Annotated in this window: 59 protein-coding genes (1 of these 59 cut by a window edge); 26 read left to right on the top strand and 33 right to left on the bottom strand. The window is 70.8% G+C overall.

Annotation, left to right across the window (positions count from 1 at the left end; all coding sequences use genetic code 11):
- The 3 genes in view from Afe05nite_RS26380 to Afe05nite_RS26370 are tightly spaced (at most 30 nt apart) and all read right to left on the bottom strand, a layout consistent with a single transcriptional unit that may run on beyond the window.
- Window positions 1-284: the 5' portion of a phosphatase PAP2 family protein gene (locus Afe05nite_RS26380; protein WP_203819901.1), read on the bottom strand. Its footprint begins 1,174 nt before the window's first position; the window shows 284 of its 1,458 coding nt (coding positions 1-284); its start codon is at window positions 282-284; its stop codon lies beyond the left edge, outside the window.
- A 30-nt stretch (window positions 285-314) separates the two neighbouring features.
- Window positions 315-1,325 (bottom strand): YihY/virulence factor BrkB family protein, encoded by a 1,011-nt coding sequence (locus Afe05nite_RS26375; protein ID WP_203819900.1) that lies wholly within the window; start codon window positions 1,323-1,325, stop codon window positions 315-317.
- Window positions 1,322-2,275: a diacylglycerol/lipid kinase family protein gene (locus tag Afe05nite_RS26370; protein WP_275407512.1), complete on the bottom strand. Its 954-nt coding sequence runs from the start codon at window positions 2,273-2,275 to the stop codon at window positions 1,322-1,324. The genes Afe05nite_RS26375 and Afe05nite_RS26370 overlap by 4 nt, the downstream gene beginning before the upstream one ends.
- A 53-nt stretch (window positions 2,276-2,328) precedes the next feature.
- On the opposite strand from Afe05nite_RS26370, the gene Afe05nite_RS26365 reads away from it, so the two are divergent.
- The 3 genes from Afe05nite_RS26365 to Afe05nite_RS26355 are packed head-to-tail and all read left to right on the top strand — an operon-like array spanning window position 2,329 to window position 4,186.
- Entirely contained in the window at window positions 2,329-2,829 is a 501-nt protein-coding gene (locus tag Afe05nite_RS26365; RefSeq protein WP_239118204.1) for a DUF1990 domain-containing protein, read from the top strand.
- Complete coding sequence (locus tag Afe05nite_RS26360) at window positions 2,826-3,593, top strand: MBL fold metallo-hydrolase (protein ID WP_203819898.1); 768 nt, start codon at window positions 2,826-2,828, stop codon at window positions 3,591-3,593. Before Afe05nite_RS26365 ends, Afe05nite_RS26360 begins: the two co-directional genes overlap by 4 nt.
- Window positions 3,590-4,186 (top strand): DedA family protein, encoded by a 597-nt coding sequence (locus tag Afe05nite_RS26355; protein WP_239118203.1) that lies wholly within the window; start codon window positions 3,590-3,592, stop codon window positions 4,184-4,186. Before Afe05nite_RS26360 ends, Afe05nite_RS26355 begins: the two co-directional genes overlap by 4 nt.
- On the opposite strand, the gene Afe05nite_RS26350 is transcribed toward Afe05nite_RS26355, so the two are convergent.
- Window positions 4,183-5,109 (bottom strand): serine hydrolase, encoded by a 927-nt coding sequence (locus Afe05nite_RS26350; RefSeq protein ID WP_239118202.1) that lies wholly within the window; start codon window positions 5,107-5,109, stop codon window positions 4,183-4,185. The two genes, Afe05nite_RS26355 and Afe05nite_RS26350, sit on opposite strands and share 4 nt — an antisense overlap.
- A 147-nt stretch (window positions 5,110-5,256) precedes the next feature.
- Between Afe05nite_RS26350 and Afe05nite_RS26345 the strand changes: the two genes are divergently transcribed.
- The gene (locus Afe05nite_RS26345) at window positions 5,257-5,964 is read left to right on the top strand and encodes a hypothetical protein (RefSeq protein ID WP_203819897.1); all 708 of its coding nucleotides are present in this window, start codon (window positions 5,257-5,259) and stop codon (window positions 5,962-5,964) included.
- A 19-nt stretch (window positions 5,965-5,983) separates the two neighbouring features.
- On the opposite strand, the gene Afe05nite_RS26340 is transcribed toward Afe05nite_RS26345, so the two are convergent.
- From Afe05nite_RS26340 to Afe05nite_RS26300, 9 genes are all read right to left on the bottom strand, one after another.
- Entirely contained in the window at window positions 5,984-6,160 is a 177-nt protein-coding gene (locus tag Afe05nite_RS26340) for a hypothetical protein (RefSeq protein WP_203819896.1), read from the bottom strand.
- A gap of 81 nt (window positions 6,161-6,241) precedes the next feature.
- The gene (locus Afe05nite_RS26335; RefSeq protein WP_203819895.1) at window positions 6,242-7,282 is read right to left on the bottom strand and encodes a S1 family peptidase; all 1,041 of its coding nucleotides are present in this window, start codon (window positions 7,280-7,282) and stop codon (window positions 6,242-6,244) included.
- Between the two features lie 177 nt (window positions 7,283-7,459).
- Window positions 7,460-8,716, bottom strand: coding sequence for an FAD/NAD(P)-binding protein (locus Afe05nite_RS26330; protein WP_203819894.1), 1,257 nt, complete (start codon window positions 8,714-8,716; stop codon window positions 7,460-7,462).
- A gap of 8 nt (window positions 8,717-8,724) precedes the next feature.
- Window positions 8,725-9,228, bottom strand: coding sequence for a winged helix-turn-helix domain-containing protein (locus Afe05nite_RS26325; RefSeq protein WP_203819893.1), 504 nt, complete (start codon window positions 9,226-9,228; stop codon window positions 8,725-8,727).
- 101 nt (window positions 9,229-9,329) lie between these two features.
- Window positions 9,330-10,232 (bottom strand): LLM class flavin-dependent oxidoreductase, encoded by a 903-nt coding sequence (locus Afe05nite_RS26320; RefSeq protein ID WP_203819892.1) that lies wholly within the window; start codon window positions 10,230-10,232, stop codon window positions 9,330-9,332.
- 1 nt (window position 10,233) lies between these two features.
- Entirely contained in the window at window positions 10,234-10,662 is a 429-nt protein-coding gene (locus Afe05nite_RS26315) for a cupin domain-containing protein (protein ID WP_203819891.1), read from the bottom strand.
- Window positions 10,662-11,351, bottom strand: a complete 690-nt coding sequence (locus Afe05nite_RS26310) for an ABC transporter ATP-binding protein (RefSeq protein WP_203819890.1) — start codon at window positions 11,349-11,351, stop codon at window positions 10,662-10,664. Before Afe05nite_RS26310 ends, Afe05nite_RS26315 begins: the two co-directional genes overlap by 1 nt.
- Window positions 11,348-12,310 carry an ABC transporter substrate-binding protein gene (locus tag Afe05nite_RS26305; RefSeq protein WP_203819889.1) on the bottom strand — a complete coding sequence of 321 codons (963 nt, stop codon included), beginning with the start codon at window positions 12,308-12,310 and terminating at the stop codon, window positions 11,348-11,350. The genes Afe05nite_RS26310 and Afe05nite_RS26305 overlap by 4 nt, the downstream gene beginning before the upstream one ends.
- Window positions 12,307-13,149, bottom strand: coding sequence for an ABC transporter permease subunit (locus tag Afe05nite_RS26300; protein WP_203819888.1), 843 nt, complete (start codon window positions 13,147-13,149; stop codon window positions 12,307-12,309). The genes Afe05nite_RS26305 and Afe05nite_RS26300 overlap by 4 nt, the downstream gene beginning before the upstream one ends.
- A gap of 143 nt (window positions 13,150-13,292) precedes the next feature.
- Between Afe05nite_RS26300 and Afe05nite_RS26295 the strand changes: the two genes are divergently transcribed.
- From Afe05nite_RS26295 to Afe05nite_RS26280, 4 genes are read left to right on the top strand one after another with little or no spacing between them, the layout of a single operon-like run.
- On the top strand, window positions 13,293-14,384 hold the full coding sequence (locus tag Afe05nite_RS26295) for an LLM class flavin-dependent oxidoreductase (RefSeq protein WP_203819887.1): 1,092 nt from the start codon (window positions 13,293-13,295) through the stop codon (window positions 14,382-14,384).
- Window positions 14,381-14,881: a flavin reductase family protein gene (locus tag Afe05nite_RS26290; protein WP_203819886.1), complete on the top strand. Its 501-nt coding sequence runs from the start codon at window positions 14,381-14,383 to the stop codon at window positions 14,879-14,881. The genes Afe05nite_RS26295 and Afe05nite_RS26290 overlap by 4 nt, the downstream gene beginning before the upstream one ends.
- Window positions 14,882-15,952 carry an LLM class flavin-dependent oxidoreductase gene (locus Afe05nite_RS26285; RefSeq protein WP_203819885.1) on the top strand — a complete coding sequence of 357 codons (1,071 nt, stop codon included), beginning with the start codon at window positions 14,882-14,884 and terminating at the stop codon, window positions 15,950-15,952. It begins immediately after the preceding gene.
- Complete coding sequence (locus Afe05nite_RS26280; RefSeq protein WP_203819884.1) at window positions 15,949-16,428, top strand: NADPH-dependent FMN reductase; 480 nt, start codon at window positions 15,949-15,951, stop codon at window positions 16,426-16,428. The genes Afe05nite_RS26285 and Afe05nite_RS26280 overlap by 4 nt, the downstream gene beginning before the upstream one ends.
- A gap of 129 nt (window positions 16,429-16,557) precedes the next feature.
- On the opposite strand, the gene Afe05nite_RS26275 is transcribed toward Afe05nite_RS26280, so the two are convergent.
- Window positions 16,558-18,198 carry a S8 family peptidase gene (locus tag Afe05nite_RS26275; protein ID WP_203819883.1) on the bottom strand — a complete coding sequence of 547 codons (1,641 nt, stop codon included), beginning with the start codon at window positions 18,196-18,198 and terminating at the stop codon, window positions 16,558-16,560.
- Window positions 18,199-18,319: 121 nt separating this feature from the next.
- Here Afe05nite_RS26275 and Afe05nite_RS26270 point away from each other — a divergent pair, with 121 nt between their 5' ends.
- The 3 genes from Afe05nite_RS26270 (at window position 18,320) to Afe05nite_RS26260 (ending at window position 19,763) form a co-directional block, all read left to right on the top strand.
- A complete protein-coding gene (locus Afe05nite_RS26270; protein WP_203798415.1) occupies window positions 18,320-18,442 on the top strand; it encodes a ribosomal protein bL36 in 123 nt (40 codons plus the stop codon).
- Between the two features lie 157 nt (window positions 18,443-18,599).
- Window positions 18,600-19,154: a nucleotidyltransferase family protein gene (locus tag Afe05nite_RS26265; protein ID WP_203819882.1), complete on the top strand. Its 555-nt coding sequence runs from the start codon at window positions 18,600-18,602 to the stop codon at window positions 19,152-19,154.
- 18 nt (window positions 19,155-19,172) lie between these two features.
- Window positions 19,173-19,763: an HAD family hydrolase gene (locus tag Afe05nite_RS26260; RefSeq protein WP_203819881.1), complete on the top strand. Its 591-nt coding sequence runs from the start codon at window positions 19,173-19,175 to the stop codon at window positions 19,761-19,763.
- An 18-nt stretch (window positions 19,764-19,781) separates the two neighbouring features.
- On the opposite strand, the gene Afe05nite_RS26255 is transcribed toward Afe05nite_RS26260, so the two are convergent.
- On the bottom strand, window positions 19,782-20,627 hold the full coding sequence (locus tag Afe05nite_RS26255) for an NmrA family NAD(P)-binding protein (protein ID WP_203819880.1): 846 nt from the start codon (window positions 20,625-20,627) through the stop codon (window positions 19,782-19,784).
- 79 nt (window positions 20,628-20,706) lie between these two features.
- Between Afe05nite_RS26255 and Afe05nite_RS26250 the strand changes: the two genes are divergently transcribed.
- Window positions 20,707-21,366: a TetR/AcrR family transcriptional regulator gene (locus Afe05nite_RS26250; protein WP_203819879.1), complete on the top strand. Its 660-nt coding sequence runs from the start codon at window positions 20,707-20,709 to the stop codon at window positions 21,364-21,366.
- Window positions 21,367-21,428: 62 nt separating this feature from the next.
- On the opposite strand, the gene Afe05nite_RS26245 is transcribed toward Afe05nite_RS26250, so the two are convergent.
- From Afe05nite_RS26245 to Afe05nite_RS26235, 3 genes are read right to left on the bottom strand one after another with little or no spacing between them, the layout of a single operon-like run.
- Window positions 21,429-22,106, bottom strand: a complete 678-nt coding sequence (locus Afe05nite_RS26245) for an HAD family hydrolase (protein ID WP_203819878.1) — start codon at window positions 22,104-22,106, stop codon at window positions 21,429-21,431.
- Between the two features lie 9 nt (window positions 22,107-22,115).
- Entirely contained in the window at window positions 22,116-22,997 is an 882-nt protein-coding gene (locus Afe05nite_RS26240) for a GlxA family transcriptional regulator (RefSeq protein WP_203819877.1), read from the bottom strand.
- Window positions 22,994-23,578, bottom strand: coding sequence for a cysteine hydrolase family protein (locus Afe05nite_RS26235; protein WP_203819876.1), 585 nt, complete (start codon window positions 23,576-23,578; stop codon window positions 22,994-22,996). The genes Afe05nite_RS26240 and Afe05nite_RS26235 overlap by 4 nt, the downstream gene beginning before the upstream one ends.
- Before the next feature lie 139 nt (window positions 23,579-23,717).
- Between Afe05nite_RS26235 and Afe05nite_RS26230 the strand changes: the two genes are divergently transcribed.
- Window positions 23,718-25,079 carry an alpha/beta hydrolase gene (locus Afe05nite_RS26230; RefSeq protein ID WP_203819875.1) on the top strand — a complete coding sequence of 454 codons (1,362 nt, stop codon included), beginning with the start codon at window positions 23,718-23,720 and terminating at the stop codon, window positions 25,077-25,079.
- Here the strand turns inward: Afe05nite_RS26230 and Afe05nite_RS26225 are convergent.
- The 8 genes from Afe05nite_RS26225 to Afe05nite_RS26190 form a co-directional block, all read right to left on the bottom strand.
- A complete protein-coding gene (locus tag Afe05nite_RS26225) occupies window positions 25,066-26,244 on the bottom strand; it encodes an OmpA family protein (RefSeq protein WP_203819874.1) in 1,179 nt (392 codons plus the stop codon). The genes Afe05nite_RS26230 and Afe05nite_RS26225 overlap by 14 nt on opposite strands.
- Window positions 26,237-27,040, bottom strand: coding sequence for a hypothetical protein (locus tag Afe05nite_RS26220; protein ID WP_203819873.1), 804 nt, complete (start codon window positions 27,038-27,040; stop codon window positions 26,237-26,239). Before Afe05nite_RS26220 ends, Afe05nite_RS26225 begins: the two co-directional genes overlap by 8 nt.
- Window positions 27,037-27,510, bottom strand: coding sequence for a hypothetical protein (locus Afe05nite_RS26215; RefSeq protein ID WP_203819872.1), 474 nt, complete (start codon window positions 27,508-27,510; stop codon window positions 27,037-27,039). The genes Afe05nite_RS26220 and Afe05nite_RS26215 overlap by 4 nt, the downstream gene beginning before the upstream one ends.
- A gap of 85 nt (window positions 27,511-27,595) precedes the next feature.
- Entirely contained in the window at window positions 27,596-27,976 is a 381-nt protein-coding gene (locus Afe05nite_RS26210) for a hypothetical protein (protein WP_203819871.1), read from the bottom strand.
- A 106-nt stretch (window positions 27,977-28,082) separates the two neighbouring features.
- Complete coding sequence (locus Afe05nite_RS26205; protein WP_203819870.1) at window positions 28,083-29,012, bottom strand: sugar kinase; 930 nt, start codon at window positions 29,010-29,012, stop codon at window positions 28,083-28,085.
- Entirely contained in the window at window positions 29,009-29,650 is a 642-nt protein-coding gene (locus Afe05nite_RS26200; RefSeq protein ID WP_203819869.1) for a bifunctional 4-hydroxy-2-oxoglutarate aldolase/2-dehydro-3-deoxy-phosphogluconate aldolase, read from the bottom strand. Before Afe05nite_RS26200 ends, Afe05nite_RS26205 begins: the two co-directional genes overlap by 4 nt.
- Entirely contained in the window at window positions 29,628-30,242 is a 615-nt protein-coding gene (locus Afe05nite_RS26195; RefSeq protein WP_203819868.1) for a hypothetical protein, read from the bottom strand. Before Afe05nite_RS26195 ends, Afe05nite_RS26200 begins: the two co-directional genes overlap by 23 nt.
- Window positions 30,243-30,286: 44 nt before the next feature.
- Window positions 30,287-30,685 carry a hypothetical protein gene (locus Afe05nite_RS26190; RefSeq protein ID WP_203819867.1) on the bottom strand — a complete coding sequence of 133 codons (399 nt, stop codon included), beginning with the start codon at window positions 30,683-30,685 and terminating at the stop codon, window positions 30,287-30,289.
- 155 nt (window positions 30,686-30,840) lie between these two features.
- Here Afe05nite_RS26190 and Afe05nite_RS26185 point away from each other — a divergent pair, with 155 nt between their 5' ends.
- Entirely contained in the window at window positions 30,841-31,764 is a 924-nt protein-coding gene (locus Afe05nite_RS26185; protein WP_203819866.1) for an NADP-dependent oxidoreductase, read from the top strand.
- On the opposite strand, the gene Afe05nite_RS26180 is transcribed toward Afe05nite_RS26185, so the two are convergent.
- Window positions 31,754-32,116 (bottom strand): hypothetical protein, encoded by a 363-nt coding sequence (locus Afe05nite_RS26180; protein WP_203820071.1) that lies wholly within the window; start codon window positions 32,114-32,116, stop codon window positions 31,754-31,756. The two genes, Afe05nite_RS26185 and Afe05nite_RS26180, sit on opposite strands and share 11 nt — an antisense overlap.
- Window positions 32,117-32,283: 167 nt before the next feature.
- Here Afe05nite_RS26180 and Afe05nite_RS26175 point away from each other — a divergent pair, with 167 nt between their 5' ends.
- Window positions 32,284-32,964 carry a TetR/AcrR family transcriptional regulator gene (locus Afe05nite_RS26175; RefSeq protein WP_203819865.1) on the top strand — a complete coding sequence of 227 codons (681 nt, stop codon included), beginning with the start codon at window positions 32,284-32,286 and terminating at the stop codon, window positions 32,962-32,964.
- On the opposite strand, the gene Afe05nite_RS26170 is transcribed toward Afe05nite_RS26175, so the two are convergent.
- Window positions 32,930-35,221, bottom strand: a complete 2,292-nt coding sequence (locus Afe05nite_RS26170) for a putative bifunctional diguanylate cyclase/phosphodiesterase (protein ID WP_239118201.1) — start codon at window positions 35,219-35,221, stop codon at window positions 32,930-32,932. The genes Afe05nite_RS26175 and Afe05nite_RS26170 overlap by 35 nt on opposite strands.
- A 191-nt stretch (window positions 35,222-35,412) precedes the next feature.
- Between Afe05nite_RS26170 and Afe05nite_RS26165 the strand changes: the two genes are divergently transcribed.
- Together Afe05nite_RS26165 and Afe05nite_RS26160 are read left to right on the top strand one after the other, a co-directional pair.
- Entirely contained in the window at window positions 35,413-37,431 is a 2,019-nt protein-coding gene (locus Afe05nite_RS26165) for an N-acetylmuramoyl-L-alanine amidase (protein ID WP_203819864.1), read from the top strand.
- A gap of 42 nt (window positions 37,432-37,473) precedes the next feature.
- Window positions 37,474-37,839, top strand: a complete 366-nt coding sequence (locus Afe05nite_RS26160) for a VOC family protein (RefSeq protein ID WP_203819863.1) — start codon at window positions 37,474-37,476, stop codon at window positions 37,837-37,839.
- Here Afe05nite_RS26160 and Afe05nite_RS26155 read toward each other — a convergent pair.
- Window positions 37,836-39,014, bottom strand: coding sequence for an FAD-dependent monooxygenase (locus tag Afe05nite_RS26155; protein WP_203819862.1), 1,179 nt, complete (start codon window positions 39,012-39,014; stop codon window positions 37,836-37,838). The two genes, Afe05nite_RS26160 and Afe05nite_RS26155, sit on opposite strands and share 4 nt — an antisense overlap.
- An 85-nt stretch (window positions 39,015-39,099) precedes the next feature.
- Between Afe05nite_RS26155 and Afe05nite_RS26150 the strand changes: the two genes are divergently transcribed.
- The gene (locus Afe05nite_RS26150) at window positions 39,100-40,014 is read left to right on the top strand and encodes a TetR/AcrR family transcriptional regulator C-terminal domain-containing protein (protein ID WP_275407511.1); all 915 of its coding nucleotides are present in this window, start codon (window positions 39,100-39,102) and stop codon (window positions 40,012-40,014) included.
- Here the strand turns inward: Afe05nite_RS26150 and Afe05nite_RS26145 are convergent.
- A complete protein-coding gene (locus Afe05nite_RS26145; protein ID WP_203819860.1) occupies window positions 39,993-41,678 on the bottom strand; it encodes a glycoside hydrolase family 13 protein in 1,686 nt (561 codons plus the stop codon). The genes Afe05nite_RS26150 and Afe05nite_RS26145 overlap by 22 nt on opposite strands.
- Before the next feature lie 73 nt (window positions 41,679-41,751).
- On the opposite strand from Afe05nite_RS26145, the gene Afe05nite_RS26140 reads away from it, so the two are divergent.
- The 4 genes from Afe05nite_RS26140 (at window position 41,752) to Afe05nite_RS26125 (ending at window position 46,625) form a co-directional block, all read left to right on the top strand.
- Window positions 41,752-42,753 (top strand): glycosyltransferase family 4 protein, encoded by a 1,002-nt coding sequence (locus Afe05nite_RS26140; protein ID WP_203819859.1) that lies wholly within the window; start codon window positions 41,752-41,754, stop codon window positions 42,751-42,753.
- A 154-nt stretch (window positions 42,754-42,907) separates the two neighbouring features.
- Window positions 42,908-44,059, top strand: coding sequence for a glycosyltransferase (locus Afe05nite_RS26135; RefSeq protein ID WP_203819858.1), 1,152 nt, complete (start codon window positions 42,908-42,910; stop codon window positions 44,057-44,059).
- Entirely contained in the window at window positions 44,056-45,138 is a 1,083-nt protein-coding gene (locus tag Afe05nite_RS26130; protein WP_203819857.1) for a glycosyltransferase, read from the top strand. The genes Afe05nite_RS26135 and Afe05nite_RS26130 overlap by 4 nt, the downstream gene beginning before the upstream one ends.
- Before the next feature lie 8 nt (window positions 45,139-45,146).
- Entirely contained in the window at window positions 45,147-46,625 is a 1,479-nt protein-coding gene (locus tag Afe05nite_RS26125; RefSeq protein WP_203819856.1) for a glycoside hydrolase family 130 protein, read from the top strand.
- 144 nt (window positions 46,626-46,769) lie between these two features.
- On the opposite strand, the gene Afe05nite_RS26120 is transcribed toward Afe05nite_RS26125, so the two are convergent.
- Window positions 46,770-47,420: a response regulator transcription factor gene (locus tag Afe05nite_RS26120; protein WP_203819855.1), complete on the bottom strand. Its 651-nt coding sequence runs from the start codon at window positions 47,418-47,420 to the stop codon at window positions 46,770-46,772.
- Between the two features lie 76 nt (window positions 47,421-47,496).
- Window positions 47,497-48,696 (bottom strand): sensor histidine kinase, encoded by a 1,200-nt coding sequence (locus Afe05nite_RS26115; protein ID WP_203819854.1) that lies wholly within the window; start codon window positions 48,694-48,696, stop codon window positions 47,497-47,499.
- 108 nt (window positions 48,697-48,804) lie between these two features.
- Between Afe05nite_RS26115 and Afe05nite_RS26110 the strand changes: the two genes are divergently transcribed.
- Window positions 48,805-49,467 carry a YqeB family protein gene (locus Afe05nite_RS26110; RefSeq protein WP_203819853.1) on the top strand — a complete coding sequence of 221 codons (663 nt, stop codon included), beginning with the start codon at window positions 48,805-48,807 and terminating at the stop codon, window positions 49,465-49,467.
- Between the two features lie 6 nt (window positions 49,468-49,473).
- Here Afe05nite_RS26110 and Afe05nite_RS26105 read toward each other — a convergent pair whose 3' ends face one another.
- Window positions 49,474-50,283 carry a methyltransferase domain-containing protein gene (locus tag Afe05nite_RS26105; RefSeq protein WP_239118199.1) on the bottom strand — a complete coding sequence of 270 codons (810 nt, stop codon included), beginning with the start codon at window positions 50,281-50,283 and terminating at the stop codon, window positions 49,474-49,476.
- Between the two features lie 769 nt (window positions 50,284-51,052).
- Here Afe05nite_RS26105 and Afe05nite_RS26100 point away from each other — a divergent pair.
- The 3 genes from Afe05nite_RS26100 to Afe05nite_RS26090 form a co-directional block, all read left to right on the top strand.
- Window positions 51,053-52,303 (top strand): polyamine ABC transporter substrate-binding protein, encoded by a 1,251-nt coding sequence (locus tag Afe05nite_RS26100; protein WP_203819851.1) that lies wholly within the window; start codon window positions 51,053-51,055, stop codon window positions 52,301-52,303.
- Window positions 52,304-52,335: 32 nt separating this feature from the next.
- On the top strand, window positions 52,336-53,442 hold the full coding sequence (locus Afe05nite_RS26095) for a sugar ABC transporter substrate-binding protein (protein WP_203819850.1): 1,107 nt from the start codon (window positions 52,336-52,338) through the stop codon (window positions 53,440-53,442).
- Window positions 53,443-53,477: 35 nt separating this feature from the next.
- The coding region (locus tag Afe05nite_RS26090; protein WP_203819849.1) for a hypothetical protein at window positions 53,478-54,559 on the top strand (1,082 nt) is incomplete at its 3' end.

Below are 54,559 nucleotides of genomic sequence, written 5' to 3'. Positions count from 1 at the left end.
ACGACGACCAGCGGGATCAGCCAGCCCGGCCCGCCCGCCGTGGAAACGCCCTTGAGCGCCGCGACCGCCCACGAATGCGGGGCGACCAGGCCGTTCAGCCCGTCCGCGATGGACTGGTCGAGGCGTTGCAGCGGGGTCCACCGGTAACGCACCAGCAGAAGCAGGGTGCCGAAGCCGAGGCCGGCCGCCACCACGGCGAGCAGGCCGAGGACGCTGCGTTCGGCGAAGTGCCGGAGCGGCGCCCAGCCGGTCCGTTCCGCCATCTGGTTGTCGTCGACGGTCATGGGCGAGCAGGTACCCGAAGCGCTCGATCGCTACACCGACTTGAACCGCTTCCTGGGCCCCCGGGCGCGGGGGATCTCGCCGGTCTGGCCCGGCTTCCAGCTGTCCTGTTTGGCCGGCCGTTTCACGCCCACCCGCTGGGCCTCGAGCTGAGCGGCGAAGGCCAGGCCGAGGAACAGCGCGATGCCGGTCAGGTTGGCCCACAGCAGCAGGGCGATGATGCCGGTCAGCGGACCGTAGGTGCCGCCGAAGCCGCCGCTGATCCGCACGTAACCGGCCAGGCCGAGGCTGACCAGCCACCACAGGATCGTCGACACCACGGCCCCGAACAGCAGCCAGGACAGGGCGGGCTGGTGGCGGCGGGGGGCGTACCGGAAGATCAGGCCGACCGCGACCACGATCAGGACCAGGCTGATCGGCCAGCGCACCACGTCCCAGGCCACCCGCAGGTGGCCGGCCCAGCCCCAGTGTTTCTCCGCCGATTCCCCGAACGGCCGGCCCGCCACCAGCAGCAGGAAGCCGAGCAGCGCGGGCAGGCCGGCGAGCAGCGCCAGGACCACCGAACGCAGGTATTTGGCCAGGGCCGGCCGGTCGCGCTCGACACCGTAGATGCGATTGGCGCCGCGCTCGATCTGGGCCATCGCGGTGGTCAGCGCGATCAGGCCGGTGATCAGACCCAGGGTCAGCGCGACCTCGCCGGCGTCCCGGCTGCGTTCGGTGTCCGAGAGCAGTTCGCGGACCAGGCTCTCGCTCGGGCCGGGGGTGATCGAGGCGATCGTGTCGGCGACGACCTGGCCCGGGGTCTCGGCGCCCAGGTCGGCGGCGAGGCCGGCGACCGCGATCATGAACGGCACCGCGGCCAGGCACAGCTGGAACGCGAACGCGCGGGCGTGGCTGAAGCCGTCGCCGTAGCGGAATCGGATGAACGCGTCCCGGACCAGCGGCCATCGGCCGTAGCGGCGCAGGGCCAGCCAGGCGTCGTCGGCCGACAGTTCGTCCCCGCTCATGTCGCGGGTCTCGGGGACCGGCACGGTCGAGCTCACTCGCGGATGCTTTCGGCGTTGCGTTCGGCGACGCTCACGTCGTACGCGAGGTCGGGATCGCCGTCCGGAAGGGGCACGCAGAGCAGGAGCGCCCCGGGCTTGACGCTGATCTTCAGGACCCGGCCCGGCTCGATGAGGTCGCCGTCGAGCTGCCTCGGCTCCGGACGACGGGTGTGGATCTCGATGCGCTCGGCGGTGTACGTCTCCATCAGCGGCACCCGGTCCTGCCGGCGCAGCACCGCCCAGGACAGTCGAGCCCAGTGCGCCAGGCTGTTCGGGCTGAGGATGGCCACGTCGAGCTTGCCGTCGGCGGGGTCGGCGCGCTGCAGCAGCCGCACCCCGCCCTGCAGGCGTCCCACGTTGCCGACGATCACGGTGCGTGGACGGCGCGCCAGGCTGCGCTTGCCGTCGAGCACGACCCGGGCCCGCATCGGGCGATCGCGCAGGTGCCGGGCGGCGCCCACGACGTACGCGAGCCAGCCGATCGTCTTCTTGGCCTTTTCCGACGTGCCCGCGAGCATCTGCGCGTCGAAGCCCATGCCGGCCATCACCGCGAAGCAGTGCTCGTCGACCATGCCGACGTCGATGCGGCGGCGTCCGCCGTCGAGCGCCACCTGCACCCCGGTCGCCGGGTCACCGGCCAGGCCGAGGTTGGCGGCGAGCAGGTTGCCGGTGCCGGCCGGCAGCACCGCCATCGCGACGTCGGAGCCGGCCAGCGCGGTCACCACCGCCATCACCGTGCCGTCGCCGCCGCAGGCGAAGACCAGCTCGGCGCCCTCGCGGACGGCCTGCTCGGCCTGCCCGCGGCCGGGATCCTCGGCGGTGGTCTCGTACCACTTCGGCGTGGGCCAGCCCTTTTGGGACAGACCCCGCTCGATGGTGCCGCGCAGCTCATCCATATCGGGCACCTTCGTCGGATTGACCACGACGGCACTGCTGGGACCTGTCACGCCGACAGTGTGCCGGAAGCATGGGAGCGCGGCGACTCGGGAATCATGCGGGGGTGACTGATGTGACCTACTCCCCCGTCGGGGGTACCCAGACCGGTGAACTTCCCCCGGGTTTCCGGCATTTGTCCTATCGGACCTTCCTGGGCAGCGGCGCCGAGCTCTACGCGGCGGCGGGCGACGCGGTCCTGACCTTCCGGATGCACCGGAAGATGGGCGCGCGGATCGTCGCCACCGCCCCGGCAGCCTCGGCCGGCGTCCGGCTTACCGTCGGCGTCGGCCCGGTTGGCGTCCCCTGCGAGGTGGTCTGGAGTGAAAAATCAGAAAAAAGAACCGGATGGGGGTACGGGACACTCCCGGGTCACCAGGCCTCCGGTGAGGAAGCCTTCCTCGTGGAGCGCGACGACCTCGACCGGGTGTGGTTCCGGGTGCTCGCCTACAGCCGACCGGCCCGCCTGCCGATGCGCCTGGCCGGCCCGTTCGCGGTAGTGGTCCAGCAGGCGTACGCCCGGCTGTGCGGCCGAGCCCTGAAACGGCTCTGTACGGTGAGTACGTGAGCACGACGTCGGTCACCTGGTGGGGGCACAGCACGGTCTGGCTCGCCGACTCCGGCACCACGCTGCTCACCGACCCGGTGCTGACCGGACGCGTCGCCCACCTGCGCCGGGTGGCCGGCCCGAACCCGCGGTTGCCCGCCGCGCCCGACGCCGTGCTCCTGTCCCACCTGCACGCCGATCACTTCCACCTGGCGTCGTTGCGGATGGTGCCCGGCTCCCCGCGACTGATCGTCCCGCCCGGCGCGGCGGCCTTCGTCCGCAAGACGCTCGGCCCCGGCTTCGCCCGCCGCTGCGTGGAGCTGGCCCCCGGCGCGGAGATCGAGGTCGGCGCCCTGCGGGTGCGCGCGGTCAAGGCCGCCCACGACGGCGGCCGTGGCCCGTGGACCCGGGAGCGCGCCCTGGCGATCGGCTTCGTCGTCGAGGGCGCCGCCCGCACCTGGCACGCCGGCGACACCGGGCTGTTCGACGAGATGAGCGACATCGGCCCGATCGACCTGGCTCTCGTCCCGGTCGGCGGCTGGGGGCCGTCGCTCGGCTCGCACGGCCACCTCGACGCCGCCGACGCGGCCGAGGCCGTGCGCCGGGTCAAGGCGGCGTGGGCGGTGCCGGTGCACTACGGCACGCTGTGGCCGATCGGCATGGGCCGGATCCGCCCGCACATGTTCCACGAGCCGGGCACGCGTTTCGCCGAGCTGGCCGGGGCCGACGTGCGGGTGCGGGTGCTGACCCAGGGCGAGACGCTGGACGTCGGGCGGGGCGAGTGATCGCGTACGTCGGAGCGCTGTTCTGGCTCTTCGGGGTGGTCGCCTTCGGGGCCGTCATCCCGGTGGTGCCGACCGGGGCCGCGGTGAGCGGCGCCGCGACCCTGGCCTTCCACGAACACCACCCGCTGACGATCCTGCTGACCATCGCCTTCGGCGCGGCCGGCGCCTATGTCGGCGACCTCGTGATGTACGCGATGTGCCGGCTCGGCGGAGAGAAGCTGGCCCGCCGGCTGCGCTGGCTGCGCGACGAGGAGCACCTGGCCACGGTCAAGGGGCGTCTGGAACGCAACCCGCTGCCGGTGCTGCTGGTGTCCCGGCTGATCCCGGGCGGCCGGGTGCCGGTGCTGCTGGCGGCGGCCTTCCTGGGCCTGGCGTGGCGCACCTTCGTGCTGGCCAACCTGCCGGCCTGCGCCCTGTGGGCGGTCGTCTACGCGATGATCGGGGTGGTCGGCGGCTCGGTCTTCCCGCAGCCGTGGCAGGGTGTGGTCGCCGCCGTCATCCTGATCCTGGTCGTCAACCAGACGATCTCGTGGTGGCAGAAACGCCACCCGCCCTCCGCTTCGCCGGCTTCCGCCTCGGAAGCCGAGGCCTAGTATTTCAGGTGTTGCCTGGTCATCTTGGCGACCTTCTCCACCACCGAGATGCCGCCGGACATCGAGGCGTGGTTGTGCGAGAGCACCGCGATCGAGACGTCGGTGTCGCCGTCGGTGATCCGGCCGACCGTGTTGATGATCCAGCGGTTGCCCTCGGTCGAGCGCGGCAGCCAGCCGTTCTTCACCGTGAACGACTCGCCGGTCAGGGCGGCCGCCGGCACCCCCCAGTCCTGCGCCTGGTCGACCGTGCTCATCAGGGTGTGGGCCAGCTTGCGCGAAGCGGTGTCGAGCGGGCCTTTCGGGTCCACCAGCGCGCCGAGCAGCTTCACCTGGTCGTCGACGGTGGTCTTGGTCAGGCCCCACGCGCTGTTGACCGTGGTCTGGGTCAGCCCGAGCCGCTTGTTGCACCGGCTGATCGCGGACTGCCGGCCCAGCGACGTGAACAGGGACGTGGTCGCGTCGTTGTCACTCAGCCGGATCATGCGCTTGGCCAGCGACAACTCGGTCGAGGTGAGGTCGCGTTTCTTGTCCTGCGCGGTCAGCAGCAGGCAGGCGAGCACCTGGACCTTGACGACACTGGCCGTCTCGTATTTCTCGGTGCCCCGATAGGAGTATCGGTGGCCGGTCTTCTTGTCGAAGACCGCCACCGAGAACTCGGGCACGGTCGCGGCGTACTTCTTCAGAGCCGCGTCGAGTGCCTTCGTCTTCTTCTCCTGCTCCTGCCGGGCCAGTTCCTCCGGCGAGGGCCCGGTGGGCGTGGGGGACGTCGGTGCGGCCTGACTCGATGCCGAGGAGTCCAGGAAGGTGCCCGCCAACGACTTGGCGCCGTCACCGGACTTGTGGGTCATGCCCATGCCGACCAATCCGGCACCTCCCAGGATTCCCGCAGCCGCCACAGCCAGAACCCAGATTCGCGTACGCACTGAGCCATAGTGCCGTGTCGGCGGCGGTTATGCGCCCCCTTACCACCGGTGCATACGATATTGACAGTGACTTTCCACCCTCGGAACTGTCCCGCTCACCTTCCGTTACCGATCGCGGGGCGAGACCGGCGGGCGCATCATGGGTTCATGCGCTTCCCGTTGGTTTCCCCCGCCACGCTCGCCGAGCTGGCCCGCACGACCGTCGGCCAGGTGGTGGAGACCGCGGCCGCCGCCGCCACGATCCCCTTCCGCGTGCTGAGCGCGCTGGGTCAGGCCGAATTGCTGGTCAGCCGCATCACCGTGATCGCCGACCAGGCCGAGGCGCTGATCCGGCGGGTCTCGGTGATCGTCGGCGACGTCGAGGGGACGGTCGCGGACGCCCGGACCCTCGTGGGCCAGGCGGGTGAGGTGGCCGACGGCGCCGCCGGGGTGGTCAGCCGGGCCGCCGACGTCAGTCAGTCGGCCGACGGCGTGGTCACGAGGGCCTCGGTGATCAGCACCGACGCCTCGGCGGTGGTCCGGCAGGCGGGGTCGGCGGCGGCCGAGGCGACCGAGCTCCTCCAGGCGTACGCGGCCACGCTGCGCAAGGGCGCCCCGCTGGCGGCCCGTTTCGTGGACGAACTGTCCGCCGACGAGGTGACCGCCGCCATCCGCATGGTCGACCAGCTTCCCCGGCTGCAGCACCACCTGATCAACGACGTGATGCCACTGCTCGCCAAACTCGACCAGGTCGGCCCCGACCTGCACCGGCTGCTGACCGTCACCGAGGACCTGCACCTGGCCATCCTCGGCCTCCCCGGCCTCAAGATGCTCCGCCGCCGGGGCGAGGAGCGGGCCGAGCACGGCGAGAGCTGACCCGGTTACCGGGCCGGCCTCAGCCACCGACGGTCATCTCGGTGGCCGGCAGCAGCCGGTCCGCCGCGTCCGCGTCGCGCAGGGCGTCGAGCGCTCGCCGCGCACCCGCCCGGCGCTCGTCGAGAAAACTGCTCCAGGGTGGTGCGTTCGTCCTCGCGCAGTCCCATCGCCGACCTCCCGCCGGTCCGGTCCGCAAGGTACGCCCGCCGCGCCCCGTAGGCGTGGAACGGCCCCGCCCGATCGGGGCGGGGCCGTTCGCTGGATCAGAAGCGGTGGATCAGAAGACGCTGACGCCGTAGACGCTCAGGGCCTCGGTGACCGGCTGGAAGTACGTGGTGCCGCCGGAGGAGCAGTTGCCGCTGCCGCCGGAGGTCAGGCCCAGGGCCGTCGTGCCGGAGTAGAGGCTGCCGCCGCTGTCGCCGGGCTCGGCGCAGACGGTGGTGCGGATCAGACCGGAGACCGAGCCCTCGGCGTAGTTCACCGTGGCGTTCAGGGCGGTGACCCGGCCGGAGTGGATGCCGGTGGTCGAGCCGCGGCGGTAGACCGTGGCGTTGACCGCCGGGGTGCCGGCGCCGGTGATGTCCTGGGAGCCGACGCCACCGGTCTTCACGATGGTGGTGTTGGTGTAGCGGACGATGCCGTAGTCGTTGCCCGGGAAGCTCGTGCCGCTGCGGGTGCCCAGCGTGGTCGAGCCGTTGGTCCAGGTCGTGCCGATGTTGGTGCAGTGGCCGGCGGTCAGGAAGTAGTTCGTGCCGGCGCTGTTGCGCACGTTGAAGCCGAGCGAGCAGCGGCCGCCGCCGGCGTAGATGGCGTCGCCACCGGAGATGGTGGTGCCGAGCGTGCCGGGAACGGCCTCGAGGGAGGCCTTGTCGCCGAGTTTCGCCACGGTCGCCTTGACCGCCTCGAGCTTCGCGCCGGTGACGGTGCTGTCGTAGGTGACCGCGACCTTGTTGGTGATCGGGTCGACGGCGAACGTGGTGCCCGGGGTCTTCAGCGAGGCCTTGAGCGCGTCGTCGGCGGCGGCCAGGGCGGCGCCGCTGTTCACCACGAAGCGGGCGGTCGCGCCGGAGGCCTTCACCTCGGCGGCCGTGGCGGCGTCGGTGACGTTGACGACGACCTTGCCGCCGGCGTCGATGTACGAGCCGGCCGACTTGGCACCGAACTGGGTGTCGAGCTTGGAGGCGAGGGCGGACGGGGCGAACGACGGGTCGATGCCACCGACCGCGGCCGACGCGGGTGACGCGGCGGCGAACGCGGAGCCGGCCAGCACACAGGCAGCAAGGCCGACGATCGGTCGGCGCAGCTTCCGATTGACCACTTGGTTCCTCCAGGGGGTGAGGGATACGCCATGCGACGTACCGCGCCCCCCGAGTATTGAGAGTTCTCAATGCATAAACAAGACATGGCAATTGTTGCGACGATGGTCGTCAATCCAGCCCTGAACTGCTAAAACGCGCACCACATATTGCCGAGTTATGACCGAATCGGGATGGATCTATTTACCGCGATCGATCAGTGCGCGCGCTTGGGAGCGAATTTCCGGCACCGCCGTGGTCTCCCACCGGGCGCCCCGGCGCAGCGGTCCGATGAGCCACAGCCCGTCGCGCACGCGACCGTCGGCGGCGATCACCCGGCCCTGCGGGTCGATGTCGAGGCCGAGCCCGTGCGGCCCGAGGCGGGCGTGTCCCTCGTCGAGCAGGTTCCCGGCGAACGAACCGGCCGCGGCGGGCAGGCGCCCCGGGCCGGCGCAGTTGACGACCGCACCGAACCACTGCACGCCGGCCTCCAGCTCGACGAGCAGACCACCGGCCGGCGGAGCGGTCATCGAGCGGACGCCACCGGCCCGGACCTCGAAGCGGCCCTCCTCGCGCAGCGCGTCGACGGTGGCGCCGACCGAGGGCGCCATCCGGTGGCGGTGGCACTCCCAGGGGCGGGCCAGGTGGCGCAGGAACTGCTCCTGCTCCGCCGCCGAGAACGAGCCCCACAGCTGGTCGAGGACGGGACGCAGGCCGTCCACCACGGCGCGCCAGTCACCGGCCCGCGAGGCCGCTTCCCGGACGATCCGGACCAGGTCCCGCAGGCCGCGCGCCTGCCCGAACGGAACCGAGGTGGGCGGCGCCGGCACCGGGGTGTGGGCGAGCGGCAACCGCCCCCGCCGGCTCACCGCCGTGATCGGGGCGTCCCGCCGGCCGTCCGCGGTCAGGGTCAGCACCACGTCGACGGCGGTCAGGCCGGCCCCGACGAGCAGCACCGGCACGTCCGACGGGATCGCCTCGAGCGCCCCCGGCCGCCACGGGTCGGCGATGTAGTCGGGGTGCTCGGGACGGGCCGCGGGCTGGGCCGCGGCCGGGTTGCCGGTGGCCACCACGACCTCGTCGGCCCGTACCTCGCGACCACCCTCGAGGGCGACGCCGTGGGCGGACAGCCCGGTCGCGCGCGCCTGGACGACCTCGACCCCGGACAGGCCGTCGAAGACCTCGCGCAGGTAGCGGCCGTACTCGGCGCGCGGCCGGAACTCGTCGGCCGAGGCGCCGGCCCAGCGGGCGAAGTGGCCCGGGTCGTCGGGGTCGGCGCTCATCGCGCCGGCCCGCGAGTTCAGCAGGTGCCACGGGCGGGCCGTGCCGTAGGCGAGGCCGCCACCGGGTTCGCCCGGCTCGACAAGCTTGACCCGGTCGCCGCCACGCAGCAGCTCGCGAGCGGCCAGCACGCCCGAACAGCCGCCGCCGACCACCGCAACGGTGCGTCCCGCCATTGTTCCCCCTAAGACTGAACGGTGATGTGTGCGTCGTCGGCCAGGCGGTAACCGAGGCCGTAGACGGTGGTGACGACCTCCGGGTCGTCGAGCTTGGTGCGCAACCGGCTGACGTGCACGTCGACGGTGCGGTTGGTGGTGTGGGTGTGGCCCCACACCTGGGCGAGCAACTGGCTGCGGGTGAACACCTGCCGGGGGTGGCGGGCCAGGAACAGCAGCAGGTCGTACTCCAGGCGGCTCAGGCCGAGCGGGCCGCCGTCGCGCAGCGCGGTGCGGGCGCGCGGGTCGAGGTGGATGGGGTTGCCGCTGTCCGCCTCGGCCGCCTCGACGGCGACCTCGGCGTCCGGTCCGGCCGCGTCGACCAGGTCGCGCAGGGCGGCGAGGACGCGGTCGCGACCTTCGGCCGCACCACCGGCGATGCTGATGGTCACGGTCACCGGCGATTCCGGCGGCAGAGCGGGTACGGGTCGCAGGTGCACGCGTCGGGGGCGGGCGACGGCAAGCGCGGACATCGGGTCCTCCTCGGGGGGTCGGCCGGCCGTCCCCGGGTCCCGGCGACGGTCGTACAATACATGTCCCATATGTTCGATAGGTTAAGGGATGAGCACCGGAATCAGGTGACGACGAGCCGGGCGGCGTCCCGTTTCGCGATCTCGGCACGAACCGCGGGGATCAGCTCGCGGCCGTAGTCGATGGCGTCGTCAAGGGGGTCGTACCCGTGGATGAGAAACGTGGTCACACCCAGGTCGTAGTAGTCGAGCAGCCTCCGCGCGACCGTCTCCGGGGTGCCGGCCGGCGCGGTCTCGCCGATCCGGCCCACGATCGACTCGGCCCGCGCCCGGGCCAGCTCCTCGGTCGGGCCGAGGACGGGCCGCAAGGAGACGGCGAACCCGGGCGCCGCCCGGCCGAGCAGGGCGGCCTCGGCCCGTACCGCGGTGATCCGCTCCTGGATCCGGGCCGGCGGCTCGCCCTCGAACAGGTAGACGGCGGCGTGCTCGACGCCGGTGCGGTAGGCCGCGGGCGACGAACCGGAGAAGTAGATCGGAATCGTGCCGTGCACCGGCTTGACCTCGGAGACGAAGTCCTCGAACCGGTAGTGGGCGCCGGTGTGGGCGAACGGCTCGGTGGACTGCCAGGCCCGCCGCAGGACGCCCAGATATTCGTCGGTGCGACGCTGCTCGGCGTCGTGGCCGCCGGTGCCGATGCCGAGGGTGACCCGGCCACCGGTGAACTGGTCGAGCGTGGCGAACGTGCGGGCGGCCAGCGTCGGCGCCACGACGCCGGGTCGATGCGCCACCAGGAACTTCAGCGACGAGGTACGGGCGGCGGCGTAGGCCGCCACCTGCGCCCCGTCCGGGTCGGCCGAGCTGTGCCCGACGAGCACCTGGTCGAACCCGGAGTCCTCGTGGGCCCGGGCGAGCCGGGTCGGGTAGGCCGGATCGCCGAGCGCGGTGGTGGCCGGCGTGCTCGCCGAGCCGTCCTGGGTCGCGAGCAGCCCGATGAACTCGACAGGCATGTCAGTCCCCCACCGACGGCTTGAGCGAGGGCAGGTTGACCACGATCGCCTCCTGCGTGGTGCGCGCGATCACCACGACGGCCTCGTTGCCGGGGTCGGGGTTCTCCTCGCGGTGCGGCACCCACGGCGGCACGAAGACGTAGTCGCCGGCCTTGGTTTCGTGCCGCTTCTCGGTGCCCGAGTCCTCGTCGTAGAAGACGAAGACCGGGTTGCCGCGCACCACGTAGATCGCCGTCTCGGACTCGCCGTGGTGGTGGTTGTCGCTGGCCGTCGAGGCGGCGACGTGCGTCTCCCCCATCCACAGGCTCGCGCTGCCGACCGTCTTGCCGCTGATCGCCTCGACCCGGGTCATCCCCCTGGTCTGCCCGGTGTCCCCGGACAACGCGGTCGGCACCACGTGGTGCAGTTTCCGGTGGAAGGAATCAGCCATCACTCGGTCACTCCCAACTCGCCCAGCAGGGTGCCGCGCAGCGCGGCGAACGGCGCCGATCCGCGCTCGCGGGCCCCGGCCGACACCTCGTGGACGGCCGCGATCCGGCCCTCCCGCATGGTCAGCACCCGGTCGGCCAGCAGGATCGCCTCGTCCACGTCATGGGTGACCAGCAGGACCGCCGGGCGGTGCCGGCGGGTCAGGTCGCGGACCAGGCCGTGCATCTTGATCCGGGTGAGTGCGTCCAGGGCCGCGAACGGTTCGTCGAGCAGCAGCAACTCGGGCTCACGGACCAGGGCCCGGGCCAGCGCCACCCGCTGGGCCTCGCCGCCGGAGAGGGTGACCGGCCACGCGTCGGCGTGGTCGGCCAGGCCCACCTCCTCCAGGGCCGACTGCGCCTTGGCCCGGGCAGTCGCGCGGGGCAGGCCGATGGCGACGTTGCGCCAGACCTTCCACCAGGGCAGCAGCCGGTGCTCCTGGAAGACGACCGTGCGCCGCTGCGGCACCTCGAGGGTGCCGCCGTCGACCGGGTCGAGCCCGGCCAGGGCCCGCAGCAGCGTGGTCTTGCCGCAGCCGCTCTTGCCGAGCAGGGCGACGAACTCGCCCCGTTCGATGGCGAGGTCGAGCTCGTGCAGGACGGTCCGGTCGCCGTACCGCCGGGTGATCTTCTCGGCGAGGACCGTGCTCACAGCTTCACCGCGTGGTCGGCGATCTGGATCTTGCCGCTCAGGACCTTGTGCTCGGTGAGCCAGTCGGCCCCGGCCTGCAGCTGGGCGATGCCGTCGTCGTTGATCAGGCTCCAGCTGACCTGGACCTTCGCGCTCACCAGCCGGTCGATCACGGCCTGCGGATATTTCGACACCGCGTTGCCGATCTTCTGCGCCTCGGCCGGGTTGGCGTTGGCCCAGTCCTGCTCGGCCTTGTAGGCGGCGATCACTTTGCGGATCGTGTCGCTCTCCTTCTCGGCGTAGTCCTCGCGGACCAGGTAGGTGGAGAAGTCGATCTGCCGGTCCAACTCGTCGCCGTCGGTGAAGATCCGCTTCGCCCGGTACTGCACCTCGGCCAGCTCGAGCGGGCCGGACCAGATCGACCACGCGTCGACCTTGCCGCTGCCGAACGCCGGTGCCGCGTCGGGCGGATTCAGGTAGGTGAAGGTGACCGAGTCACGCGGTACGCCGTACTTCTCGAGCGCCGCCACCAGCAGGAACTCGCCGAGCCCGGCCTTGTTGACGGCCACGTTCTTGCCGGCCAGGTCTTTGACGCCGGTGATGCCGCTCTCCGGCCGCACGATGATCGAGCTGGTCCGCGGCTTGGAGCTGGCCCAGGCGACGTAGACGAGCTTGTTGCCGCTCAGCAACGCCTGGTCGGCCGGGGTGGAGCTGCCGCCGAAGCTGAAGTCGGCGGTGTTGGTGGCGACCGCCTGCAGGGTCGGCGCGTGGTTCGGGAACGGGCCCACCCACTCGACGTCGATGCCCTGGTCGTGGAGGGTCTTCTCGAACACGCCACGGGTCTTGGGCACCGAGATGGCGCCGTAGGTCAGACGGACCTTCTTGCGTCCGCTCGAAGCGGTAGCGGCCTCGTTGCCGCAGCCCGCCAGGACGGGCAGAGCCAGCGCGGCGCCGAGCAGGTTGCGGCGGGACAGGGTCACTTTCTTCCTCCGGACGGTGCGTAATTGGGGTGCCAGGCGAGGAGACGGCGCTCCAGGCCGCGGGCGATCAGGTCGGTGGTCAGGCCGATCAGCGCGTACAGCACGATGACCAGCACGATCACGTCGGTCTGCAGGAACTCGCGGGCGTTGGTGGCCATGAAACCGATGCCGGCGGGCGCCCCGACGGTCTCCGCGATCACCAGGGCCAGCCAGGCGTTCGTCAGCGCGAGCCGCAGGCCGAGCAGGATCGACGGCAGGGCGCCGGGCAGGATCGCGGCCCGCACCAGGTTGATCCGGGACAGGCCGGCGACCCGGCCCATCTCCAGCAGCCTGGGGTCGACCTGGCGGATGCCGAGCACGGTGTTCAGGTAGATCGGGAACATCGTGCCGAGCGCCACCAGGAAGTAGCGCCCGCTCTCGCCGACGCCGAACCAGACCATCACCAGCGGCAGGATGGCCAGGAACGGGATGGCCCGGACGATCTGGATGTTGCGGTCGACGATGGCCTCGGCCAGTTTGGAGAAACCGGTGAGGACGCCGAGCACGAGTCCGACACCGGCCCCGACGGCGAGGCCGATGGCCGCCCGTTGAAGGCTTTCCCACAGGTGGTGGGGCAGCTCACCGGTCTCGGTCAGATGCCACGCGGTGGTGCCGACCGAGCTCGGCGCCGGCAGCACCTCGGGGGCGATCACCCCGGATCGGGCGAGCAGCTCCCACGCGAGCAACAGCAGGGCGGGGACGATCCAGGAGATCGTCCGGTACGGCACGGCCCGCTTCTTCGGGGGCGTCGCCCCGGTCGCCGCCTTGGTGACGGGACCGGCGATCGCAGTAGTGGACATGGCCGCAACTCTGACGGCGGCAACTCCTGCATGTCAACCATACTCTCTAGGTTTACTAGGATATGGGACAACCATTGACGACGCTGGCCCAGGCGACGCAGGGTGAGACCCAGTCGGCCACGATCTCAAAAGGTGGGAGCAGCATGACAGTCGAGTTCGTCGGCATGATCGGCACCCGGGACGTCTCCGAGACCAGGGCGCCGGCCGGGCCCCCGGTCGACCCCGACTACGTGCGGCGGTTCGCCCGGGCCCACGAGGACGCGGGTTTCCACCGGATCCTGGTCGCCTACTCCTCCACCGGCCCGGACGCCACCCAGGTCGCGGCGTACGCGGCGGCCGCCACCGAGCACCTCGGACTGCTGATCGCCCACCGGCCCGGCTTCGTCCTCCCCACCACTGCCGCCCGCGTCTTCGCCACTCTGGACCAGCTCACCGGCGGCCGGGTGGCGGTGCACACGATCACCGGCGGATCCGACGCCGAGCAACGCCGCGACGGCGACTACCTCACCAAGGACGACCGGTACGCCCGTACCGAGGAATACCTGACCATCCTGCGCCGGGCCTGGAGCTCGCCGGAGCCGTTCTCGCACCAGGGCCGCTTCTACCAGTTCGAGGACTTCGCGCTGCGCACCCAGCCGGCCCACCGCATCCCGCTCTACTTCGGCGGATCCTCGCCGGCCGCCTACCGGGTGGGCGGCGCCAAGGCCGACGTGTTCGCGCTCTGGGGCGAGCCGCTCAAGGAGACCGCCGAGCAGATCGCCTCGGTGCGGGCCGCGTCCGCCGCGGCCGGGCGTGGACCGCTCGGCATCAGCGTCTCGTTCCGCCCGATCCTCGCCGCCACCGACGACCTGGCGTGGGAACGCGCGGCCGGGATTCTGTCCCGGATCGAGAGCGGCCGCAACTTCGCCGGCGGCCGGCGAATCCTGGTCGAGAACACCGGTTCGCAGCGCCTGCTCGCCGCCGCGGCCCGCCAGGACCGGCACGATCGCGCGCTGTGGACCGCGACCGCTCGGGCCGGCGGCGCCCAGGGCAACTCGACAGCACTCGTCGGCTCGCCCGAGACCGTCGCCCAGGCGATCCTCGACTACGTCGACCTCGGCGTGACCACCATCCTCATCCGCGGCTACGACCCGGTCGACGACGCCGTCGACTACGGCCGGCACCTGATCCCGCTCGTCCGACAGGCGCTGGACCGGCGCGAACTCGCCACCGTACAACCAGGAGGCACCGCATGACCGTCAGCTCCCTCGTGGACGCCGATCTCTTCCGGGCGCTGCTGCGCCGGCACGCCGCCGCGGTCGTGGTGATCACGGCGCCCGGCGAACCCCCCGCCGGTTTCACCGCCACGTCGTTCACCTCGGTCTCGCTCGACCCGCCGCTGGTGTCGTTCTGCCTGGCGCACACCGCCTCGGCGTGGCCCGTGATCGCCGCGGCCGGGGTGGTGGCCGTGCACGTCCTGGCCCAGGAGCAGGAGCATGTGGCCCGCACGTTCGCGACCCGCGGCATCGACCGGTTCGCCGCCCACGGCGCGTGGGCGCCGGGGCCGGGCGGGGTGCCGCTGCTCGACGGCGTGCTCGCCCGGATCGTCTGCCGGGTGGTGCGCCGGGTCGAGGCCGGTGACCACAGCATCGTGCTGGCCGCGCCGGAGACCGGGGACCACCACGAGGACCTGAGCGTGGCGCCGCTCGTCTATCACGACGGGCATTACGCGCACCTGCGGCGGGCCGCCTAGATGCGGTTCCACTGGTTCCTGCCGACCGCCGGCGACAGCCACGACATCGTCGGCGGCGGGCAGGCCGCGCTGGCCGCCGACACCAGCCGGCCGCCGGACATCGGCTATCTCGCCCTGGTGGCGCGGGCCGCCGAGCGGGCCGGGTTCGAGGCGGTGCTGACCCCGACCGGCACGTTCTGCGAGGACGCGTGGCTGACCACGGCGGCGCTGCTGGGCGAGACCGACCGGCTGAAGTTCCTCGTCGCGTTCCGGCCCGGCCTGATCTCACCGACTCTCGCGGCCCAGATGGCCGGCACCTATCAACGCATCTCCGGCGGCCGGCTGGCGCTCAACGTGGTCACCGGCGGCGAGGCGAGCGAGCAGCGCCGGTTCGGCGATCATCTGGACCACGACCAGCGGTACGCCCGGACCGCCGAGTTCCTCCAGGTCGTCCGCGGGGCCTGGAGCGGCACGCCGTTCACGTTCCACGGCGAGCACTACGACGTCGAGGACGCGACGGTGCGGCACGCGCCTGATCCCGTACCCCCGCTGTTCTTCGGAGGCTCGTCGGCGGCCGCCCTCCCGGTCGCCGCCCGGCTTGCCGACACCTACCTGACCTGGGCCGAGCCGCCGGCGGCGGTGGCCGCCAAACTCGATGCCGTGCGCACTCTCGCCGAACAGGCCGGCCGGCAGCTGACGTACGGCATCCGGCTGCACGTGATCAGCCGGGACACCGCCGACGAGGCGTGGGGTGTCACGCGGGCGCTGCTGGCCCGCGTCCCCCGCTCGGCGATCGACCGGGCGAGCAGGCAGTTCGCCGCCACCGAGTCGGAGGGCCAGCGCCGGATGGCCGCCCTGACCGCCGGTGATTCCCTCGAGGTGTCGCCCAACCTGTGGGCCGGCTTCGGTCTGGTGCGGCCCGGGGCGGGCACCGCGCTGGTCGGCAGCCACGCCGAGGTCGCCGCCCGGATCCGCGAATATCAGGCCCTCGGCCTCGACCACTTCATCCTGTCCGGCCAGCCGCATCTGGAAGAGGCGTTGCGGTTCGGCGAGAACGTCCGGCCTCTTCTCGACCCACCAGGAGAGAAATGAGTCGCATCGTCGTCGTCTCCGGCAATCCCCGCCCGGGATCGCGCACCTCCGTGCTGGCCATCGCGGTCGGCGAGGCGCTCGCCGGGAAGAGCGGCGGGTTCCCGCCCACCGTGATCGAGATCGGCGAGCTCGGCCCCGGCCTGCTCACCCCCGGCGACGAGGCCACCGCGGCCGCCGTGACGGCGCTGCGCGAGGCGGAACTGCTGGTGGTGGCCACCCCGACGTACAAGGGCAGCTACACCGGCGTACTGAAAGTGCTGCTCGACCAGCTGCCGGCGCAAGCCCTGGCCGGCAAGACCGCGGTGCCGGTGGTGACCGCCGGGGTGGCGCCGCAGGCGGCTGCCGCGGAGGCGTTGCTGCGGCAGTTGCTCACCGAGCTCGGCGCCGAGGTGGCCGCGGGGCTGCCGGTGGTGGAGGCCGACCTGTCGGAGACGAAGGCCATCGCCGCGGCATACAGCCTGTCCACAGCCTCGTGACAGTGGCCTGACAAATCGGCTGTTTACGGTTTGGTCAGGTTTGCCGGCGGCCAACTCACCCACCCGCCCGACCGCCGGCTCCGCTCGCCGATCCCAGTGCCCCCGGGTCGACGAGCGGAGCCGGTCCAGTTACGAACGAGCCGTCACCTCGATGGTGAGCTCGGCCCGGGCGACCTGACCCCAGCCGTCGGTCAGCTGGACGGTGAAGGTCGACGAGCCGGCCGTGGTCGCCACACCGCTGATCTCGCCGCCGGTGGCCAGCGACATCCCGTTCGGCAGCTCACCCGCGGCCACCGTCCAGACGCCCGCCCGGTCGGCGGTCAGTTGCTGGTTGTAGTACATGCCGCGGAGGATCGACGGCAGCGCCGCGGTCTTGATCACCGGCGTGGTCACGTCGACGCTGACGGTCAGGGTGCGGGTCGCGACGGTCGGCACGTAGTCGGTGAACCGGACCGTGACGGCGTCGCTGCCCGGCCCGGTCGGGGTGCCCGAGATCAGGCCGTTGCCGTTCATCGTCACGCCGGCGGGCAGGCTGCCCGAGGCGATGCTCCAGGCGCCGCGGCGGGCGGCGGTGAGGGCGAGCTGACCGGAGTAGGCGAGACCGGCCGTCATCGAGATCGCCGACGTCCGGATCACCGGCGCGGCCGGCGGAGCGGTGCTGAAGAGCAGCCGGTTCGGCGAGCCCTTCAGCCCCGAGATACGGCCGGGGGTGGCCTGCGCGACCAGGTAGTTGCGCACCTGCACGGGGCTGTAGCCGGGGGTCGCGTCGAGCACGAGCGCGGCGGCGCCGGCCACGTGCGGGGCCGCCATCGACGTACCGTCGGCGACCGCCGTCGAGTAGTCACCGCCCGCGAACGACGACTTGATCCCGACACCGGGCGCGAACAGGTCGACCCGGCTGCCGTAGTTGGAGAACGAGGCGCGCTGGTCCTTGCTGTTGGTGGCTCCCACGGTGATCGCGGCGGCGAGGTTGGCCGGGCTCTCCGTGGCCGCGTCGACGTTCTCGTTGCCGGCCGCCACCACCACCGTCACGCCCTTGTTGATCAGCTTCTGCAGGGCGGCGTTCAGCGACGGGCTGTTCGAGCCGCCGAGACTCAGGTTGGCCACGGCCGGCTTCTGCGCGTGCGCGGTCACCCAGTTGACTCCGTTGATCACGTCGGCGAGGTCGCCTTCGCCATCGCAGTCCAGCACCTTGATCGCAACCAGCTTCACCTGCTTGGCAACGCCGTACGAGGTGCCGCCGATGGTGCCGGCCACGTGCGTGCCGTGCCCGTTGCAGTCGGCGGCGGGGCGGCTCGGGCTGACCGCGTTGTAGCCGTAGGAGGCCCGGCCGGCGAACTCGTGGTGGGTGATCCGGATGCCGGTGTCGATCACGTACGCGTGCACCGAGCTGCCGTCGTCGGTCGGCGTGTAGGTCCTCGACAGGGCGACCGGGTGCTGGTCGATGCGGTCCAGGTTCCAGATCGGGTTGCGGTAGGTGGTGGTCTCGGCGTGCACCCGCTTGTTCTGCTCGACGAACGCGACGTCGGAGCGGGCCGCGAGCCGGCGGGCCTGCTTGGCCGACATGCGCGCCCGGTACGAACTCGTCGACACGCCCTGCGCGGAGATACCGCCCCCGGGCGCCTTCATCGTGACGAGGTACTGACCGGCGATCGCCTCCGGCGCCCCGGCCCCGACGACGTTGCCCTCGGCGGCTTGGGCGGGTGTGACAGAGCCGGCCGCGGTGATCGCCGCAGCGGTGAGCAGGGTCCCCAGAACACGCATTCGCATGCCGCCTCGATCGGCCGCACCGACCCGTGAGCTGACCTCACCGGGTCAGAAATAACCTGGTGGCAACCGGCGTTGTCGACATCGCGCCGGTGAAACGGCCGGTGCGGAGAGAGGTTCCGCCATGAAGGTCCGCAATTCGCTCAGGTCTCTGAAGAGCAAGCCCGGCTCGGTGCTCACCCGCCGCCGGGGCCGCCTGGTCGTGCTGAACCGCAAGAACCCGCGGTGGAACGGCCGTCAGGGCTGACGCCACACGCCGGATGGCCGGGCAAATTCCACGATCACGCGATAGCTTTCAGGTAAGCGACAGGCCGGAGAACCGCCGCCACGGAACTCCGGCCTTTCGCTTACCCATTCACCGTACGGGTGGGGCCGGGCGCGGCCCGGGTGGCTACGCTCGGGCCATGCAGACGGCGGGCCTGGTGCTGGCGGCCGGCGGCGGGAGCCGTTACGGGATGCCGAAGGCGCTTGTCGCGTACGCCGGTCGGTTGCTCGTGGAACGCGCCGCGGAGACCCTGCGCTCGGCCGGTGTCGCACGCACCGTGGTGGTCCTCGGCGCCTCGGCGACCTCGGTGCTGGCGGCCGCGCCGAACCTGCCCGACCCGGTGATCAACCCGGACTGGGCCACCGGGATGGGTTCCTCACTGCGCGCCGGTCTGCGCGCGCTGACCGGCACCCCGGCGGTCGCGGCGGTGGTCCTGCTGGTCGACATGCCCGAGGTCACCCCGCTTGCGGTGGGCCGGGTGACCGCACACGCCGCCGCCGACGCCCTCGTGATGGGCTCCTACGCCGGCCGGCGCGGGCATCCGGTGCTGCTCGGCCGGGACCACTGGGACGGCGTGATGGCGTCGGCGGTCGGTGACCGGGGCGCCCGTGACTACCTCCGCCGGCACGACGTGCGCCTGGTCGAGGTCGGCGACGTGGCCGGTGACCTCGATCTGGACGTCCCGCCGGGATGACCGGATAACTTTGATCTCGTGCACCTACCTCTGCCCGACGGCGACTTCCGGGCCTACCTGTTCGACTGCGACGGCACCATCACCGACTCCATGCCGGCGCACTACCGGGCCTGGACGGCGGCGCTCGCCGAGTGGGGCGGCACGTTCCCCGAGGACCTGTTCTACGCGTGGGGCGGCCGAACGGTCGCCGAGATCATCGAGGATCTGAACGAGCAGCAGGGCCTGCGCATGCCGGTGGCCGCGGTCGCCTCGCGGCGCGAAGCCCTGTTCCAGGCGAGCCTGGGCGAGATCCGGGCGGTGCCGGGGGTGCTGGCGCACATCGAGGAGGCGTACGAGCGGGTGCCGTTCGCGGTCGTCTCGGGCAGCACCCGCGAGTCGGTCACCGCGTCGCTGACCGCCCTGAACCTGCTGGACCGCTTCCCGGTGCTGGTCTGCGCCGGCGACTACACCAACCCGAAGCCCGACCCCGAGGCCTACCTGATGGCGGCCCGCCTGCTCGACGTGCCGCCGTCGGCCTGTGTCGTCTTCGAGGACACCGAGCTCGGCCTGCGGGCCGCGACGGCGGCCGGGATGGCCACCGTCCGCGTGCCGCCGCCCTGGCTGCGCTGATCCCTCCCCCGCCCCAGGTCACTCCGGCTGCGCCGCCGCCACGAACCGCTCGACGAACTCGCGGACCGGGGTCGCGGGCCGGCCGATGGCCTTCGCCAGGATCGGGTCGGTCACCGCGAACTCGCCCGCCCGGGCGGCCCGGAACATGCCCAGGGTGAAGTCGGCGAACCCGCCCGCCGTCGCCCTCCACTCGTCGTCGTCCACGACCACTCGGGTGAACTCGCGGCCGGTGACGTCGGTCAAAATCTGCGCCACCTCGGCGAGGTCGACCGCGGCCGGACCGGTGAGCGGCGGGGTCACGCCGTCGAGCAGGTCGGCCGACGTCAGGGCGGCCACCGCGGCCTCGGCCAGGTCGGCGTGCGCGGTCCACGAGACCGGGCCGTCGGCGGGCAGCGCCAACACACCCGTCGCCAGGGCCTGCGGCAGATAGAACGCCAGCGTCGTCACGTAGAAACCGTTGCGCAGCACGGTGTACGGGACGCCGGACTCGGCCAGGTAGTCCTCCGTGGCGGCGTGCACCGGCATCGGGGCGAACAGCGACCGATGCGCGGCCGCCTGGTGTCCGGTGTAGACGATCCGCTTGACGCCGACGGTGCGGGCGGCGTCGATGGCGGCCCGGTTGGCGGCGATCGCGGTGTCGCTGTCGCGGATCGAGGCCGAGACGATGAGCACCTGGTCGGCGCCCTCGAAGGCGCTCGTCAGCGAGGCCGGGTCGGTGAAGTCGCCGCGCCGCACCCGCATCCCGCGGGCGGCCAGGTGCGCCGCCTTGGCCGGCTCGCGGACGCTCACCCCCAGGTCAGCGGCGGGAAGCAGGTCGACGATCTGCCCGCCCAAGTTTCCGGTCGCACCGGTAACCACGATCATGAGGTCTCCTTAACGTTGGTAACAGCGACACGTTATCACTGATAATCCAGCGGTACGCAAGAGCTGTTATCGTCGTTACATGGACGAGGCCCGGACCGTGATCATCGAAGCGGCCGGCCGGCTGCTCCGGGCCGAAGGAGCCCGCGGCGTCACCACCCGGGCGGTCTCGCAGGCGGCGGGGGTGCAGCCGCCGACGATCTACCGGCTGTTCGGCGACAAGGACGGGCTGCTCGACGCGCTGGCCGAACACGCACTGACGGCCTATGTCGGCGCCAAGGTGATCGACACCCAGCAGGACCCGTTCGAGGATCTGAAGGCCGGCTGGCACAGTCACATCGAGTTCGGCCTGGCCAACCCCGACCTCTTCCAGCTGTACGCCGACCCGCGCCGGCGACGCTCCCCGGCGGTGGCGGCGGGCGACCAGATTCTCCGGCAGCGGGTGCACCGACTGGCCGCGACCGGCCGGCTGCGGGTCAGCGAGGAGCGAGCGGTCCAGATGATCCAGGCCGCCGGCCGCGGTGCCGTGCTCGCGATGCTCGCCGGTGACGATCCCGGCCTGGGCGACGCGATGTTCGACGCAGTCGTGGCCGCGGTCCTCACCGATGTCCCCGTCGTCGCGGCGAACGACGCCACCACCGTCGCCGTCGCCCTCGCCGCCGTCGTCGACGAACTACCGGCGCTCAGCGCCGCCGAGAAGTCCCTGATGTCGGAGTGGTTGAACCGCGCGATCACGTCCTGACCGAGATCAACCCGCCCGCGCCGGCCCGGAAACCGGGGCGCCGGGAGCCCGCACGGCGGTGGTCACCAGTCGAGCGGCAGCTCGGCGAGGGAGCGGATGCGGTGCGGCTCGTCGTGCGGGCCGCCGTCGTGCCGGTCGAGGTGGACGGCGAGCAGGCCGGCCCGGCGGGCGGGCAGCACGTCGAGGTCGTGCCGGTCGCCGACGCTGAGCACCGAGGCCGGCGGCAGCCCCCAGCGGGCGCAGGCGCTCAGGAACGCGGCCGGGTCCGGCTTCGACGTGCCGACGTCCTCGACCGTGAAGACCGGGCCGAGCCGGCCGGTCAAGCCGGTGCGGGCCAGCTTCTGGTGCTGCTGCTCGGTCGAGCCGTTGGTGAGCACGGCCGTTCGCAGTCCGGCCGCGGCGATGGCCGCCAGCGCCTGATCGACGTCGGGAAAGGCGCGCCAGGACGACTCGTACGCGATCAGGTAGTCCGCGAAGATCGCGTCGAGCTCGCCCTCGGCGTACGGGATCCGGACCCGGGGGAGGAATTCCCGCAGCCGGCCGCGCCGCTGCTCGCGGAAGGTGACGCGGCGCTCGCGCCAGGCCTTGAAGTGACGCTCGGCCACTTCGTCCCACAGCACGAGCAGTTCCGGGGTGCACGGCACGCCGAGTGACGGCAGCCAGCGGTGGAGGGCCTCGGCGGTGGCCGCCCGCTGATCGACGAGGGTGTTGTCGAGATCGAGGAGGACGCCACGCAGCACGCCGCGATCCTACGGGCGGGCGCGCAGCCGGCGGAGCATCCGGGCATCGGTGAAACCGACCGCGCGGGCGGCGGCCTCGACCGTGGCACCGTGGCCGAGGAGATATTCGGCGCGCTCGACCCGCAACAGTTGTTGATAGCGGAGCGGGGTGCGCCCGGTCGCGGCGGCGAAAAGCCTGGTCAGCGTTCGTTCGCTGACGCCCGCGCCGGAGGCCAGCTCGGCCAGCGGCAGCGGCGCGGCGAAGCCCGAGTCGATCCGGTCCTGCACCCGGTGGACGACGTCGGAGAGGTGGGCGCGGTGCCGCATCATCGCGCTCGCCTGCGGCTCGTCGCCGTTGCGCCGGGCGTAGACGACCATCTCGCGGGCCACCCGCGCGGCCGCCGCCGGGCCGTGCCGCAGCGCCACCAGGTGCAGGGCCAGATCTATCCCGCTGGCGATGCCGGCCGAGGTCACCACCCGGTCGTCACTGACATAGAGGACGTCGCGCAGCACCGAGGCACTCGGATAGTTACGAGCCAACTCGTCCTGCAGGTCGTGGTGAGTCGTGCAGCGGCGACCGGCGAGCAGGCCGGCCCGGCCGAGCGCGTCCGCACCGGCACAGACGCTGGCCACCGTCCCGCCCGCCCGGTGGTGGGCGGCCAGCCGCTCCAGGGTCTCGTCGGTGAACGCTCCGTAGCCACTGCGCCAGCCCGGCACCACGACCAGGTCATCGGTCGTCAACCGCGGCCAGTCCCGGTCGGCGTGCAGGGACACGCCCTGCCACGTCGGCACTGGGGTTTCCTCAGCGACGTACGACAGCTGGTAGCCCTCGGCCGTGCCGAACACCTGCGCCGGCCCCGCCAGGTCGAGCAGGTGCACCTGCGGAGTCAGCACGAACACCACCCGGCTCACGATCCGGTCACACCTCCCGTGGTTCGGACGGTGGCGAACCGGCCGGCCAGCGCGTACTCGGTGCGGGCTTTGACGTCCGCCGCCGCAAGCGTACGCGGGTCGGCCAGCAACTCCTCGACGGACTGGTCGGCGGGCGCTTCCCAGTGCGGGATCGGGAACGTCCCGGTGGCGTCGGTGACGAACGTGACGTCGTACCCGAAATCGGCGGCGACCCGGGCAGTGGTCTCCACGCACTGCTCGGTGCGCAGCCCGCAAACCGTCACCGAACGCACCCCGGCGGCGGTGAGCGTCTGCCCGAGGTTGGTGGTGGAGAACGCGTTGTGCGAGGTCTTGACGATGACCGGCTCACCCGCGGCGGCCTTGAGCTCGGCGACGAGGCGGACGTGTCCGTGCACCGGATCGAACACGCCGGCACTTCCCGGTTCGGCGTGCAGCACCCACACGACGAGCGAGCCGTCGGCCCGCGCGGCGTCGACGAGCCGCCGCACGTTGCCGATCAGGCCGGGGTTGTCGAGCGTGCGCCACAACGGCCGGGCCCGGAAGGACTCCTGCACGTCGATCACGATCAGAGCGTTCGTCATGGCTCGATTCTTCGCCCTCCACCGGCCCGGCGGCAGACCTGATCCGGGCTGTCGGCGGAACGATCCGGTCACCCTGACAGGGTTCGCTCGGGGAAGGCCCGGATTAATCGACAGTCCACAATCGAGCAGGATCGACGCCATGAACTCACTGCTCGCCGTCCTGCTGGCCGCCGCCCTGCCGGTTCCCGCGCCAACGGCCGCCACCCTCGACTGGCGGACCTGCGGCAAGAACATGGACGCCCAGTGCACCCACCTGACCGTCCCGGTCGACTGGTCCCGCCCGGCCGGCGAGACGATCGAGCTCGCGGTCGGCCGGCGCCCGGCCCGCGACCAGGCCCACAAGGTCGGCACGCTGATCTTCGGGCCGGGTGGGCCGTGGGATCCGGGCGTCAGCCGGGTGACCGACGACTACGACCGCTTCAGCGACACCCTGCTCGACCGCTTCGACATCGTGAGCTTCGACCCGCGCGGCTCGACCGGCAGCCACCCGGTGAGCTGCGACCCGGAGCAGGTGGCGAAGGCGCCCGACCCGATCCTGAGCAGCCAGAAGGACTTCGAGACGACCCTCGCCTACAACCGTACGCTGTGGGCCGGGTGCGAGAAGTTGACGGGCGACCTGTGGAACCACGCCGACATGGGCAGCAACGTCCGCGACCTGGACGCCCTCCGGGCCGCGCTCGGCGAGCGAAAGCTGACCTTCCACGGCAGTTCCTACGGAACGGTGCTGGGTGCGGCGTACGCGGAGCGTTATCCCGACCGGACCCGGGCGATCCTCCTGGAAAGCGTCGACGACCACAGCAGCCGCTCCACCGCCGAGTTCCTGACCGCCCAGACCTGGGCCGCCGAGGACGCCTTCGACGACTTCGTGACCTGGTGCGACCACACGAGTTCATGCGCCCTGCACGGCCGGGACGTGGCCGCCGTCTGGAACGACCTGTTCACCTCGGGCCGCGCCGACTTCACCCGATTCGACCTGGTGGCCGTCACCTTCAAACGGACCAAGGACGCCGACTACGCGAAGCTGGCCGACTACCTCGCCGCGGTCGCCGGCGGCGCGCCCGGTTTCCGCCCGGGCCCCTTGCCGGTGGTGCTGCCGGCCTTCTGCGCCGACTGGTCACTGCCGGTCCGCGACTATCGCGAGTACGCCTCCCTCATGCGACAGGCCGCCCGGGTCGCCCCGAACACCCACTTCCCCGCCCAGGCGTTCGCCCTGACCGCGTGCCTGGGCTGGGACCACGTCGCCTACCCCCAGCACGCCCTGCGGGTGCACACCCGAACGCCACTCCTGCTGCTCAACTCCCGGCACGACGCCGCCACCGGCTGGAACTGGGCCCGCAACGTCGAACGCCAACTGGGCCGGCACGGCGTGCTGGTCACCTACGAGGGCGCCGGCCACGGCTCCTACTCCCGGAGCCAGTGCATGCGCGACATCGCCGACGCCTACCTGGTCGACCTGACAGTGCCGGCCCGCGGCACGATCTGCGGCCCTACGCACAGCTGAGCTCGATCACCACCGATCGGTTCCGGACCACGGCGGCGGGGATCAGATTCCCCTTGCCATCCAGGTCACGGATGTGGAACTTGCTGGTGTTCCCGCCGCCCACGGTCGTGATGCGGCTGGCGGGGACACCCATGCCCTTGAGCACGTCCGCCACGGCTTCGGCCCGCTTCCGGGACAGCACGACGCCGTTGCCGCCGGAACCGGGGACCGAGGCTGTCGTGCCGGTCAGCGTGAGATGTTGTTGGCCGGCACGCGTGACGTCGGCAAGTGACCCCAAGGTTTTCCGGGCCGCGGCAGCATCCCGGAAGGTCGCGGTGTCCGGGCGGAACGCGACACTGCTCGAATCGTCGAGTACCGTCCGGCCGCATGCCTTGAAGGTCGGCTGCGACGGCAGCGGGACCACGGTGACCGGAACGTTTCCGCCGATCGAGCCGGTCGTGGAGGCCGTCTTGAGATCGGCGACGCAGGAGGCGTCCCCGGACGTCGCGATCGCTGTCCACAGGTCCGCGACCCGGTTTCGAAGGTTCTGGGTGAGCGCCGGTTGCGGTTCGGCGGTGTTCCCCAGACCGGCGAAGAGCACGGCGCGGCCGGGCAACTCCGGAAGCGCCCCCGACTTCTTCAGGTACTCGACCACCTCGTTGGGTTCGGCCCCGAAGGTGCCCTCGTCCTGGAACCGGATCAGCCCGGTGGTCTGCAGCCCGGAATCGAGCACGACCACCGTGCCGCCCGGCTGGGTGATGTGGGCGGCCTGCGCCAATGCCTCCAGAACGTCAGCCTCCGGCACTTTCGCGGTGATCCGTTCGACGGCCGTTCCGAGGTCGGCGAGAAAGGCGCTGAGAGCGCGCAGCCGCGCGGCCTCATTGCGGGCGTTCGTGTGGAAGGTCGCATTCAGCACCGAGTTCGGCGCCCCGTCCACCCGCACCGCCTGGATGGGCGCACCTCGTTTGGCCGCCTCCCGGATCAACCCCGCCACCGGCTCGGGGATCACCGGGCGAGGGCTGTTCGCTCGGGCCCCGACCACCAGGGTGACCGGACCACCGGCCGTCCCTTGGCAGGACAGATCGACGGCCTGCGGAGCGAACGAATCGGTAGTGCAGCCGGCCAGCAGAAGCAGCGGAACGACAACCAGGCCGGCGACCAGCCGCCTGACGATCCGATCACTCATTCGCGCCGTCCGGGTCCGCCCGCTCGTCGAACTGCCGCAGCACGTAGGGGCGTTTGTCGGCCTCGAACAACAGGCGAGCCGCCTCCGGATCCTTCCCCCGGTTGGCGATGCAGATGCGCGCGTATTGCTTCAACTCGGCGGACAAAGCCAGAACCGCGCGCTTCTCGATCTCGAGCAGTTGCGCGGACTCGTCGTAAGCGGTCTGCTGGGCCGACTGAATGGCCTTGACATCGCCGTAGGCAGCCGCCGACAACGACGCTCGCTCGGCCGCGACCGCTCGCCGCTGCCGGGCAGCCGAGTACCGCCTGCGCACCGCACTCCGATTGAAGTACGCCCCCGCCGCCGCCGTCAGGCCGGTGCCGACGTAGAGCGCCAGGAAGACGAAGGCCTGGAGCACCGCGGTGTGGCCGGTGTCGCTCGGCACGAGACCGCCGTCGGTGTAGAACGTCGAAGTGGCGCCGGGGTCGGAGCTCTCGATGAGTCGCACCGCGAACGCGGCCAGACCCAGGATCGCCCAGGCACCCCCGGACGCCCACAGGATGAACCGCCGGCCGGGGTCGCCGGTGGCCCGGTCGCGGATGATGGCACCGCAGGTGTGGGCCAGATAGACCGCCGTCGCCGTCATGCCGATGACGACGGCGTACACCACGTACTGCGCCTGGTCAGGCAGTACCAATGCGACGACCTGCGAGAATGCGCCGACGTCAGCCAGCGACGCGAGCAGCAGGGCGACGGCGGTCAGCCACGAGGGCCGGCCGACGAGCGCGGACGTGTCGGCCCGCTTCGGCCTGGTCATCGCGACTCCCCGGGGAGATCGCGCGGAGACACGACCGGCGAATCGCCGACGATCGACGAGACCGCACCGTCCATCTCGTCGTGGTAGCTGCGGTCATGATCCAGCAGAAGCCGGTGGGCCACGAGTTGCCCCTCGGTCACCCGCAGCTCGCGGAGGGCGGCGATGCGGAACGCCTCGTGCTGGCGCTCCAGCTCGGCGACCCAGCCGTCAGCCCAGGCATTGATCATGTTGTCCAGTGGACAGTCGCCGTTCTCCGCGAGACTCTCGGGCGGGATCATGTCGACGAGGTCTTCCACCGCGCCCAGCCATTCGGTGCGGTCGAACGGCGATCGAGCGACGAATGTGAGGGTCTTCCGCTCACTTGCGGGTGCCGATTCGGCACCGGACCGGGCGATGTCGGCAACAAGCTTTTCGCGCTGCTGCTGCCACGCTTCGTCTCGTCGTTTCTTCGGCCGAAACACACTAGCCATCAATGGCGTGGTCCAATCGGGCGGAAGTCGTTCTCACCAGGGATGCGAACACCGTCAACGGTAGAACCGCCGGTCAAGAAGCGATTCATCGAGGATTGCCCACTTTGCTCCGCAACGCGTCGTGCCAGAGTGGAGCGCCGAACGCCACGACCGTCAGCATCGCCACTCCGACCGCGACGACAAATACCGCGATACAGGGCCAGAAACCGTTCACCCCGAACAGCACCACCGACAGTGCCGCCAGTTCGCTGACGACGAACCCGATCGCCGAGAACAGAAATAGATAGGCGGCCGTGGCGTACTGACCGTAGAGCTTTCGCTCGACCGGATCATGCACGTTCTCGGAAGCCGCGGTTTCCCATCTGTTCGACGTGAAGCCCAGCAACGCGCGCAGTTCCAGCACCACCGCGATAAATATGGTGGGAATGACCTGCGCGGTCACCTCGTAGAAGTCGGCATTCCGCATGAGTGGGATGCTCACACGAGAAATCGACATCCACCAACGCCCCTGCGGGGGAATCGCTCATCCGATGTGGTGATTGCCCCGGGCCGGCGCCTGTTGTATGCCTCTCCTAGCGCCGGATGTCGCCGCCGGTCAGGGCGGCCAGCTCGACGCGGTCCGGGGCGCCTTCGCAGTCGCCCGGCACGGTCACCGCGAAGGCACCGGCGGCGATCGCCGTGTGCAAGCGTTGCGCCGGTGGCTCGCCGGCCAGCCGGTCGGCCAGGTAGCCGGCGACGAACGCGTCGCCGGCGCCGACCGGGTCGATGACGGTCACCGGCAGGGCCGGGACGGTGTGGCGCTCGCCGCCGATCCGGGCGACGCACCCCCGGCCGCCGTCCTTGAGAATCACCTCGGTGGGTCCGAGCTTGGTCAGGCCGCCGAGCAGGTCCCCGGGGTCGACGAAGAGTTCCGCTTCCTCGGGGCTGGCGAAGACGATGTCGGCCCGGGCCACCAGGTCACGCAGCACCGGTGCGGCGTCGAAGCGGGACCACAGTTTGGCGCGGTAGTTGACGTCGACCGACACCGGCACGCCGGCCGCGCGGGCGGTCTCGACCGCCTGGAAGACGGCCGCCCGGCAGGTCTCGCTCAGGGCCGGGGTGATGCCGGTGACGTGCAGGACGCCGGCTTCGCGCAGGGACGCCGCCGGGAGGTCGGACGGGTTCAGGCGGGAGCCGGCGCTGCCGGAGCGGTGGTAGTCGACGTGGGCGAACTCGCCGGAGCGGCGGTGCCGGACCATCAGGCCGGTGAAGGACGAGTCGGGCAGCGCGATCACGTGCACGCCGGCGTGCCCGAGGCGGGACCGGATCAGCTCACCCGTGGCATCCGGGCCGACCCGGCCCAGCCAGGTGGCGTGGCCGCCGAGCCGGGCAACGCCGACGGCCACGTTGCTCTCGGCGCCGCCGATGCCGAACGTGAAGGAGCCGGCGTACGCCAACGGGCCGATGCCGTCCGCCGCGACCAGCCCCATCGTCTCGCCGAAGGTGAACAGGCCCCCGGTCATGACCGGGCGAACGCGACCGCGCTCACCGCGTGCCGGGCCCGCGCCGCCAGGGCCACCATGCTGCCGCCCTGGGCCGCGTCGCCGATCAGGGGGCCGCCGAGGCCGACCGCTTTGGCGCCGGCGAAGAGCCAGTCGGCGATGTCCTCGATGTTGACGCCGCCGGTCGGCATCACGTTGATCTGCGGGAACGGACCCCGGACGTTGCGCAGGAAGCCCGGGCCGAGGTTGGCCGCCGGGAAGAGCTTCACGAGTGGGGCACCCGCCTGATATGCCTGGAACATCTCGGTCGGCGAGGCCGTGCCCGGATAGAACGGCACCGGCGACGCCTGCACCAGCGACACGTCGAGGTGCGGCGACACCAGGAATTCGGCGCCCGCGTCGACGGCTGCTTTCGCGTCGTCGAGGGACAGCACCGTGCCGGCCCCGACCGACACCGAGGCGGGCAGTTGGCGCCGCAGGCCGGCCAGGGCCTCGATGGCACCGCGGGAGGTCAGGGTGATCTCCATGGCCGTGATGCCGGCCTCGACCAGCACCTCGGCCACGGCGGCGAATCCGTCGGAGGTGGGCGCCCGCAGGATCGCCACGATCCCGCTGCGGACGACCCCGGCAGTTACTTCATCGAGGTTCTGATCGGTCACGACTTAGATCCTGCCCGATATTTTCAAGGTCATCCAGTGCCGATGTCCGGGCCGACCGGCGCCGCCACGAGCGCGGCCGGTCGGCATCGGACAGTTCCGGCTTGGTGGGCGGTGTCGCGGTCATCCGCAGTTCCTCCCGGACCGCCTCCTCGAACTGCTGCATGACCAGCGGAACCTGGGTGAGCAGTTCACGGAAGTGGGTCTGCGGCTGCACCCCGGACACGGCCGCCGGGTTCATCTCGCCGTGCAGCTTCTGCAACAGCAGATGGACGGCGAGCGCGGCACTGCGCACTGGCCCGGAGGCGAGCAACCGCACCCGCATGAGGGCCGGTGCCACGTCGTCGACATAGGCGAGCGCCGAGGGCGGTTTGTCCCCGGCGTCGTAGGCGGCGCGCAACCGGTAGGTGTCACGCTCGAAGACGGAGAGCAGGGCGACGTACGCGTCCTTGCGCTCCTCGTACCACCGGCGAGTGGCTTTCCGCCGGCTCCGCGCATATTCGTCACGGGCCGTCACCAGCTGTGCGGTAACGGCCCCGGCCAGGGCGAACACTACGGCGATGAGGGGCAGCCCCCACCACGGGATCTGAGACACGGCACTACCGTAGCGATGCCTGGCCGACCGGTCACCTCAGTCGCTCAGTGGAGTAGCTGCGTCACCGCGTGGAAGGTGTCGGCGGAGGTGCTGTTCGACGTCGAGGCGGCGAGGATGGTGCCGCCGCAGGCGCACAGGATCAGGACGCCGACCACGGCGAACATGATGATGGTGAAGACCAGGCCGGGCCACTTCTGCGGCGGGGCACCCATGGCGCCGCCGATGAAGGCGATCAGGGGGGCGCGGTACTCGATCTCGACGGTCTGCCCGGCGTAGACGTTGATGGGCAGATCGGCCTTGCCGAGCGGCCACAGGTACGGAACGTGCACGTGCAGGTGGTACTGGCCGGGCTGCAGCGGGATGATCTGGCGGCCCCAGGCGTTGCCGACCCGCTGGCCGTTGATCTCGATGACCGGCTTGAAGAGAGCCAGCATGAAGGTCATCCAGTGATATTTGGTAGTCAGCGCGATGCCGCTGCCCGACGGCTGCTGCTGTGGTTGTTGCGGGTACAAGGTCAGCTCCCCATGATCGGCGAGCGCAAAGAATAAGGTCTGGCGGTCTTGACCTCAACCTCGGTTCAGCTCGCAGGGTGACACCCATGAGAGCCGTCGTGTTCGAGCGCTTCGGAACGCCCGATGTGCTGCGTATTGTCGACCTGCCGGACCCCGAGCCGGCGCCCGGCGAGGTGCGAGTCCGGGTGCTTGCGGCGGGTGTGCAGCCGTTCGATGTCGGATTTCGGCAGGGCGTCATGTCCTGGGCGCCGGTGACCTTCCCGCAGCAACTCGGCCAGGAATACGCGGGGGTGGTCGACAAGCTCGGGGCCGGCGTAGAGGGCCGGCTGCGGGTGGGCGACGCCGTGCTGGGTTCGACCATGTTCAACGGTCACGCGGAGTTGCTCCGCGTGCCCGCGCGGCAGGTGGTGCGCAAGCCCGAAAGGCTGGATTTCCCGACCGCCGCCGCGCTCGTCGCGGCGTCGCAGACGGCGACCGGGGCGCTCGCCGAGCTGGCCGTCGACGCGGACGACGTGCTGCTGGTGCATGCCGCGGCCGGGAGTGTGGGGACGGTCGCGGTGCAACTCGCGGTGCGGGCGGGGGCCACGGTCATCGGCACGGCGTCGCCCGGCAATCACGATTACCTGCGGCAGCTGGGGGCGATCCCGGTCGCCTACGGCGATCGACTGCCGGATGCCGTACGCGCGACGGGGCATCAGCCGACCGTGGCGCTCGACGCCGCGGGTGGTGCCGCGATCGCCCAGTCGGTGTCGCTCGGGGTCGCCCCGGATCGGATCGGCACCATTGTGGACGACAAGGCCGCCGCCGGGCACGGGGTCCGGGTGGTGCGCGCCGGCCGTGACCCGCGTCGTCTGGCCGCGGTGCTCGATCGAGCCGCAAAGGGCCAGGTCACCATGCCGGTGCGGGCCTATCCACTGGCCGAGGTGGTCGCGGCGCACCGGGTGGTCGAGTCCCGGCACGGCCGCGGCAAGGTGGTCCTGATCGTCGAGCCGGGCGGGCTCAGCCGGTGATGGTGTCCCAGCTGTAGCCGAGCAGGGCGAAGGCGGCGCCGAGCAGAGCCAGGCTGATGCCGCGGGTGCCGATCGGCAGGGCGGCGAGAACCAGCAGGATGACGGCGAGCAGATAGAAGATTCCCTGGATAGGCATTGTTTCTCCTCGATCGGTGGGGTGGCGGCGACGCATTACCCCACCGATCAAGGCGGCTAAACCACCGGCAACCGGGTGGGCATCGCCCGCGACCATCAGCCGGATCCGGTGGCCGGGCTGGAAGCGGTGGCCGATGCCACCGATCGGCGCGCGCTCGGGCCCGAAGGCGCCGCCGCGCCAGAAGAAGTCGTCCGGGCCGGCGGGGCCGACCGGCATGACGGCGCCTTCCACTCCGGCGGCGGGTCGGCGGCCGGCGACAGTGGCCTGAGCGTCGGCACCCTCGTTACGCCAGGGGTGGGATTCCGGTGCGCAGCCAGGGGGCGCAGCAGCGATCGAAGCAAGTTTCTCGGACGCTGTACTGAAAATAGGAGCAGGAGGCATCGATGGTTCGTGGACGCCCGCCGGCGCACACCCGGGAGCAGGTCGTGGACGCCGCGATCGGGCTGGCCGACACGGAAGGGATCGCCGCGGTCACCATGCGCCGGATCGCCACCGAGATCGGGGCGGGCGCGATGTCCCTCTACACCTACGTCCCCGACAAGGAACGCCTGCTGGACCTGATGGTCGACCGGGCCGGGGCGGCCCGGCCGAAAATGGAGATCACCGGCGATTGGCGTACGGATCTGATGGCGCTCGCCGCCGCCCAGCGCACCCTGATGCTCGCCCACCCGTGGCTGCCCGCGGCCCTGCCCGACCGCCGCCTGACCGGCCGGCACATGCTGGACTACCTGGAGCATGGCCTGGCCGCCCTCGAGCCGACCGGCCTGGACGGCTCCACCAGGATGGAGCTGATCGCCCTGATCACCGGTTTTGTGGCGTCCTACGTGACGAACGAGCGGGCCGGTGCCACCCCCACGTCGGCGCAGGTGGACCTGCTCACCGAGGCGGTGGCCAGTGGCGACTTCCCGCACCTCGCCGGGGTCCTGGCGGCCTCCGGGCCGAGCCGGGAGCCGTCCTTCGAGCGCATCGCCGGCTGGATGATCACCGGCCTGGTGTCCCAGGCGGTCACGCCTTCGGTGTCCCGGGCGGTTACGCCGGGACCGGACGCTCGATCCAGCTCGTGAGGTCCTCGGCGCGCTCGGCCTTGCCGTAGAACCAGCCCTGCACCAGGTCGCAGCCCTGGGCGCGGAGCCAGTCCCGCTGGACCTCGGTCTCCACGCCCTCGGCGACCACCCGGTGGCCCATCGCATGGGTCATCGCCAGGACCGCGCGCACGATCGGCTCGTTGGCGCCGGCCGCGCCGACGTCGTCGATGAACGAGCGGTCGATCTTCACGATGCCGACCGGGAGCCGGTGCAGGTAGCTGAGCGACGAGTAGCCGGTGCCGAAGTCGTCGATGCAGAGCGTGACGCCGAGCGCGTGCAGCGCGTTCAGGGTCAGCAACGCGGCCTCGATGTCTGCCATCACGCCGGACTCGGTGATCTCCAGCCACAACGCCCTCGGCGGCAGCCCGCTCTCGCGCAGGGTGTCGTCGACGAGCTTGACGAGCGAGCCGTCGCTCAGCTGGCGGACCGCCACGTTCACCGACACGTGCAGCGGCCGGGCGTCGGGGCCGCGAACGTCGAGCCACTCCTGCAGCTGGCGCACCGATTCGCGGAGCATCCAGGCGCCCATCTCCTCGATCAGGCCGGTCTCCTCGGCGATCGGGATGAACTCGACGGGCGAGACGAAGCCCAGCTCGGGCGAGTTCCAGCGCATCAGCGCCTCGAAGCCGTCGAGCTCGTCGGTGACGATGTCGACGATCGGCTGGAAGTGCACGGCCAGCTCGCCGCGATCGAGGGCGCCACGTAGTGCCTGCTCCAGCTTGACCCGGTCACGGATCTGTTCACGCAGCGAGGTGTCGAACATGGCGTAGGCGTTGCGGCCCGCCCCCTTGGCCTTGTACATCGCGGTGTCGGCGTCCCGGATCAGTTCCAGCGCGTGCGCCCCGCCGGCCGACTTGGCGACACCGATCGACGCCGACACGACCACCTCGCCGACCGACAGCCGGAACGGTCTGGCGAACTCGACGAGCAACCGATCGGCGAGCGACTCGGCGAGCCGCTCGTGCGACGCGCTGGCCAGGGCGATCACGAACTCGTCCCCGCCGATGCGGGCGACCACGTCCTCGGCGCGCACCTGCTCGCCGAGCCGGCCGGCGACCGCGCACAGCAGCTCGTCACCGACCTCCGGCCCCCAGTGGTCGTTGATCATCTTGAACCGGTCGAGGTCGATGAAGAGCAGACTGATCTCGAGGTGCTCGGTGGTCGCCCGGTCGGCCCAGGCGGCCACGGTCTCCGAGAGCAGCTCACGGTTCGGCAGGTCGGTGAGCGCGTCGTGGGTGGCCCGGCGCCGGGTCATCAGCTCGGCGCGCACCCGCGAGTTGTTGGAGCGCACCACCCGGCCCAGCACGCTGAGCACGATCATCGCGCACAGCCCGGCGCGGACCAGGTCGTTCAGCACCGAGCCGGCGGGCATCAACGACGTGATGATCGTCGGCACGACCACGACCAGACCGATCACGGTCATCCGTAGCTTGCTCATGTCCCGCACGACGATCTTCTGCGGCTGCACCAGGGTCCGGGTCGACGGGTGCAGCGACGCCGCCGGGATCAGCACGAACATCAGCAGGAAAGCGGCGTTGCTCGGGGTCTGCGAGATGTCGATCAGCTGGGCGTCCCGCAGGGTGAACAGCAGGTCGCCGACGAACATGCAGGCGGCCGCGACGATCATCAGCCAGAGCGCGGCCTGCCGCACCCCGCCGGCCAGCATGAGCTGCGCGACCAGGATCAGCATGACCACGTCGATGATCGGGAACAGCGCGTCGAGCACCTGCAGGGCGGAGAGGTCGGCCGAGTAGACGGCCGGGGAGATGACGAACGTCCAGGTCACGAACGCGGCGGCGAGCCCGACCAGGACCGCGTCGACCCGTGCGGGGTCGTCGTCGGCGGCGCGCCGCCGACGCAGCAGCACCAGAAAGGCATAACCCAGGCAGAGGTACGCCGGGACCACGAACGAGTTGGGGATCAGTGCGATGGCCGTCGGCGGCGTGGCCATGGTGCTCGGCACGACCGCCCGGATGATCGTCGCCACGATGAACAGCCCGGCGGCGGCGCGCACCAACCGGTACGGCAGCCGGTCGGCCGGGGCGAGGTTGCGGGTGGGCCCGACGGACAGCGCCACCATGCCGAGGACGATGCCGAGGGCCATGACCGGGCTCTGCCACGGGACCGGGCCGAAACCGTAGATCGCGACCAGCGTCAGCCCGACCGCCACGTGCCCCCAGGCCCAGCGGGCGCGTACCGGCCCGGGGCGTCCGGCAAGAGCGTCGGCTGTGGTCACGCCCCCTTCCATCGGCACCCGACGGCGGATCTTTATCGAATCCCGGGTGACGACGGCTACGGACGTTAGTCCGGTTTGCCGTTTTTGTACCTGAAAATCCTTCGACTTAGTTCGTAGTTTCCGGGACGGGTGCGACACCTGAACGGCAACGTGGCTCCTGGCTCGACCAAATGAGGACCACGGGGGTTCACGTGTACCGATATCGGACGAAACTTCGCGCCGCCCTTCTCCTGGCCACCACCACCATCACCGTCGGGACCGCCGCGGTCTCGCCCGCGACTGCCGGGCCGGGCGCCGGGCCGGCCGTCCAGCAGATCTCCTTCGCCGACGCCACGCACGGCCACGCCACCAAGCCGTTCAGCATGCTCGGTGTCACCTGGGCCGACCCGCGGGCGGCCGTCGACGGCACGATCCAGGTCCGCACTCGCGCCACGAACACCGGTCGATGGACGGCATGGCAGTCGCTGGAAGCGGACGGCAGCGCGGCCGGCGACCGCCGCGGCGCCTCCGACCCGGTCTGGGTGGGCGCCTCCGCCGGCGTCGAGGCGCGGATCGTGGGCGCCCGCCGACCCTTCCCGGCCGGCCTGCGCGTCGACCTGATCAACCCGGACGCCGCCCCGGCCACCGGCACCACGGCCGATCGGGCGGCCCCCGAACGTGCGGGCGACGCCCGGCCCGCTCCGTCGGCGCGGCGGGCGACGGGGGTGGTGCCGCTCCCCACCCGGCCGGTTCCGCGCATGGTCACCCGGGCCGGCTGGCGCGCCAACGAGGCGATCGTCCGGGCCGCGCCCACCTACACCGGACCGGCCCAGGTCTTCTTCGTGCACCACACGGCCAGCGGCAACGGCTACAGCTGCGCCGACTCGGCCGCGATCGTCCGGGGCATCCAGGCCTACCAGGTCAGGACCAAGGGCTGGGACGACATCGGCTACAACTTCCTGGTCGACAAGTGCGGCCGGATCTTCGAGGGCCGCCGTGGCGGGGTGAACCGCATGGTGCTCGGTGCGCACACCATGGGCTTCAACTCGAACGCCAGCGCGATCGCCGTGATCGGCACGTACGGCCAGGTCGGCGTCTCGTCGACGGTGCGCACCGCGATCGCCACGGTGGCCGCCTACAAGCTGGGTGCGGCCGGCAACGCGCCGGCGGGCAAGGTGGTGCTCACCTCCGGCGGCGGCCCGCGTTACCCGCTCGGCAGCCGGGCGGCGCTCTGGCGGATCTCCGGCCACCGCGACGCCGGCCGCACCGACTGCCCCGGCGACAGCCTCTACCGCCAGCTCCCGGCGATCCGGGAGATCGCCGGGGCGGCCCCTTACGGCCTGCGCTACCTGCGGATGCCGGGCGCTTCGAAGTACGGCACGACGCTCTACACGAAAGGGCTGATCCGCCCGCTCTGGAACATGATCACACCGAGTGCGCTGATCAACCGCTTCGAGGCGTACGTCGATGGTGAGCTCGCCGTGGCCACGCCGGGCAGCCACCGCACCACCGCGCTACGCCTGCGCCCGGGCGGCCACGTCGTGACGATCAGGGCGCTGCACCTGTCCGGGAAGGCGACGATGGTCGGCGCCAAGGTCATCTCGGACGTGGTCGCCCCGCGGTTCACCGGCGGCCCCGCCCTGGCCCTGCGGACCGGCTCCCTCGACGGCTCGGTGCCGGTCCAGCTGCAGTGGACCGCCACCGACGAGAACGGCATCGCCGCCGTCGCGCTGACCGGGCCGTCGATGCTCGACCTCGGCACCGTGCACAGCCGCAACGGCACGCTCGCCCCCGGACGCCCGGCCACCTTCGCGTTGCGGGCGGCCGACCGGGCCGGCAACACCGTGGACGGGGCGGTCACGCGTACCCCGGTGGTCGCCTCCGAAGCCGCCGCCGACCGGACCGGAACGTGGCGCACCCTGACCAACCCCGGCTATCTCGGCGGGGTGGCGCTCGGCGCCACCGCCGCCGGATCGTCCGCCACCTGGCAGTTCACCGGCAGCTCGGCGGCCCTCGCGGTGAGCCGGGCGGCGCAGTCGGGCCGGCTGCGGGTCTTCGTGGACGGCGACGACCTGGGCGTCCTCGACCTGGGCTCGCCGCAGACCGTCTATCGGCAGGCCATCTGGTCGCGGTCCTGGCCCACGAGCGGCTCGCACACGGTGCGGGTCGAGGTCGAGGGCACGCCGGGACGGCCCGGCGTGGTGCTCGACGGCTTGGTCTATCTCAAGTGAACCTGACAGAAGATGTCAGCCTCTCGGGCGAGGATCGGGGTCATGACCGGAATTGCTTCGCTCGCGATGATCAACCTGGACGCCGAGGACCCGGCGGCGCAGGCGTCCTTCTACTCGCAACTGCTCGGCTGGGAGGTGCTGCACAGCCAGGCCGAGTACGCCATGATCGGCGACGGCTCCACCAGCCTCGGCTTCGGCCAGGTGCCCGGCTATTCGGGGCCGGGCTGGCCGGCCGAGGCCGGGCCCAAGCGGTACCACCTCGACTTCCACGTCGACGACCTGGACAAGGCCGAGGAGCAGGCGCTCGCGCTCGGTGCGAGCAAGCCGGCCGAGCAACCGCAGCCGGACCGGTGGCGGGTCCTGCTCGACCCCGGTGGCCAGCCGTTCGACCTGTGCCTGCGTAGTTAGCCGGCCTGGGCCGGCGCGTAATCCCGCAGGGTGATCGCGTCGGCCTTGCCGAACTGCTTGGCCAGCATCTGCCGCATCGGCCAGCGCCCCATCATCCGCATCGACAGCGCCCGCGCCCGGATCATCACCTGCCGGTTGGGCGCGGACATCGCGATCCCCCCGGGCGGCAGCCGGGTGCCCTGCGCGACGTAGTCGGCCATCTCCGCCTGATAGGCCGCGAACCCCTGCTCCGGCGTTCTGGCCCGGCTCAACTCGCCGGCCAGGACGTAGGCCCCGACCAGGCTCATGCTCGTGCCCAGGCCACCCAGCGGCGAGCCGCAATAGCCGGCGTCGCCCAGCAGCACCACCCGACCGCGCGCCCACGTCTCGACGTGCACCTGGCTGACCTCGTCGAAGTACAGGTCGTCGGCCCGCGGCAGCTCTGCCAGCAGGGCCGGGACCCGCCAGCCGAGGCCGGTGAACCGCTCGGTGAGCACCCGCACCTGCTCGTCCCGGGAGATGCGGTCGTGACGGGGCGGCGACCGGAAGCTGAGACTGGCCTTGGCGGTGCCGCCGGCCTCGGGGCGAACCAGCACGGCCCGGCCCCCGGGCGCGTTGAACATGGTGGACCAGTTGTCGAGGTCGCCGGGGTCGGCCACGGTGAAATAGGAGCTGTAGCCACCCAGCGGCCGGACGAACTCGGCGTGCGGGCCGAACGCGATCCGCCGGACGCCGGAGCGTACGCCGTCGGCACCGACCACCACGTCGAAGCGCTCGGTGCGGCCGCTCGCGAACGTCACCGTCTCGTGGTCGATCGCCACGATCCGGTCGCCGAAGCGGTAGTCGGTCGTCGCGGCGGTCGCGTCGTGCAGGATCCGGGCCAGGTCGCCCCGGGCGATCTCGATCTCGGCCACGATGCCCTCGCCGCCGAAGAGGTCGGCCGGCATCTCGGCCAGCCGCCGGCCGTGCTCGTCGACCAGGGCGAAGCCGCGGTCGTCGATCTGCTTCGCGCGGACCGCCTCGCGGATCCCCATCCTCTCGACGACGGCTCGGGCCACCCCGCGCACGTCGACCGCGTGGCCACCCGGCCGCGGCGCCGGCGCCCGCTCCACCACCGTGACGTCGGCGCCCGCCCGGTGCAACCACAGCGCCAGTGCCGGCCCGGCAATGCCCGCGCCGGAAATCAGAACCCGCATCGTCCCCGCCTCCTGCGTACTCTGTATATCGATGTACTAGTGAGGCTAGGCAGCGGACTTGAAGCGTGCAAACCGTACTAGTACGGTGTTCTTCGGGAGAGGTAGGTGTACTAGCTTGGACGCCCCCTATCGGCGCATCGTGCAAGACATTCGCCGCCGCATCGAGTCCGGCGCGCTCCAGCCGGGCGACCGCGTGCCGTCCGCGCGGGCGCTGGTACGGGAGTGGGGTGTCGCGATCGCCACCGCGACCAAGGCCCACGCGGCGCTGCGCGACGAGGGTCTGACCATCGCGCGGCCGGGTGTCGGCACGGTCGTGGCCGGACCGGCGCCACGCCGCGACCACGAGCTGACCGCGGCGCGGATCGTCGACGCGGCCATCCGGATCGCCGACACCGAAGGCATGGCCGAGCTGTCCATGCGCCGCATCGCGACCGTGCTCGGCGTCTCCACGATGTCGCTCTACCGGCCCGTGGCGGGCAAGGAGGAGCTGATCCTGGCCATGATCGACACGGCGATCGGCGAGGTGCCGCTGCCGGCCCACCGCCCGCCCGACTGGCGCGCCTGCCTCGAGGCGGTCGCCCGGCTCGAATGGGCGGCGTTCCAACGCCACCCGTGGCTGGCGTCCACCATGTCGCTCACCCGGCCGCAGATGGCGCCGAACGCGATGCGGCTCAGCGAATGGGTGATGGCCTCGTTCGACGGCACCGGGCTGCCGCTGGCCGACCGGATGTTCATCCAGATCGTGACGTTCACGTTCGTCCGTGGCGTGGCCAGCGCGCTGGAACCGGAAGCCTTGGCGATCCGGGACAGCGGGCTGACCAACGACCAGTGGGTGCAATCGCAGGCGGAGCGTTTCCTGGCCGTGGTCGGGGACGCCGCGCTGCCCCGATTCCGCGAGCTGACCCGGCACGACTTCGACTTCGACCTGACCATGCTCTTCGAGTTCGGCCTGGCCCGCCTGCTCGACGGCCTGGAGCCCTACATCGCCGCCCGGCGATAGACGACCGCCTGCCACGGGGCCATGGTCAGCCCCTTGGCCGGCAGGTTGGACAGCACCAGTTCGGCGCCGTCCCAGCCGTCGATCTCGGCCTCGACCGTCTCCCCGGTGAAGTTGCCGACGACGAGCAGCTCGGTGCCGCCGAGCCGCCGGGTGAAGGCGTAGAGCCGTTCGTCGGCCGGCAGCAGCATGGTGAAATCGCCGTCGACCACGGCCGGCTCGTTGTGCCGCAACTCGATCAGCTTGCGGTAGTAGTGGAACACCGAATCCGGGTTCGCGCGTTCGGCGGCGGCGTTGATCCGCGAATAGTTCGGGTTGACCGCGAGCCACGGCGTGCTGGTGCTGAAACCCCCGTGGGGCGAGTCGTCCCACTGCATCGGGGTGCGCGCGTTGTCCCGTCCGCGCGCCCGCAGCACGGTCAGCACGTCCTCGGGCGAACGGCCCTCGATCTCGGTGGCCTGCCGGTAGTGCCCGAGCGCCTCGATGTCGCGGAAGTCGGTGATCGACTCGAACGGATAGTTGGTCATGCCGAGTTCTTCGCCCTGATAGACGTACGGCGTGCCGCGGTGCAGGTGCAGCACCGTGCCGAGCATCTTGGCCGACGCCTCGCGGTGCTCCGGGCTGTCGTCGCCGTAGCGCGAGACCACCCGCGGCTGGTCGTGGTTGTTCCAGTAGAGGCTGTTCCAGCCCTCCTCGGCGAGACCCGCCTGCCACCGCCCGAAGATGCCCTTGAGGACCGTCAGCTGCAGCGGGAACACCCGCCACGGGTCGCCGCCGCGGTCGGCCCAGACGTGGTCGAACTGGAAGACCATGTCGACCTCCTGCCGGTCCTGGCGGGTGTACAGGATCGCCTCGTCCACCGTGACACCCGGCATCTCGCCGACGGTCAGCAGCTCGTCGCGGCCGGCGAAGACCTGCTCGTACATCTCGTGCAGGAACTCGTGGTTACGCGGGCCGTTGATGTAACCGGGCGATCCGTCGGCGTACGCCTGACCGGCTCCCGGGCGGCCGTCCTGGAGCGGCATGACCTTGGAGATCATGTTGATCACGTCCATCCGGAAGCCGTCCACACCCCGGTCGAGCCACCAGCGCATCATCGCGTAGACCGCCTGCCGGACCTCCGGGTTCTCCCAGTTGAGGTCGGGCTGCTTGGGCGAGAACAGGTGCAGGTAGTACTCGCCGGTGTGCTCGTCGTACGCCCAGGCCGGGCCGCCGAACGCGGAGCCCCAGTTGGTCGGCTCGGCGCCGGGGGTGCCGGGCTCCATGCCCTCGCGCGCCGGCCGCCACCAGTACCAGTCGCGCTTGGGGTTGTCCCGGCTGGACCGGCTCTCGACGAACCACTCGTGCTCGTCCGAACTGTGGTTGACGACCAGGTCCATCAGCACCTTCAGGCCGCGGGCGTGCGCGGCGGCGACCAGCTCGTCGAACGTGGCCAGGTCGCCGAAGAGCGGGTCGATGTCCTGGTAGTCACTGATGTCGTAGCCGTTGTCGTCCTGCGGCGACTTGTGGATCGGCGACAGCCAGATGACGTCGACACCCAGCTCGGCCAGGTGGTCGAGATGGTCGATGATGCCGCGCAGATCGCCCATCCCGTCGCCGTCGGCGTCCGCGAAGCTGCGGGGGTAGATCTGGTACACGACAGCACTTTTCCACCAGAGATCCGTCATGCGTCTTCTCTAACACGAGAACGCGGAGTTGACCGGCTGGGCATACTAAGGAGGTGTTTATGGGGCATTTGTCATGAAGATCGCACTGCTGGGGCCGATAGCGTGGCGCACCCCGCCGCTGCACTACGGCCCGTGGGAGCTGATCACCAGCCTGCTCGCCGAGGGACTGACCGCCCGCGGCATCGACGTCACGCTCTTCGCCACGCTCGACTCGGTCACCAAGGGCACCCTCGACGGGGTCAGCCCCACCGGCTACGAGGAGTCACCGGAGCTCGACGGCCGGGTCTGGGAGGCGCTGCACGTGTCGCACGCGCTCGCCCGCTCGGCCGAGTTCGACCTGGTGCACAACCACCTCGACTGGCTGCCCCTGGCCTTCGCCCAGCACTGCGCCGCGCCGCTGCTCACCACGATCCACGGCTTCTCCGGGTCGAACATCCTGCCCGCGTACCGGCGGGCCCGATCGCACTACGTCTCGATCTCGGACGCGGACCGCTCGCCGGAGCTGTCGTACGTCGCGACGGTGCACCACGGGATCGATCTGACCGCGCTGCCGACGGCGCTCTCCCCCACCGAGGACCTCATCGCGTTCGGCCGCATCCATCCGGACAAGGGCACCGACCTGGCCATCGAGATCGCCCGCCGAGCCGGCCGCCGGCTCCTCCTCTGCGGCATCGTGCAGGACGCCGAGTTCTTCGCCCGCGCGATCGAACCGCACATCGACGGCGACCGGGTCGTCTATCTCGGTTCGGTCGGTCCGGCCGATCGCGGACGGATTCTCGGATCGGGGGCGGCACTGCTGCATCCGATCCGGTTCGCCGAGCCGTTCGGTCTTTCGGTGGTCGAATCCATGGCGTGCGGTACGCCGGTCATCGCGTACCCGAAAGGGTCGATGCCGGAGGTCATCGACGAGGGCGTCACCGGACGTCTGGTTTCCGACCTCGACGAAGCGGTCGCGGCGGTCGCGGAAATCGCCACGCTCGACCGCCAGGGCTGCGCGACACGTGCTCGCCAGCGCTTCTCCGCCGACCGGATGGTTGACGACTACCTGGGGATTTACCGCAAAATCGTAAGTTGAATGGCCGTACTTGTTAACGTGCGAATGTGAATTGCATGTTAAGCCGGGCAATTTCCCGGCTTGCCGCAATGACGTTTGCGCGCGGTCTGAAAACCTCCTCCCGCGTGCGCTGAGTCGTGCTGCGGGGAGGCAGCCGGGACGAGAAAGGCCTGTCATGCCCGCCACCTACGGCTTTCTGAGCACATACCCGCCCACCCAATGCGGTTTGGCGACGTTCAATGCGGCACTCGCGACCCACCTCAATACGAGTGGCAGTGCCGGAGTCGTACGCCTTCTCGCGAGTGACAGCGTCAGCGGCGGAATCGAGCTCGAACGCAACGCGCCCCGGGTCGTGCACACCTGGCACACCGACACGCCCGGCGGGTGGGTGGCCGCGGCCAACGCGCTCAACCGCTACGACGTCGCGATTCTCCAGCACGAGTACGGGATCTACCCCGGCGACGCGGGCGCGGAGGTGCTGCCGCTGCTCCGGGCCCTCAAGGTCCCGTCGATAGTCGTGCTGCACACCGTGCTCAGCCACCCCGACCCGCTCCAGCGGCAGGTCCTCGAACGGATCGCCGGGACCGCCGACGCCGTGGTGACCATGACCGACACCGCCCGGCAGCGACTCACCACCGGATACGAGGTGGACCCGCGCAAGATCTCGGTGATCCCGCACGGGGCCGGCAGCCACGACACCACCGGCCCCCGGGAGGACCACGACCGACCGCACCTGCTCACCTGGGGGCTGCTCGGACCGGGCAAGGGCATCGAGTGGGCGTTGCAGGCCCTCGCCCTGCTCGGCGACCTCGACCCGGCACCCGTCTACACCGTGGCCGGCCGCACCCATCCCAAGGTGCTCGAGCAGTTCGGGGACGCGTACCGCGACTCCCTGAAGGCCCTCGCCGCGTCGCTCGGGGTGACCGACGCGGTCCGCTGGCTCGACGTCTATCTCGACCAGGCCGAGCTGTCCCGGCTGATCCGGTCGGCCGACGTGGTGGTGCTGCCCTACGACTCGACCGAACAGGTCACCTCCGGGGTGCTCATCGAGGCGGTCGGGGCCGGTGTGCCGGTGGTGGCGACCGAGTTCCCGCACGCCGTCGAGCTGCTCGCCGACGGGCCCGGCCTGCTCGTACCCCATCAGGACCCGGAGGGCATGGCCGCCGCCACCCGCCGCCTGCTCGCCGACCCCGGCATCGCCGGGCGCCTCACCGGCCTGGCCGGGGGGCCGACGCTGCGCTGGCCCGCGGTCGCCGCCCGCTACCAGGCCCTGGCCGGGCGCCTGCTGGCCGACCGGACGCCGCTCGCGGCCACCGTGCCGGCATGAGCGCCGGCCTCCGCCTGGTTCCGCCGCCCATCCAGCTCACCGACGCGCCGCCGCCCAACTGGAACCACCTCGCGCGGCTCTCCGACGACACCGGCCTGCTCGAACACGCGCGCAACGCGATCCCGCGGCGCGAGCACGGCTACTGCGTCGACGACGTCGGCCGGGGCCTGCTGATCGCCAGCCGGGAACCGCGGCCGACCGCCCAGGTGGTCGGGCTCGCCGAGCGCTACCTCGCGTTTCTCACCCACGCGCAGGGGCCGGACGGCGCGTTCCACAACCGGATGAGCTTCGATCGGCGCTGGACCGACGAGCCCGGCACCGGTGACTGCTGGGGACGCGCGCTGTGGGGACTGGGCACGGCCGCGGCGCGCTCCACGGTGCCGTGGATCAGGCGCGAGGCCGCGGTCGCGTTCGGCTCGGGGGCGCGGCAACGCTCGCCATGGCCGAGGGCGATGGCGTACGCCGGGCTGGGCGCGGCCGAGGTGCTGCGTTCCGACCCGCACGACGACGTGGCGGCCGAGCTGCTGGCCGACGCGGCCGCCGCCGTCGGGGTGCCGGGGCCGTCGCTCGCGTGGGTCTGGCCGACCGATTCGCTGACCTACGCCAACCCGACGATGGCGGAGGTCGTGATCGCGGCCGGTGACCTGCTCGGCGACGAGCCGTTGTTGCGCTCGGGCCTTCGGATGCTGGCCTGGCTGTGCCGGGAGCAGGACAACACCGGTCACCTGTCGGTGTGTCCGGTCGGCGGCTGGCAGGCCGGGGTGCCGAAACACCGCTTCGACCAGCAGCCGATCGAGGCCGCGGCGGTGGCCGACGCGTGCTCGACCGCGCTGTCGACGACCGGGGACGACCGCTGGACCGAGCCGTTGTTTCGGTCTATAGCCTGGTTTTTAGGCGATAACGACATTCAGACGGTCATGTACGACCCACTAACCGGTGGATGTTATGACGGATTGACGGCAGATGGTCCTAATGTGAACCAAGGAGCCGAATCCACCCTCGCGCTCGTCTCCACGCTGCAGCATGCCCGCACGCTGGCGACCCGGAGCGCGACCCGACCGTCAGGCGGCCTAGCGTGACCGCAACCATGAATCCGCAGACGTACTACACCCGACACGAGATCGTCATGCAGCCGGACGGCCGGCGCGTGGTGATCAAACTGTTCGTGCCCGGCGAGGACGATCAGACCGTGCAGAACCGGGCGTCCCGCCTGATCGAGCGGATCCTGCAACTCGACGAGGCCGAGACCAGCCGCCTGCTCGACGACGTGCTGACCCGCTTCGCCGGCCGGCATCACGACCTGCTCGCCACCTTCCAGCACCACTACGAGCTGGTGCAGCACCGGGTGCCGCCGGAGATCGAGCTGTCCCCGACCGCCCGTACCCTGATCGGGGCGTATTTCAGCCACGAGTTCTCGGTCGAGGCGGCCGCCCTGTGCAACCCGTCGATGGTCGGGCACCCCGATCAGGAGGGCCTCGAACCGGGCGAGTTCCGGGTGGCGATCAGCCTGCGCCAGATCGGCGAGGGGCACATCTCGTCGATCGGTTTCTGTTCGGCCGTGCTCGGCCCCGGTGACCGGATCCGTCTCGAGGACCGCAGCGGCCCCCTGATGGTCGGCCAGCGGGTCGGCGCCATGCACTACCGCTTCCAGCTGTCGGCCGCCCTGATCGACGACGGGATCGACAACGAGGCCTCGGCGTACGTGCTCGCCACGCTGCCCGAGCGCTACACCGACGAGGAATTCGAGGACGTCATCGGGCACATGCCGGCCGAGCTTCTGCAGCGGCCGACGACGCAGGAGACCCTCGACAACATCCGGCACATCGTGGCCGAGGATTACGCGGTGTCGTTCCCCTGTGCGACGCCGCTGCACCAGCGGGTGCTCTGGCCGGCCACCCCGGCCGAAAGCAACGGCATGGAGGACGCCCGTTTCGTGCAGACCCTCGACCCCGACGGCCGGGAGGCCTACCAGGCCACCTACACCGCTTACGACGGCCGCCGCATCTCCGGCCGGGTCATCTTCACCAGGGACCTGCGCCACTTCGACGTGTCCCGGCTGCACGGCCCGGCGGCCCGCAACAAGGGTCTGGCGTTGTTCCCGCGTTACGTGGGCGGCCGCAAACTGGCCCTCTGCCGCTCCGACGGCGAGACCCTGGGCCTGAGCGTCCGCGACGATCAGCACCGTTGGCAGCCGGCCGTCCCGTTGCTCGTCCCGCACCGTGGCTGGGACCTGGTCCAGGTCGGCAACTGCGGTTCGCCCCTGGAGACCGAACAGGGTTGGCTGGTGCTGACCCACGGCGTCGGCCCGATGCGCCGGTACGCCATCGGCGCCATGCTCCTGGACCTGGAGAACCCCGAACGCGTGATCGCCGACCTGCCCGAGGGCCTGCTGGACCCGGACGAGATCGAGCGCGAGGGTTATGTGCCCAACGTCGTCTATTCCTGTGGCGGCCTGATCCACGACGACCGCCTGTGGCTGCCTTACGGAGCAAGCGACGTACGCGTGGGCTTCGCCAGCGTGGGCGTCAACGAACTGCTGAGCCGCATGGTTCCCACCGGCTACTGACCCGCGCCTTGCCGCCCACCGTGCCCCGTCACCCACCGCGTCTCGCCGCCCACCGCGTCTCGCCGCCCACCGCGTCTCGCCGCCCGCCCGTGTCTTGCCGCCGTGCCCCGTCGCCGTTTCTGAGGCGGTGGGGCACGCGGCTTCTCATCGTGCCTGCAGCACCATGGTTGCTATCTGAACCCGGTTGCTCAGGTCGAGCTTGATGAAGATCTGCGTGATGTAGGCCTTCACCGTTGCCGTGCTGACCAGCAGCTTGCCGGCGATCTCCTGGTTGGTGAGGCCCTCAGCGACCAACTCGGCGACGTCACGCTCGCTGGGTCGCAGCATTCCGAGCGCGACCTTGGCCCGTTCCCGCCCCGGGTCGGCGGCGCCCGCGGCGAGCCCCATCACTTGTCGCAGCACCGAGGGCGTGAACATCGGCTCCCCGGAGGCCGCCCGGCAGATCGCGCTCGCGAGCCCGGCCGGCGGCTCGTGCTTGAGCAGAAACCCGCACGCCCCCACCTGGATGGCCCGCCGCACATGCTCGTCGGTGTCGAACGTCGTCAACACCAACACCTCCGGCGCGTCCGCCCGCCGCCGCAACTCCGCCGTAGCGGTGAGCCCATCCATCCCCGGCATCCGGATGTCCATCAACACCACCCGCGGCCGCAGACGGTCGACCGCCGCCGCCACCTCGGTGCCGTCCGCCACCGCCCCGACCACCTCGATCTCGTCGAAGGCGCTCAGCATCATCTGAAGCCCCTGCCGAACCATCGCATCGTCGTCGACGATCAGCACCCGCACCGGCCGCTCCATCAGCTCACCGGTCCCGTCCTCGTTGCGAGCGCTCTGCCGCCTTCTGTGCGTGCGGTTGGGCGCGCGGTCCGTGCGGTTATGCGCGCCATGGCAGCCAGGCTTTGACGTCGAACTCGCCCTCCGGCGTCGGACCGTGTTCGAAGCGACCTCCGACCAGCTGGACCCGCTCCCGCAAGCCCACCAGACCGGCGCCGGCCCCGGGGATTCCCGGCACCATCTCCGGGCCGGCGCCGACCCGCTCGGGCCACTGCGCGGGCTGCCGATGCCAGCCCAGATCGTTTATTACCTGCACCGACAGGCCCTGCATGTGCCGAACGTCGAGACGTACCCGAACCGGAGCGCCCGGCGCATGCTTCAGGGCGTTGGTCAGCGCCTCCTGAACGATCCGGTAGGCGTGACGCCCGATCTGGTCGGGCACCTCGATCTCGTCGGACATGTCGTCGGCGTCGTCGTCTCCGCCGGTCAACGACAGACTCACGTCGGCACCAGCCTCCCGGGACCGCTCCACCAACGCGGGCACATCGCCAAGCGTCGGCAGGGGGCGATCCACCACCGGCCCTCTGAGCATGCCGAGCAAAGATCGCAGGTCTTCCAGAGCGTCGTGCGCGCACTGCCGGATCACCCCGGCCGCTTGCTTCTCCTCCGCCGAGGCGTCGCGCGACACCGAGAGCGCGCCGGCATGCACGGCCAGCAGCGAGATGCGGTGCGCGAGGACGTCGTGCATCTCGCGGGCCAGTTGCTCGCGCTCGGCGTGCCGGGCCTGCTCGACGCGAAGCCGCTGGCCCTCCTCGGCTTGCCGCACCCGCTCGGCCCAGGAGGCCACCAATTGGCGGCGCGACCGGATCACCATGGCCACCGCAACCCCGCTGACGTGCAGCAGAACAAGGAAGACGACGACTTCGGCATAGGTGCCGGTCGGGCCGAGCACCAATCCGTAGACCCCCGCGGTGAGCGCGGCGTGCATGCCGGCGAGCGCGATCGCGACCCGGGCCGGCCGGTGCAGCGCCACCGCGAACAGCGCGATCGGGGTGGCCCCCATCGGCATGCCGAGCACGATGCCGCAGGGGATGAGGATGAGGGTCAACGCGACCGGGTGGGTGCGCCGGAACAGCACCAGGGCCGCGACCGCCGCGACCGCCGCGGCGGCCTCCACAGCGACCGGAGCACCGCCGTCCTCGGACACCGAGTTGCTGACGAAGAACAGCCCGAGCAGCGTGGCGATTGCTGCGAGAGAGATCTCCAGCAGCCAAAACTTGATCGGGTGTCGCTGAGGCATGGCCCGACGCTACCGGCCTCGGACGGCCGAGGGCAGTCGACTTTGGTCTATGGAGCATCGCCTTGAGTCGGTTTCCCGGCCGGTCCGCAACGGCGAAGACTCGACCCCGTGATCGAACAGACGACGACCGTGCCGACCCCGTCCTGGGCCAGGGTTCTCACCTGGCTCGGCCTTCCGCTGGCCGGTGGCGCGATGATCCTGATGTTCCTCCGGGTGGCCTCCTGGCTGCCGCTGCCTCTCCCGTTCGGCATCCTCCGCCGGCTGCCCGAGCCGGCCGCCGGCTGGATCGCGATCTCCATAGGCATGGCGCTCGGCCTGGCGCTGGCAAGTCTCGTCCATCGTGAAGCGTTGACCGTCCAGATCAACCCCGCCGAGGTCGTCCTGTCCCGGCCCGGCGTGGTCAACCGAGTCCCGCTCGGCCAGGTGGCAGTGGCGTTCCATGAGCACGACCAGCTGATCCTGCTCGGCCGCACCGGCCGCGAGCTGGCTCGCGAGCCCTCCTACCTGTCCGTCCGGCGGATTCGCGAGGCCTTCCTCGAACGCGGCGTCGCCTGGACCGAGAGCGACCCGTATTCATCGGCCTACCGCCGATGGGTTCCGGGCCTGCCCGAGATCGCGGCGACGGCGAATGCGCTGTTCGAGGCGCGGCAGGCGGCCTTGCGATCCGGCGACGAGGGTGACGGGCGCGAGCTGCGCGCCGAGTTGGCCCGCTTGGGCTACGTGATCCGAGACGAGGGGAAACGCCAATATTGGCGCTACGCCGATGGCTGACCGGGGTCAGGCGACCGTGCCGGTCACGACCCAGATGGTGAGGACGGCCAGGAAGTCACCGCGAGCACCAGCGGCGTTCACGTGGGAGAACCACTTCTCACGCACGGCGGCCGGGGTGGGCCAGGTGGTTGTCGGGAGCAGGGGGTTGACCATGGGGAGCACCACAGCGGCCGAAGTGGGGTCGTCGAAGAGACAGGTGACCGGCGTCGCGGTCACGTTCAGCAGGTTGGCGTCGACGAGGCGGCGGCGCAGGGTGCGTCCCATGTCCAACCGTCGGGGGGTGAGCCGGCCGTGACTGGCTTCGACCACCGTGGCGGCCAGATGGGGTGGCACGCCGTCGAAGGACAGCGACTCCCAGTCGGTGTCGACGAGGCAGATGCGACCGCCGGGGCGGGTCACCCGGATCAGCTCGGCGATCGCCGTGTCGGCATCCTCGACGTGCTGGAGCAGCCGCTCGCACCACACGCCGTCGACGCTGTCGGTGGGCAGCGTCATCGCGGAGACGTCCCCGGTCAGGTAACGCACGTTGCTGCCGTCGTGCCGGCGCAGAGCGGCCTCGATCGTGGCGGCCGACGAGTCCAGGGCGATCACCTCGCCCGCCGGACCGACCTTGGCGGCGAGACCGCGCGAGACGTCACCCGCTCCGGAGCCGGCGTCGAGCAGGCGGGCGCCAGGTTCGGGACGCAACGCCTCCAGGGCGGTCTGCCGCACCCGGCGGATCTCGGGATGACGGCCCATCGCATCGAGCGCGGCGAGAAGCATCGCTGTCATCTCCCTGGGCTGGCTGTCCAGGTCGGAGAAGGGAGTGCGATCCATCTGCGCGGGCTTCATGGGGCAAATGTTTACCCATGCCGGCATCGTTTCACCGACACCCGTCACCCATCCGACAGGAGGGATCACTGGCAGTTCTCAGGCTCAGCACTGCGTGACCCGAGACCGCGCGACCCGGGGACTGCCCGACCGGGGACTGCCCGACCGGGGCCTGCCCGACCGGGAACTGCGGCCCGACATCCACGACCGGTCGACGATCTTGTCGGGTCGAGGTCGCGTCGCGTCTCAAAGCCGCGACCGGCGGGCCGGCCGGAGCGGCGAAAGCCCCGATCTCACTGTCTGTCGCGACGGCGACGGTCAGCGCGCGCGTCGGCGTCACCGTGGGCGAGACGGGAACCGCTGCAATCGAACCGACCAACCGCACCTACGCAGCCGTGTATGCCGCGAAATCCTCAGGTAGGAATCGGGTCGAGATGTTCAGTCACCCGGTGCGACAGGATGCGCCGGACTGGTTTCCGAACTAGTACGCGCACGTTTCCATTTATACGCGGCGTTAATACCTTCTACATACAGGAAGGTACTTCAATGATCGAGGGCGTCGTCGAGGCGAGATCTCATGATGATAAATGGTATACGGACTGTGAGTGCGACTCGGCCGGCGTTTCTCGTGATGGAGTGACCGGATGTTGACACATCGAGTTGAGGAAATTAATCTTCGCCAGCGACGCCGATCCCGCTCTCCCGGATTCCGACACTTTCTTTATTGAACGCGCCCCGCAGGCGACGCTCCCGCCTGCACTATCGGAGTCTGAAGATGCCTGTGAATCCTTCCGATCCGTCCCTCGTGCGCGGCCTCACCCAGCGCCGCCTCGGCCGCCGCGACGCCCTTCGCCTCTCCGGTCTGGCCGCCGCGAGCGCCACCCTCGCCGCGTGCGGCGTGGAGGGCACGGCCAAGAAGAAAACGCTCGACGCCCCGGACGCCGCAGCGAAATTCTGGGCCGGCAAGGCCAGGACCGGCCAGGTCAACTTCGCCAGCTGGCCGCTCTACATGGACCCCAAGAAGCCGGAGCTGAAGAAGTTCACGGCCGAGTCCGGCATCAAGGTGAACTACCAGGAAGTCATCGAGGAGATGGGCCCGTGGTTCGCCAAGGTGCAGCCACAACTGGCGGCCGGGCAGTCGATCGACTACGACCTGATGATCATCACCAACTCGTACCAGTTCAGCCAGTTCCGCGATTCCGGGTTCCTCGCCCCGCTCGACCATTCCAAGATGCCGAACTTCAAGAAGAACGCCGGCGCCGCGTACACCAAGGAGGCGTTCGATCCCGGCAACGTCTACAGCGTGCCGTGGGCGTCGGGCATCACCGGCATCGCGTACGACCCGGCCAAGCTCGGCGGCCGCAAGATCACCAAGCTGGCGGACCTGTGGGACCCCGCGTTCAAGGGCAAGGTCGGGATGTTCTCCGATCCCCAGGAGCTCGCCAACTTCGGCATGCTCGCGCTCGGCATCGACCCGGGGAATTCCACCGTCGGTGAATGGGAGAAGGCGGCCAATCATCTGGAGGATCAGAAGAAGGCCGGCATCGTCCGCAACTACTACGACCAGTCCTATGTCGATGCGCTCGGCAAGGGTGAGGTGTGGATCACCCAGGCGTGGTCGGGCGACATCTTCCAGAAAAACGTCTCCGAGGGTCGCAACTTCGAGTTCGTCATTCCGCAAGAGGGCGGCACGATCTGGACCGACAACATGACGATCCCGATCACGGCGAAATCACCTGTCGACGCGCAAACGCTGATCGACTTCTTCTACCGTACGGACATCGCCGCCTCTCTCGCCGAGTACATCAACTACGTGGCGCCGGTGCCGGCCGCCAAGGAACAGATCAAGAAGGACGCCGCGAAACTGACGGGCGAGGATCGCGCCGCCATGTTGCAGGTCGCCGACTCGAAGCTCGTGTTCCCGGCCGCCGCCGAGTACGCGAAGCTCCACTACTACGTCTCTTTCCAGACCGCCGACGAACAGGCGAACTTCCAGAAGACCTTCGAACCGATCGTGCTGGGCTGACACCCGAGATCCCCGAACGACAGGCGCGAATCATGCGTAGACGAATGACCACGGTGGCCGGCGCCGGTGCTCTCGTCCTCACCCTTCTGGCGGCGTGCAGCAGCGCGGACGATGCCAAGCCCTCGCGCCGCGCCCAGGCGGGCTCCGGCGCCGACGTGAACGTCGGCGTCATCCTGACGAATGCGACGAGCTCACCACGCTGGAAGAACGAGGACCCCGCGTATTTCAAGGAGGCGTTCCGCGCCGCCGGCGTCACCGCCGACATCCGCACCGCGCCGGCCGACGGCACCTTCCGGGAGATCGGCGAATCGATGATCCGCGACGGCGTCAAAGTGCTGATCATCACGAGCCCCGACTCCTCCGACGGAAGCGCCCTCATCGAGAGCGCCCACCGCGAAGAGGTCAAGGTCATCGACTACGACCGCCTCACCGTCGGCGGCAGCGCCGACTACCTGGTCAGTTTCGACCCCAAAGAAATAGGGCGCATGCAGGGGTACGGGCTGGTCAAGTGCCTGGGCGAAGAAAAGACGGCGGATCCCGTGGTCGCCGAGCTCAACGGTGCGCCGCAGGACAACAACGCCGACCAGATGACCGACGGCCACGACTTCGTGCTCGACCCGAAGTACGACGAGGCCGAGTACACGAAGGGGCCGTCCCAGGACGTACCGGAGTGGGCGCCCGCCCAGGCCCGCGACATCTTCCGCCAGATGGTCGAGCAGCAGCCCCGGATCAGTGGCGTGCTGGCCGCCGACGACGGGATCGCCAACGCCGCCATCGGTGTCCTCAAGGGGCTCAAGCGCAACGGCCGGGTCAAGGTGACCGGTCAGAACGCCACCGTCGAGGGCCTGCGCAACATCCTGACCGGCGACCAGTGCATGACCGTCTACAAACGGATCCAACGCGAGGCGCAGACAGCCGCCAACATCGCGGTCCAGCTGCTCAAAGGACAGACCCCGACGGTCGGCGCCACAGTCCGGGACCCGGAGAGCAACCGGCTGGTGCCGTTCGTGAGCCTGGTGCCGCTGGCCGTCACCATCGACGAGGTCAAAGACGTGGTCGCGGACGGCGCCATCAAAGCCGACCAACTGTGCGCCGACGGCCTGCAGTCCCTCTGCCAGGAGCACGGCATCAAGTCGTAACCAGGTTTGCGCTGCCGGCCTACCGTTTGAGGCTGATGACCAGTGAACGCACCGACGAGCCCGACCTGCCCACCTGGCTCCGCTGGCCACTGCAAGCAATCGCCGTCGTCATGGTCTTGCCGCTGCACGTAGCGTGGCAGGCCCTGCGACGTATCCCCGCCTTCTTCCGCCGCTTGATCCTCACCCCGGCCCTCCGACTGGCCCGAGCCATCGCCCGGCTTTGGCGAGCCGCCACCACCGCCCTCGCGTGGCTGTGGCGACATGCCATCGCCATTCCGGCTGCCTGGTTCTGGCAGGTGACTGCCGCCGCGCTCGCCTGGCTGTGGCGTACGTCGATCGCCACACCCCTCGGGTGGCTGTGGCAAACAATCGCCCCCGCGCTCACGCAGCTCGGGCGAAGCGCACTCGCCGCCCTGTCCTGGGCCTGGCGAACGGGAGTCGCCCCACTCACGTGGCTCGGGCGAAGCGCACTCGCCGCCCTGTCCTGGAGCTGGCGAACGGGAGTCGCCCCGCTGAAGTGGATCTGGCAGACCGGAGTTGCGGCGCTCACTTGGCTCGGGCGGATCACGGTCGCCCCGCTCAAGTGGATCTGGCGGATCGGGGTCGCCGCACTGTCATGGCTCGAGCGGATCGGGATCGGCGCGCTGTCGAGGCTCCGGCGTGCCCTCACCCAGCCGATCTTGTGGCTTTGGCAAGTCTGCACCGCGGCGTGCAAGTGGGTCTGGCGGAATCTGGTAGCGGCGCCGCTCGCATGGATCTGGCAACACCTCGCCACCGCGGGCGCCTGGCTGTGGCACCTGACGGCTGCCGCCCTCACCCGGATCTGGCAACTCACCGCTACCGCCCTCGCCGGGCTGTGGCGGCTCATGTCCACCGCCCTCGCCGGGCTGTGGCGCAACGTCATTGCCGGCCCGGTCGGCTGGCTGGGGAGGGTCACGGCTGCCGGCCTGGCGTGGTTGCGGCGCCACCTGATCGCAGCGCCCGCAACCTGGCTCTGGCGAATCGCCACCACCGCGATCAGCCGGATCCGGCAGATCGGCACGGCCGCGATCGGCTGGGTCCGGCGGACGGTTGCCACCCCGCTCGGGCGAGTCGGTATCGCTGCGCTCCGGTCCGT

It is taken from the genome of Paractinoplanes ferrugineus (genome assembly GCF_016862195.1).
GTDB lineage: Bacteria > Actinomycetota > Actinomycetes > Mycobacteriales > Micromonosporaceae > Actinoplanes > Actinoplanes ferrugineus.
This window is presented reverse-complemented; position numbering and strand designations above follow the sequence as displayed.

Coding starts and splice junctions, on each gene's coding strand:
- Afe05nite_RS26345 (WP_203819897.1), top strand. CDS start 5,257: ATGCGCTTCCCGTTGGTTTCCCCCGCCACGCTCGCCGAGCTGGCCCGC.
- Afe05nite_RS26330 (WP_203819894.1), bottom strand. CDS start 8,716: ATGGCGGGACGCACCGTTGCGGTGGTCGGCGGCGGCTGTTCGGGCGTG.
- Afe05nite_RS26325 (WP_203819893.1), bottom strand. CDS start 9,228: ATGTCCGCGCTTGCCGTCGCCCGCCCCCGACGCGTGCACCTGCGACCC.
- Afe05nite_RS26320 (WP_203819892.1), bottom strand. CDS start 10,232: ATGCCTGTCGAGTTCATCGGGCTGCTCGCGACCCAGGACGGCTCGGCG.
- Afe05nite_RS26315 (WP_203819891.1), bottom strand. CDS start 10,662: ATGGCTGATTCCTTCCACCGGAAACTGCACCACGTGGTGCCGACCGCG.
- Afe05nite_RS26300 (WP_203819888.1), bottom strand. CDS start 13,149: ATGTCCACTACTGCGATCGCCGGTCCCGTCACCAAGGCGGCGACCGGG.
- Afe05nite_RS26295 (WP_203819887.1), top strand. CDS start 13,293: ATGACAGTCGAGTTCGTCGGCATGATCGGCACCCGGGACGTCTCCGAG.
- Afe05nite_RS26290 (WP_203819886.1), top strand. CDS start 14,381: ATGACCGTCAGCTCCCTCGTGGACGCCGATCTCTTCCGGGCGCTGCTG.
- Afe05nite_RS26285 (WP_203819885.1), top strand. CDS start 14,882: ATGCGGTTCCACTGGTTCCTGCCGACCGCCGGCGACAGCCACGACATC.
- Afe05nite_RS26280 (WP_203819884.1), top strand. CDS start 15,949: ATGAGTCGCATCGTCGTCGTCTCCGGCAATCCCCGCCCGGGATCGCGC.
- Afe05nite_RS26275 (WP_203819883.1), bottom strand. CDS start 18,198: ATGCGAATGCGTGTTCTGGGGACCCTGCTCACCGCTGCGGCGATCACC.
- Afe05nite_RS26270 (WP_203798415.1), top strand. CDS start 18,320: ATGAAGGTCCGCAATTCGCTCAGGTCTCTGAAGAGCAAGCCCGGCTCG.
- Afe05nite_RS26265 (WP_203819882.1), top strand. CDS start 18,600: ATGCAGACGGCGGGCCTGGTGCTGGCGGCCGGCGGCGGGAGCCGTTAC.
- Afe05nite_RS26255 (WP_203819880.1), bottom strand. CDS start 20,627: ATGATCGTGGTTACCGGTGCGACCGGAAACTTGGGCGGGCAGATCGTC.
- Afe05nite_RS26250 (WP_203819879.1), top strand. CDS start 20,707: ATGGACGAGGCCCGGACCGTGATCATCGAAGCGGCCGGCCGGCTGCTC.
- Afe05nite_RS26235 (WP_203819876.1), bottom strand. CDS start 23,578: ATGACGAACGCTCTGATCGTGATCGACGTGCAGGAGTCCTTCCGGGCC.
- Afe05nite_RS26230 (WP_203819875.1), top strand. CDS start 23,718: ATGAACTCACTGCTCGCCGTCCTGCTGGCCGCCGCCCTGCCGGTTCCC.
- Afe05nite_RS26225 (WP_203819874.1), bottom strand. CDS start 26,244: ATGAGTGATCGGATCGTCAGGCGGCTGGTCGCCGGCCTGGTTGTCGTT.
- Afe05nite_RS26220 (WP_203819873.1), bottom strand. CDS start 27,040: ATGACCAGGCCGAAGCGGGCCGACACGTCCGCGCTCGTCGGCCGGCCC.
- Afe05nite_RS26215 (WP_203819872.1), bottom strand. CDS start 27,510: ATGGCTAGTGTGTTTCGGCCGAAGAAACGACGAGACGAAGCGTGGCAG.
- Afe05nite_RS26210 (WP_203819871.1), bottom strand. CDS start 27,976: ATGCGGAATGCCGACTTCTACGAGGTGACCGCGCAGGTCATTCCCACC.
- Afe05nite_RS26205 (WP_203819870.1), bottom strand. CDS start 29,012: ATGACCGGGGGCCTGTTCACCTTCGGCGAGACGATGGGGCTGGTCGCG.
- Afe05nite_RS26190 (WP_203819867.1), bottom strand. CDS start 30,685: ATGACCTTCATGCTGGCTCTCTTCAAGCCGGTCATCGAGATCAACGGC.
- Afe05nite_RS26185 (WP_203819866.1), top strand. CDS start 30,841: ATGAGAGCCGTCGTGTTCGAGCGCTTCGGAACGCCCGATGTGCTGCGT.
- Afe05nite_RS26180 (WP_203820071.1), bottom strand. CDS start 32,116: ATGCCGGTCGGCCCCGCCGGCCCGGACGACTTCTTCTGGCGCGGCGGC.
- Afe05nite_RS26175 (WP_203819865.1), top strand. CDS start 32,284: ATGGTTCGTGGACGCCCGCCGGCGCACACCCGGGAGCAGGTCGTGGAC.
- Afe05nite_RS26160 (WP_203819863.1), top strand. CDS start 37,474: ATGACCGGAATTGCTTCGCTCGCGATGATCAACCTGGACGCCGAGGAC.
- Afe05nite_RS26155 (WP_203819862.1), bottom strand. CDS start 39,014: ATGCGGGTTCTGATTTCCGGCGCGGGCATTGCCGGGCCGGCACTGGCG.
- Afe05nite_RS26145 (WP_203819860.1), bottom strand. CDS start 41,678: ATGACGGATCTCTGGTGGAAAAGTGCTGTCGTGTACCAGATCTACCCC.
- Afe05nite_RS26140 (WP_203819859.1), top strand. CDS start 41,752: ATGAAGATCGCACTGCTGGGGCCGATAGCGTGGCGCACCCCGCCGCTG.
- Afe05nite_RS26135 (WP_203819858.1), top strand. CDS start 42,908: ATGCCCGCCACCTACGGCTTTCTGAGCACATACCCGCCCACCCAATGC.
- Afe05nite_RS26130 (WP_203819857.1), top strand. CDS start 44,056: ATGAGCGCCGGCCTCCGCCTGGTTCCGCCGCCCATCCAGCTCACCGAC.
- Afe05nite_RS26125 (WP_203819856.1), top strand. CDS start 45,147: ATGAATCCGCAGACGTACTACACCCGACACGAGATCGTCATGCAGCCG.
- Afe05nite_RS26120 (WP_203819855.1), bottom strand. CDS start 47,420: ATGGAGCGGCCGGTGCGGGTGCTGATCGTCGACGACGATGCGATGGTT.
- Afe05nite_RS26115 (WP_203819854.1), bottom strand. CDS start 48,696: ATGCCTCAGCGACACCCGATCAAGTTTTGGCTGCTGGAGATCTCTCTC.
- Afe05nite_RS26105 (WP_239118199.1), bottom strand. CDS start 50,283: ATGGATCGCACTCCCTTCTCCGACCTGGACAGCCAGCCCAGGGAGATG.
- Afe05nite_RS26100 (WP_203819851.1), top strand. CDS start 51,053: ATGCCTGTGAATCCTTCCGATCCGTCCCTCGTGCGCGGCCTCACCCAG.
- Afe05nite_RS26095 (WP_203819850.1), top strand. CDS start 52,336: ATGCGTAGACGAATGACCACGGTGGCCGGCGCCGGTGCTCTCGTCCTC.